This is a genomic window from Micromonospora sp. LOL_024 (assembly GCF_048060415.1).
In the GTDB taxonomy this organism is placed as follows: Bacteria; Actinomycetota; Actinomycetes; order Mycobacteriales; family Micromonosporaceae; genus Micromonospora.
In genome coordinates this window covers 1-56,640 of sequence record NZ_JBHMIS010000019.1, presented here as the reverse complement: position 1 = coordinate 56,640, position 56,640 = coordinate 1, and the positions used below count along the sequence as shown (strand labels likewise).

Below are 56,640 nucleotides of genomic sequence, written 5' to 3'. Positions count from 1 at the left end.
CGCCTTGCCGCGGCAACCGTCGTCACTCGTCCAGGCCCGGCCGCTGGCCGGGTGGGTCGACCTCGATGAACCCGAAGAGCCGTTCGATCACCTGCAGCGCCTGGGTGGAGTAGCGGTCGGCGAATCCCCGGCAGATGGCGGGCTCGGCGCTCGGATTGCCAGCGTAGGGCAGCGTCGAGTGGCAGATGATGTAGCCGGCGCCGCCGCGCGCCTCGATCACCATCTGCTTGAGTCGGCCGGGGTCGAGGTGCATTGGGTTGCCGGGCTTGAAGATGCAGGTGTCGCACTCGCGGGCGAGCCGGCGGGTCTTGCGTAGTTCCGGGTCGCCGACGTTGAGTCTGGGTGACCGGTCGGTATCCGGTTCGTCGGCGGGTTCGAACATGCTGTCCATAGTCGACTCCTTGTCATTGCGGCGCGGGGCCCGCGTCGATGACTGCGGGCGGCCCCGCGATCTGGGTGAAAGGAATGGCTGGGCACCCGTTTGGCCTGGTTAGAGCTGACCCAGCCAGGTCAGCACGGTGTCGATGTCGGCGCGGCGGAGCCCGTGGTACGGGTCGACCGGGTGGAGCAGGGTGGGTGCGCCGTCGGCGGTGCGGTGGTCGGCGGTGTAGGGGTCCTTGCCGCCGAACTCGTCGTCGAGGACGGCGAGTGGCCGCCCGACGGCCCAGGCATACAGGGGGCTGAGTTTGTTCTGGTGGCCGAAGCGGACCCCGCCGGCGTGGACGGGGACGTGCGGCCAGGTGGCCGGTAGGCCGAGCCGTGGCGCGATCCATGCGGCGGCGAGGTCGTTCCAGCTGGTGCACCACACCGGTTGGGCGTGCTCGGCCAGTTCCCGCAGCCATGGCCCGTGGTCGGGGTTCAGTCAGACGGTGCCGGTGACGCGCCGACCGTCCGGGCCAAGCCCGTCGTAGCGGTGTGGCCGGTACCCGAGTGTCTCGGCGTGGGTGGCGTTGGCGGGGTTGAGGACACCGTCGACGTCGATGGCCACGATGGGTGAGGAGGCGGGATGTGCCAGCGGTCGGGTGCTGGTCACGGTTGGACCTGCTCGATGGTGACCGGATGCAGGGGCACGGTGAGCCGGTCGACGGTGCGGCCGGGTCCGTCGGCGGGTTGCCACGTGTCGGCGGCGGTGTGGTTGGGGAACGGGCCGATGGCGGCGAGCCAGCCTTCGGTGCGGTCGAGCAGCACGAGAACGGCGGTGCGGGCGTCGTCGAGGGCCGGCCGCAGGACCGGGGCGAGGTCGGGCGGTAGGTCGACCCAGCTGGTGGCGGGTAGATCCGTGACGGCGGGGTCGTGCAGCGGTACGGGCCTGGTCAGGGCGAGCATGGTGCTGTCGAGCGCGAGCGTGGCGGCGTGGGAGTGGGCTGCTTCGGCGCCGCTGGTGGGGCCGTGGGCGGCGAGTTCGCCGTTGGTGTGGACCGCGAGCAGCGCGTGGGGGTCGCGGATCTCCAGGGAGTCGAGGACGGCGAGGGTGACCGTGTCTCCGGTGCGCATGTCGCGCAGGGTGAGCAGGACCGGCCGTCCGGCCGGGTCCCGGTTCCAAGAGATGGCGTCGAAGTGTTCGCTGGTGACGTCGCGCAGGCGCCGCCAGGCGCGGTTGTCGGTGTCGAAGGGGTGTTCGTCGTCGGTGCCGTAACGCATGAGGAACTCCTTGTTGGGCAGCGTCGTACCGCGTCCGGACTCGGGGTCGGTCAGGGCGCGATGCATGCACGCTTCGATGGCGTGGGATGGTCAAGTCGTAGGGGCGGCAGCGAGGCGGTTCGGCATTGGCCCTCCGCGAGATGCAAACGGAGCCGCCTGTCGTAGGCCTACATTCCAGGCCCCAGTGCGTCGTGGATCCCGGCGTGCGGCGCTGCGCGGGCCGCAGCCGGCGCAGCGCCGCGGCGCGGAGTGGCACTGGTTGGCCGCCGGCTCGGGGCCCGCTCAGCCCGGGTTCAGGCCTGGGCGAGTGCGGTGACGGCGGCGTCGGCGATCGCCGCGATGGCCTCGGTCGGGTCGGTGACGGTCAGGGTGGTGGCGTGGGTAAAGGTGTGCCCCCAGATCTGGTCCGGGTCGGTCGGCTCGCCGCCGGTGGGTGGGTCGGCGGGGTGGAGCCACAGCACGGCGCAGCCGGCGCGGTGCAGGGTGGTGACGAGTTGTTGGCCGGCGGGAATGTCGTCGAGGTAGCCGTCGGAGACGACGGCGAGCATCCGCAGGGTGCGGCCGTGGCGCAGGCCGAGGAGTTGGTCGGCGACCTTGACCGCTTCCGGGAAGGTGGCGGTGGCCAGACCGGTGCGCATGTGCAGCACCTGCCTGGGGTAGGTGCGTGGGGGCACCAGAACGGTGGTGCGGTCGCCGAACCCGATGGTGGTGGTCGTCGCCTCGGCGCGGCGTGCCGCGTTGGCGAAGATCCACGCTGCGGAGGACATCGCCTCGGTGTAGCGGCTCATCGACCCGGACAGGTCGACCAGGATAGCCAGGTGCAGGCGCGGTTTCTCCGGAGGCAGTTGCGCCCGTTGCTGCCACGGGGCAGCGGTCGGCATTTGCCCGGCGGCGGTCTGTGCTTCGGCGGTGATGGCGTGGCGGGTCCGCAGCCGACCGGGTGGGATCGCCGAGGGGCGCCGGCCGGGTTCGGGGTGACGGGTGCGGGCCTGCCGCAGCCGGTTGGCCAGGTCGCGGGCGGCGCGGTGCTCCTGCTCGGTCGGGTCGGTGCGGTCCCACTCTGCTGGTGGGCTGTGCCGGTTGGCCAGCAGCGCCGCGGCGTACTCGGCCGGGGTGACACCGGCGGCGACGGCGAGGTAGTCGACCAGGGCCGCGGCGAGGCGGCCGGGGAACAGGCCGAGGTCCGGCTCCGGGGTGTCGTACTGCTGGTCGGGGTCGATGTCGAGGACCTGACACCACCGCCGGGCCAGGCAGATCATGGCATCGGCATCGGCGTCGTCGCAGCCGTGGGCCTCCCGCCAGATGTCCCGCAGTTGCCGCAGGCGCTTGCGTCCGAGAACGCCGGTGACGGCGGCGCGGACGGGGCGGACGTCCTTGCTGGTGACGATGCGGGCGTCGACGCGGGCCAGGAGCAGCGCGGCGAGTTGCCCGGCGTGCCACGCGTCGTCGACGGCCGCGTCGTCGGGGTCGAGGAGGGTCTTCACGACGTGGCGCAGCCAACGGCGGTCGCCCCGGCGGCGGGCGCGTTGGCGTCCTTCGGCCCGGGATTCCTCCAGCATGTCGGCGACGGCGGCGAGGATCGGCGGGGTGCCGGGCGGGGTGGCCCAGCGGCTGTGCGCGGCGTGCGCGGCGCCGTGCACGAGCAGCCCGTAGCCGGTGGGCACGAGGCGCTTGTGCCGTGCCTTGGCCGGGTCGGTGACGTCGGGGCGCTCGGCGATGTAGGTGGCGTCGACCTCGATCCGGTTGAGGTCGACGTAGAAGCACTCGGGCGCGTTCCCGGCGGCGCCGGGGGCGACGAGGACAGTGAGGTCGGTACGGCCGGTCAGCAGCGGGACGTGCTTGGTCCACGCCGCGGACCAGTCATGCCAGTCGCTGGCGCCGGCCGGCGTCGGCGGTGCGCCCTGCTGTAGGTGGGTGCTGGGGTGTGACACGGCTTGGCTCCTTCCAGAAATCTGAGGTGAATGGCGGTCAGCGCTTGCCGAGGGCGAGCGCGGTGATGGGCGTGCCGGTGTGTCGGGACAGGGCGGCGGTGACGTCGTCGCGGGCGTCCTCGGGGGCGATGCCGGCCAGGTTGGCCAGGGCGGCGGTCATGCCCAGGTGGTCGCGGACCTTGACGAAGCCGAGCAGTTCGCGTAGCTGCGGCGCCCACATGGTCTTGCCGGCGGCGAGGTCGGCGTTGAGGTCGATCGCTGCGGCCACGACCTGCTTGGGGACGCCGAGTTGGCGGGCGAGGTCCCAGTCGGTGGTGACGTGCAGGTGGACGGTGAACCGGGAAGCCAAGGCCTCGGTGAGGACCGCGCCGTGCACGCCCGGGTTGTGGCCGGCGACGATGTAGAACCTGTCGACGGCTTCCACGGTCTCGTTGCCGTGGGCGGGGATGGTGATGACCCCGCGGCCGTCCATGGCCGGGTACAGGACTGCCAGGACGCGGGGCGGGATGAGGGTGGCGTCGTCGACCAGCAGCACCCGCCCCTCCCGCATCGTGGTCACGAGGGGTCCGTGGACGAACTCGTAGCCGCCGCCGGGGATCGGGTTGTAGGAGCCGAGGAGGTCGTCGACGACGGTGTCGCCGGTGCCGGCGACGGTCAGCAGGTCGGGAAACGCCGCCTCGACCATGGCCGTCTTGCCGGTCCCGGGCGGCCCGTACAGCAGCACGGGCACCTGCTGGGTACGCAGTCGCCGGAGTTCCTCGACGTCCCAGCCCCGCCCGAGCCGACGCGGGTGGTACAGCGTCCCGTTCGGGCGCGGCACCGGCGCGGGCCGGGACTGCCGGCCACCACCAGCACTGCCGCTGGAGCGGGTGCGGGGTGCGGCGGATGGGAGGGTGCCGGCGGCGTCGATGCCGGCCTGGGTGATTTGGAAGCGGTGGTGCGGGTCGCGGTGGTGGGTGGCGTGCCCGGCGGCGGCCATCTTCTTCAGCGCCTCGAACACCGCCCCGGACGACGGTGCGCCGATGGCCCGGGTGATCTCGCCGACCTTGAGGATGGTGTCGGGGTGGTCGGCCAGGTACAGGGCGACCTTGCGGTAGAGGTAGCCGGACCGGCCGGAGCCCGCCTCGGTGGCGGGAGTGCCGGCGTCGCTGGCCGAGGCCTGGTCGTTCTGCGGTGAACCGGCCGGCGGGGCCGGCGGGGCCGGCGGGTGTGGTGTGGTCATGGGGTTGCCTCGATTCAGGGTCGGGCCCGCGCACCCGTCTCCGGGTGCGCGGGCGGTGGGTACCGCACAGCGGAGACGGGTGGGGCTGCCACTGCCGGTCCCCGTCGGGCCGGGCAGGTGGGCGACCACACCCCGGTGGTGCTGAAGGGTTACGGCGACACGTCGGGTCGCCGCCGGTGCGTGCTGGTCGGTGTCGACGCCGCGCGGGCGTTGTCTGCGCCGACGATGGAACGCCCCACAGCCCAATCGATCAAGTCGAATTGGTGCGGGGCGCGGGATCGCTGACGTGCCGGCTGTCTACGCGGGCACGTCGAGGGTCGGGCGCTGGGCCGGTGGCCAGGTCGTGGTCAGTCGGCGCAGCCCCGTTCGCAGCCCTGCGGGTCGCACTGCTGACCGTCAGCCATCCGGGCCAGGCCCAGCCCGTCGTCGCCGTCGAGGAACGGCAAGCCGAACCCGTCGGCAAACGCCTCGACCTTGGGCGCCCCGTACATCGGGTAGCCGGCGTGGTCCATCGCCACCACGATGTCGTCGCGGCCGAGGAGCCAGGCGAGTTCGCTGAGCTTGTCCACCGACCGGCTCGCCGAGTTGCCCCGGTGGTCGAGGATCTTCCCGATGGCGAACTCGAGGTAGTCCCGGGCGTAGGTCTCGTGGTCGACCCGCTGGGTCCACTCAACCGGGTGGCGGGGGGTGATGACCTGGCGGGCGTGGTCGAGGTCGAGTGCCTCCACGAGCACGTCCTCCCGGAAGCCGAGGATGTCCTGTCGGTTGGCACGGAGAGCCCAGACCCGGGTGACGATCTCCTCTTGGGTACGGATGGTCACTGGTTTTCCTTCCTGTTGGTCCTACCTGTCGTGGTGGTGTGTCGGGTGCCGCTGCCGGAGACGGCTCGGTTCCGGGTGACGCGGCGCGGCCTGGCCGGGGGTCGCTGGGCCTATGCCTGGTCGGGTTCGGGCAGGTCGCCGACGATCCGGTCGCAGGCGTACGGGTCGACGGCCTCCCAGCACCAGCTGCGGCCCATCACCACGTACCGGCCGTCACCGTCCGGGGCGACGCGTTCGATGGCTTCCGGATCGTCTGATAGGGCGCGCTGGTCGACCACGAGGACGTCTCCGTCGAAGGACAGGTCGGCCAGATCCGCGTCGACCCGGCGATCCAGGTCGTCCTCCGGTACGCCCTGCTCGCGCAGGCTGCGGCGGTGCTGGTCGCGGAGCCGGTGCTGGTCGGCGACGATCGCCTCCGCCACCGGGCGAGTGCAGGAGAACACCGCCCACCCGTTCCAGTGGTTGATCAATGTGCCGACGAAGCCGATCTCGAAGCGGTCATCGCCGTCCGGGCCGGCGGTCATCGCCCACTCGCCGGAGAACACGCCGACGTCGCCGAGGTGTACCCGGTCGGGGTGCAGGTGGGACACGTCGCGGCCGGTGGGGCTGGCCGCGAGGTGACACAGTGCGGCGACACGCTCTGCGGTTGCGGTGTCGAAGGCGTCGCGGTAGACGGCCATCGCCTCGTCGCGCTGCTGGATGCGCAGCCCGAACCAGCCGGAGACATCGCCGGTGGCGTCGGCGAACAGCTCCCACCCGGCGGTATCGACCGAGTCTCCAGCCGAAGAGAAGTGGGGCAACGTGTCGAGGACGGCGGGATCGGCGTCGTTGATGCCGGCCAGGATCCGGCGGGCGGCCAGGCGGGTGTCGCCGCTGACCCGGGCGCCGATGGTGTCCTGCGCCCACCACTCTGCGGCGGTTTGGCCGGCCTCGGTGCCGGCGGCCCGTATGCGCCGCAGCGTGGCGGCCCATACGGTGGCCTCGCCGACCGGATCGCCGGTGGGCGGCGGGGTGGTGGCTGGTGCGATGCGGTCGCCGTCGTCGAGGCACATCGACAGCGTCGAGCCGCTATCCCAGGCGACCTCGACGATGTTCTGCCGCTGGTCGTGGCGGCGGACGGTGCCGGTGTCGCCGGCACGCAGCCGGGTATGTGGGTCGCTGGTGTGGACCAGCGCGACGCGCTGGCCAGGCTGGTAGCTCATGGTGGTCTCCGATCGATGAGTGGACGGTCCATCGCTGCCGCTGGTGGGCGGCGACGGCGTGTGTTCATCGGGCGCTGCCTGTCGCGTCACCCGTCGTGGGGTTGTGCGGCGGCCAGGGCTTGCGGGTGACGTGGTCGCCGAACATCGGGTCGGTGGCGACCGAGGAGCCGCAGCGGGTGCAGCTGGTGGCGGTGTCGTAGCCGTAGCCGGCCATGGACGGCACCTCGATGTGGTCGATCTCGTCGACCGCGCCGCAGACGGTGCACACAGTCATCTCCGGGCCGCCGCCGTCGTCGTCGGCGGGTTCGGTGATGAACAGTTCTTCGACGGGGTCGAGGTGATGAGCGCTGTGCCGCAGCCAGCGGCCGTGGACCGTCGCCTCGTAGGCCACCAGTCGCCGCTGGTCGAGGTGCAGCAGGTACAGCCATTCGAGGGCCCCGTCGACGTCCTCGCGCAGCGCGCCCCGCCGGATGGTGTCGTTGTCGGCGGGGTAGCCCAGGCCCGGTACGGGCGGCTGCTGGTCCCAGCGGCGGGGCTTGGGGTTGATGGCAAGGGACCACCAGTTGCGGGCCAGCAGCGCGGCGGCCATGGCGTCGGTGTCGCGGCTGAACGTGTCGGTCCAGATCCGGCGCAGCAGCGGCACCAGAACCTGCGGGTCCTCGCCGAACTGGATCCAGCGGGCGGTGTACCTGCCGCGGTACGCGGCAACGCCGATCAGCGTGGGTGTGCTCACGTGCCTTTCCTCCTCAGGGATGTGTGGATGGGGTTGCGGCGGTCGTCCCGGGCGGGACGGCAGCCGAGCTTGGGTGCCATGGATTCGCCGGCATCGCCTCTAGGGCCTTGTGCCGAGCGGGGCGTTCTGAGCGGCCATGAAGGGCACCGGGTCGATCGCGCCGTTCGGGCTGGCGTCGCCGTTGTGGTGCACCTCGTAGTGCAGGTGCGGGCCGGAGCTGTGGCCGGTGGAGCCGACGACGCCGATGGGCTGGCCAGCGGCGACCGGCTGCCCAACTGTCACCATCGGGGGTTGGTCCATGTGGCAGTAGCGGGTGAGCAGGCCGTCGGCGTGGTCGATGTCGACGTACCAGCCGCAGCCGCGCGTGAGAACGGGGTCGCCGTCGCGGTCGCAGCCCCATTCAGCGCCGGTGTCGGCGTGGAGGGCGTTGCAGCGGACGGTGCGGACGGTCCCGGCGGACGCCGCGCGGATGATGGTGCCGCGCGGGGCGCTGAGGTCGACGCCGTCGTGGCCCGGCCGGTCACTGGTACGGAACCCCGACCCGACAGGGGCGAGGACCGGCTGCGTCCACGGGCCGGTGGCCCCGCACCCGGCCAGGCCGTCGGTGGGTAGGCCGGCGGTGTCGGCGATCGCGGTGACCAGTTGGGTGGCCGGTCCTTCCCATTTCGCGTAGGCGTCGGGGAAGGCGCTGACCTGCACGGCCTGGGCGGCCTCGGTGAGCGGCATTGCCTGCCAGCCGTCGACGGCCTGCAGCCTCTGGTAGAACTTCGTCGCCGCGTACTGGGGATCGTGTAACTGTTCGGGGGTGCCCCAGCCTTGGGAGGGTCGCTGTTGGAAAAGGCCGACCGAGTCGCGGTCTCCACCCGGGGTGTTGATCAGGGAGGATTCCTGCATCGCGGTGGCCACGGCGATGACCCAGCCGCGGGGCGGGACGCTGAGGCGCATGCCGATGGCGGTGATGGTGGCGGCGTTGCCCACCTGCTCGGCGTTCCAGTCACCGATCGGAGCGATTCCGTCCGGAGTGGGGCTGAGCGCCGCCGCCGACGCGGTGGCCGTGACGTTGGCGGGCATACCGCAGGCACCGGCGCCGCCGCTGAAGATCAGGGTGGTGGCCAGCCCGGAGCACAGCAGCAGGACGCCGGCGACCGCGATGGCGATCCAGGACAGCACGCGGATGGTCATGACGGGTCACTCCTTCAAGGCAGGGCGGGCAGCGGGCGGGTGAGGCGCGGGGACGGCGAAGGCCGCGCGGGCCTGGAGAGGCGTCGCGCGGCCTTCGGGCGGGTGCGGGAATCAGCGGGCGAGGACGGCGACTTTCTCGCCGTGCAGCAGGGGCGCCCCGTCAGGGCCCTTGATGTGGGCGTTGATCCAGATGCGGAACGGGTGGCCATCGCGGTCGATCAGGCGTCGCCAGTGGCCGCGGACGACGAACCGCACCCGGTAGTGCCACTTGGGCTCGCCGTCGGTCGGTTCGGCGAGGGGGCTGGTGCGGCGCAGCATGACCACGCGGGTGTCGTGGCGGATGCTGGCGCGCACGGCGCGGCGGCGCGCCGCGCGGTCCAACGGGGCGGCGGCGACAGTGGCGAGGGGTTGGGCCTGGATGCGCCAGAAGGCGTAGGCGATAGCGGCGCAGGCCCGCATCGGGGTGGTGGTCTCGTCGATGCAGAACCTGCCGTCGGGCGCCGGTTCCCAGTCGCGGTCGTCCCCGTCGAGGACCGGCAGGTCGGGGCGGGGGTCAACGGGTTGGCCGATGGGGATCTCGGTGAAGTCGGTCAGCACGTAGGGGCCGAACTGGCGGGCGAGGTCGAGCCGGTCGGTGAGCTGCTGTCGGCGGCGGACGGCCGCCGGGTCGTGCGGGTCGTGGTGGTCGGCCCAGCCGGCGATGGCCCAGAAGGACCGGCCGCTGTGGGTGTTGGTGGTGCGGGCCCAGGTGATCGCACCGATCGAGGACACCTCGTTGCTGAGGCTGCGGTGGTAGATCGGTTCGGGGAGGAACAGCACCCCGCCGTCGTCGGGGGCGATGTCGGCGGGGAGCACCTCGCCGGTCAGGTCGAGGGCCGCCGCGGCGGCGGCGATGATCGCGGTCATCGCGGGGGCGATGACGTACGGCTCGCCGAATCGCCACGGATTGGCGGTGATGGCGCGCACCGCGGTGAGGACCTTCGCCATTCCCGCTGGGCTGGGACTGGGGTGGTTGGCGAGGCGGCTGCCGAAGAACGCCTGCAGGTACTGCGCCGCCAGCGGGCTGCGGTGGTAGTCGACCATGCGGGCGCGCAGATCAACGGCGGTGCGGGCGTAGCCGGAGAGTGTGTCGTTCGGTAGGAAGTTCACTGTGCACCTCCAGGTGCGTGCTCAGGCGGCCAGCGCCGCCACGGGTGGACGTCGGTAGACGGGGGATTCCGGCGGCACCGCGTCCGGTACGGGCGCGGGCCGCGTCAGGGGTGCCGGCGGGCGGGCGGGGGTGAACCAGCCGGTGAAGCGGCGCGGCGGGGCGGGCACGGGGGCGCGTCCCCGTACGACCCCGACCGGGCGCGGCGACGGCGGTGGGGGCGCCGGGGCGAGGGTGGCGGGGGCGCGGCGGGCGTGTTGTTCGGCGCGGTGCGCGGTGCGCAGCGCCCAGCAGGGGGCCTGCTGCCCGCGGCACTGCAGGTTCGTGCAGGTGCCGTCGGGTCCGGCTTGGTGGGCGGCGGCGACGTCGACCGCGAGGGCCCACAGGAGCCTGTCGGTGACGTCGTCCGGTACGGCGGTGCGGTCGCTGGGACGCCGGCTGCGGCCCTCGGGGTGTGCGGGGTGTGCGGGGTGTGCCATGGCGGGTGGCCCTTCGGTCGGCGGATCGCGGGCATGCGCGGTCGCCGCCCGACTCGCGTCGGGGCCCTTGGGAATGCTGATGTCCGGACGACGGACGACGACCAGCGCTGATCGACGCTCATCTCTTGGTTAAGGTCAAGTCGTGTCGGGCGGGCAGGACGTTGCCCGCCCGACATGGCAGCGTGGGGTCGCTGCTCAGGTGGCCTGCTCGGGGTCGAGGCGTACGCGGGTGGGGTCGACGGTGGTGAGCAGGTGGCGGGAGACGCCGCGCCAGTAGCGGCCGTTGTTGCCGCCGAGCGGGACGAGGGAGACGCGGCCGGTCCCGGTGTCGCGCAGCACCACGTACAGCTCGCCAGGAGGCTGCTTCCAGCCCGCGCCGGCGACGGTGACGAGGGTGCCCGGATGCAGCGGCGCCTCGTGCACCATGGTCCACTCGCCGCCGGCACTGCTGCCGGTGGTGGTGTTGTCCGCCGAGAGGGCGGGCCGTAGGTAGGTGGGGTTGACCTTCACCGGTCGGCCGCCGTCGACGGGTTCGACGACGACGTTGACCGGCAGCAGCCGGGTGATGCGGTAGGTGACGCCCCGGGTGCTGGCGCGGGCCACCGCCGGGTCGATGGTCACCCGGTCGCCGATGGAGTACGTGTGTGGGCTGCTCATGGCGGGATGTGCTCCTTAACGGGTTCTCGGCGACCGTCGCCGCGAACGGGGAAAGCAGGGCTGGGCGGAGGGAAGAGGGGCATGCTGAGGACCTCGCGCACGTCGACGGGCGCGAGGTCCTCTTGGGGTGTCCGTGAGCGGTCAGCGGCGGCGCAGGTCCCGCAGGCGGGTGCCCGGCGGCGGTCCGGTGTGGCCGGTGGTGGCGGTGGCTCCGTGGACCCCGGAGCCGGTCTGTTTGGCCTGGTACATGGCGATGTCGGCCTGGCGCAGCAGGGTGCGCGGGCCGACGCCGAGGGCGGCGGTGGTGTGCCCGACGCTGGCGTGCACGGCCAGCGCGTGGTCGCCGAGGTCGACGGGGTGGCGGCCGACCGCCCGCCAGGCGGCGCGGGCGGCGGCGGCGACGTCGTCGGGGCCGCCGTCGACCAGCAGGGCGAACTCGTCGCCCGACATCCGTGCGGCGAGCCGCACCGGCCTCCGCAGGGCGGCCAGCCGCCGGCCAACCTCGGTGAGGACGTCGTTGCCGGCCTCGTGGCCGAAGGTGTCGTTGACGGCCTTGAAGCCGTCGAGGTCGAGCAGGACGAGCCCGAACGGGGCATCCGTGCGGGTGGCGCTGGTGAGGGCGGCGAGCAGGGCCCGCCGGTTAGGCAGACCGGTGGTGTCGTCGTGGTCGGCGGCGTAGCGGGCTCGGGCCAGCGCCTGCTGCTGGCGCCACAGCAGCGCTGCGGCGAGGGCGAGACCGGCGAGGACTCCACCGGCGGCGGTGACGATCGAGGTCAGGATGGGAGACACTTCGAGAGCTCCTTCTGCAGTAAGGAGCACCGGGGGCGGGCGTGGTTCCGGGAAGTTCGACGCCCGCCTCCGGGCTATTGGCTGGCGGGGTCGTTCAGGCGGTGGTGTCGGCGAGGGCGAACGTGGCGGGTTTCTCGGCGGCCAGCACTGCCCGCCCGGTCCCGACGAGCTTCACGGCGGCGTTGTGGACCGCGCCCGCGCTGGCCTTCTTCGCGCCGGTTCCCTCGTTGGCCCGGTCGACCAGCTTGCACAGCTCGCTGACCCTGTACTGCTGATCGGGGTTGGCCTCGAGGATGTCGAGGATCGCGCCGCGCAGGGTGCCCGACGCCCGCCGGGTACGGGCCTGCGCCGCCTCGCCCGCCGCCTCCGTGGCCGGCGGTGCGGCGGGTACTTCCGTGGCGGGTTCACCCGTGGTGCTGTCGATGGCCCCGCCAGCAGGGGGAATATCCGGTGTGGCCGGTCCGGCGTCCGCTTCGTGCGCCGCGATCGACGTTCCGGTGGCCGGGTCGGTGTCGTCGGTCGTGACCGGTGCCTCGGGTTCGGCAGTCGAGCGGGCGCTGTCGTCGCCGTCGTCGGTTTCGGCGTCCTCGGCTTCAGCGGCCTCGTCGGGTGCCGCCTCGACATCATCAGGAGCCGGCGATCCTGCCTCCTGGGCGGCCTTCGGCTGCCCGTCGGCGGGAACCTCGGCGGCTGGCCGCTGGTCGTGGTCCTGCCCGGCGGCCTCTTCGCTGTCCTGCGTGTCGTCGCCGTGCGGCCCGTGTTCTGCGGCGGTGTCGGGTGTGTCGGTGTCGCGGGTGGCGGGCTCCGGTGCGGGCTGGCCGTTACCGCCGCACTGTTCGGCGTGAGAGCGGCCGGTGTCGGTCAGCCGCCACAGGCTGCGTCCGGTGTCGCTTCGGGTGGGCTCGGCCAGTCCCCCGGTCTCCAGGGTGCGCAATTTCGGGGTGGTGGTGGAGTAGCCGAGGCCGGCTTCGGTGGCGATGGCGGCAGCGGTGGCCTCGCCGAGCCGGTGCAGCGCGGCGAGAACCTTCGCGACGCTGGGCGCCAGTGGCGCTGGCGCGGCCGTATCGGTGGTCGTGTTGGTGGGGGTGCTGGTCATGGGACCGTGGCCCCCTTTCTCCTGCCGTCGGCAGGGGTCGGTGAGTGAGGCGCGTGCACTGATGCACGCTTCGGATCGGGCATTGATCAAGTCGTCTGCCCGGAGTGCGGGACTCCGGCGACGCGCGCAGGTGTGCCGCCCGGCGATCGCTCGCTGGGCGGCATCGGGGATCGGGGTCAGTGCGCGGCGTGGTAGGCGTCGCGCACCGCGGCGGGGATGACGCCCCCGGTTCGTGGTCGGGGCAGGTTCAGCTCCTGCCAGTTCGCGGTCCACCACCAGGTGCGGATCTCCTGGCTCTGGGTGCGGCCGGTCGCGGCGCCCCGCCGCCGTGGTGCCCGGGGCTGTTTCGGCAGGCGCCGCCCGGCCGTGATGAACGGGCCGAACGCCGCGGCCATCCGGTCGAAGTTGCCGGCGGACAGGTCGATCTCGTAGGTGACGCCGTTGAAGGCGAACTGGTAGGTGGCGACGTCGTCGGTGGAGCCGTCGAGGTCGTCGACGAGGATCGCGGTGGTCTTGGTGGCCACGAGGGGGCCACCTCCTTTCTCTCGGGAGTGGGTTACTGGGCGGGTTGGTGGGTGCCGAGGCCGAGCTGGCGGCCGATGACGGGCCCGCGGTGCACGGCGGCGACGGCGGCGGGCAGGTGCCGGCGTTGCCAGCCGTGCAGGGCGGCGGTGAGGTCAGCTCGGTACTTGCGGTGCTGGGTGAGAGCGGCGGCGAGGCCGGCAGCCTGTTCGATGCCGTTGTCGGCGCCGCGGGCGGTGTGCGGGCGGACGGGGGCGAGGGCGTCGCCGAGCAGGACGGCGTGACCGCCGCCGACGGGCCAGACCATGCGCTCCGGTGCGGTGATGTCGAGGACTGGCACCGCCAAGCGGGTGGTGGTGGCGTGGACGACAGCGGCGTGGTCTGCCGGGAGGAGCAGGTCGGCGTGGGTGTCGACGTGGGCGCGGGCGGCGGGGCTGACGTGCCCGGGTAGGGCGAAGACCCGGCGGGTGGGGTCAGCGCCGAACCGCTGCGCGTACTCACTGCTGGTGCAGTTGAGGTAGAAGGTCCAGTCGCAGCCGCCGGGTACCGGGGCGAGGTTGAACTGCGCACCGGGGCAGGGCTGCAGCCGCAGGAAGTCCCGCAGCCCGGGCTGGGGGGTGATGCCGGCGATGCCGCGGTGGGCGACGTAGCCGGCGTACCGCAGGGTCCGATCAGGGTCGAGGAGGCGGCGACCGGTGGAGGACCGGCCATCGGCGAACACGACCAGGTCGGCGGATGCGGTCTGGCCGTCGCGGAACCGCAGCACCGGCTGACCGGCCTGCTCGGCCAGGGCGGTGACCTTCATGCCGGAGTGCAGTACACCGGTGGGCAGCCGGCGGGTCAGCGCCTGGTGCAGCAGCGTCCAGGTGGTGTTGCGGCCCGGGTAGGTACGCCTGATCGTCTCGGCGGGGTGGCGGTCGCGGATGGTCATCTGGACGATGGCCTCGGAGTCGTGGGCGACGAACTCGTGCTGGCCGATGTCAAGGCGGTCGAGCACGTCGAGGGCGGGGTGTTCCAGACCGATGAGGCCGCCGCCCAGGGGCGCGGACGCCGGCGCGGCCTCAAAGACGGTGACGTCGTCGAATCCGGCCTGAAGCAACAGCAGCGCGGTGACAGGGCCGGTGAGGCTGCCGCCGACGACGGCGATGCGGGGCCTGCTGGTGGATGTCATCAGGGTTCCCTTCTACGGAGGGTGGGAACCCGGGCACGGCCGTGCCCGGGTGTGCGCGAGTGCGCGGGTGGCCGGGCATCGGCCAGGTCGTGCCAGTGCGAAAGCGCGTCAGCGGCGGTGGGCCGTGGACGCGCTGATCAGTCCGCCGTGGTGCGGCGGGCGGATGAGGTTCGGAAGATCCGGCGCTGGGCTGGGTCCGCTGGTGCGTGAGGTGCGACCGGGCGGGCAGTGCGGCGCGGGAGGGCGTGGCCTTGGCGGGTTACGGGCCGGGCGTGGTGAGCGGCGGCGGCACGGGAAGGATCCGCCGTGCCCGCTGTAGCACCTCGTCGGCGACCGGGATCAGTGGCGTCGCGTCGGGTGAGGTGGTCGGGGTGGTGCGGTGCCAGCCGTGACCGGGGTTGCTGGCGATGATCGTCCAGGTGAGCAGCGGGGTGAGGACCTCGGCGACCGCCGTGCTCTACGTGGCGTAGCTGTCGCGGTAGACCCGTACCCGGATGACGTACCCGTCGGTGTGGTGCACCCGGGTCAGCTCGTAGCTGCCGGGGCCGCCCTGGTGGAACACCTCGTCGACGATCACCGCGACCGGTCCGTCGGGTCGGCGGCGCGGGAGGTCGCTTCGGAGGCGACGAGGGTCCAGGGCCATTGGTAGGCGCCGATGGCGTAGCAGCGGTTGGCGTCCGGGGTGACCCGGTCGTCCTCGACCCAGCGACTGTCCAGGCCGTCGTCGTGCTCCCACTCGATGGCGACCTCGTCGCCGTCGAACCGCAGCCGGGGGTGCTCCCCGGGCATGTCACCGGGGTAGAGGGCGTCGAGGTGGGCGGCCATGCGCTGCACCGCGAACAGGGGGAAGCGGCACAGCACCCCGCTGCGGGAGAGGGTGGTGTAGCCGGTGGCGACCATGGCGCGGTAGGCGCCACCGCCGACCACGTCGCAGGTGACGGCCGCCGGTGTCCAGGTGGACAGCGGCGGGGTGATGTCGCCGCGGTGGCGGGAGATGCGGTAGCGGTCGTTGGTGTCGTCGCGGGCCGGGTCCGGGTGCAGCCCGAACCAGTGCACCCCGTGGCGGCGGGCGTGGCGGAGCAGGTCGAGCAGGTCCCGCCGGCCGTCGACGTGGTCGGTGCGCAGGGGCAGGAATCCGTACCCGTCGCCGGCGGGGACCGGGTTGCCGGTCGCGCCGGTGGCGGTGTGGGTCCAGGTTTCTGCGAGGGCCCGCCGGTCGGTGCCGTCGGCGTCGTACCAGCGGGGGACGCCGTTAGAGGACAACCAATCACCGTCGGTGTCGTGGGACCAGATGAGCGCGGCCTGGTCCGGGACACCGGCCCGGTACTGCTGTCGGGTCTTCAGGTGCGCGCGGGTGGCGGCGGCGTGTTCGGCGAGGGGCAGGACGTCGTCGACGCGGAACCACAGTCGGCCGGACATGGCGAAGGAACCTCCTGATAGGGGAAGAGGGAAAGGTCGGCCGTTCGCTGGCCGGGCTTGCGGCGCGCCCCAGCCCGGGGCGCCGGGCCGTGCGCGGGCGGCAGCGTGCTCACCCGCCGCGGCGACGTACGGCGTCGGACTCGGAAATCCGGATCGAGCGCGAGTGCCAGGTGGAGCTGAGGTTCGGGTGGCGGTGTCGGCGAGTACCCCGACAGGCGGTGAGCTGCCATGGCGGTCTCGCCGCGCTGGCCGGGTTAGGGGTGTGCCTCGCAGGCCGGCGGGGCTCATGGGTGCGGCTGGTAGAGCTCTCGCGTCTGCTGCCAGGACTGGCGCGGCGCGGTTGGGAATGGGGTGGAGCCGGTCGGGCCGCCGCCGATTCCCAGGGAAGAGGGGGATGGGTGGCGGTGCCCGACCGGATCCGGATCCGGTGGTGCTTTACAGGGCGACGGCGAGCAGCCGCTGGTCGGTCTCGACGGTGTCGAGGTACCGCATCGCCTGCTCGAGGTAGGTCACCCGGTGGGTGAGGGCGTCGCTCGCGGGTGCGAGCTTGTGCCCGTCCGGCGTGAGCAGGGCGTCGCCGCACACGGCGCTGGTGGCGCTGTAGTGCTGGTAGGCCATCGGGCCGGCCTGGAACATCTCCAACTCCCCCACGGCGAGGTGGGCGGCGCCGTAGCTGGCCGCGTTGTGCATCCGCATCGCGTTGACGCGGGCCTGCTGGTGGAAGTCCGCCTCCGCCCGCTCGCGCGGGTAGCGGGCGGGGTCCGCCAAGTGGCGGGCCAGCAGGGTCGGCCACGGGGTGGCCGGCCGGGTGCCGTGCACGACCTGCTGCCACAGTTGGTGGCGGATGCCGGCGCCGACGCCGGCGGCGTGGCGCATGGCGGCGAGGTCGAGCAGCTTGACCGGTCCGCCGGCGCAGTACACCGGACGTCCCTTGCGAGGCGCGACCAGGTCGCGCCGCTGCCACAGCCACATGTCCGGGATGGCCCAGAAACGGGGCTGTAGGGTGCCGGACACGCCGAAGTGCCGGTCGAGCTGGGTGGCGGTCAGGGCCTGCGACGGCAGTCCGTCGGGCAGGCAGACGATCATGGTGTTGATCGTCGCGGTCGGCGTGACCACCGGGCTGGTGGGCGCCGTGGTGCTGGCGGTGGTGGCCGCGGGGGCGGGCTTGTGGCCCGGGCGGGGCGTCACCGTCGGCACGCGGGTGCCGTAGCGGCTCAGCGGGGTCGCGGCACCGTTGGTTGCGGTCATCTGGGGTTCCTCCTTCGGTAGGGGCGCGCTGTTGGGCGCGCGGAAGCGGCCGGCCCACCGGGTACATGGGTCGACTCACGGGACGAACAGGGGATGGGTGCAGCAGGGTGCTGCTGGTGGAGCGGGATGGTGCGGGGTGGTGCGGGTGGTTCGGTGCGACCTGGGGTCGCCGCGCGGCGCGGGCGCCGACCGGCCGAAGAGGCGGGTGGGCGGAGCGCACCGTGGGGTGCGGCGGTGGTTCCCGAGGTGGGACCGGACCGGGTGGAGCGATATGTGGGTGAAGGTGGTGCCGATGAAGGTAGCGGTCGGATCTGTCAGCGCCGGCCGCCGTCATAATCGTCAGTAGTGCGGTTGACCTGCACTGTCAGACGACCGCTCGATGCCGCGGGTGAGGGATGGCGGGACTGTGAGATCCGGTCGGTCTCACAGCCGCCCACGACGGTGGACGGCCCCCTCCGGTGCGGTGCGGGTGGATGTCAGGGCTCCGGGTCGGGGCCGCTGGGGTCGGTGTCGGGGAAGCGGTGCGGGTTGGTGGCCGGGTTGTCCGGGCCGTGGTCGGAGGGCAGTTCGTGCAGCGAGCGGCGCGGCCCGGGGTCGGTGGTCAGCGTCCAGGCAGGCCCGGCGGGGTGCTCGCCGTGGAGGCCGGTGGCGACGGGCATGGCGGTGGGCACCCCGGCGAGGGCGTCGAGGAGGTGCTGTTCGCGGCGGCGGCCGGGGACGCGCAGCAGCACCGGGTACCGCGGCCCGTAGGCGGCGAGCTGCTCGTAGCCGCGCAGCTTGCGCAGCACGGTGCCGAGGGGTTCGGTCCCGTTGTCGTGTTCGAGGAAGAACCCGACGGTGCGCCCTCCGGCGTGCCAGACGCCGTGCCCGTCGGGCTGGACACCGGTGCCGCTGCCGGCGGCGTAGGAAGCGGCGGCGAAAGCGGCGGTGGTGTGCTGCTCGGACCACCAGCGCGCCAGCCGAGCGTGCTCATCGGTGCGGGCGTAACCGATGAGGTCGATGAACAGCTGGTTGGTGCCGAGCAGGTGGGCCAGGCGGCGGCTGCCGATGATGCGTTCGGTGCGGTCGATGCTGGTCCGTGGGGCGCGGGCGCCGGCCTGGTTCGGGTCGTTGAACTGGGTGGGGTGGACCACGGCGCCGAGCGGGCCGAGGGTGTAGAGGTACTGGCCGCTGCCGGTGGTGACGTCGACGAACCGGCTGACCGCCTCCACCTGGTGCAACTGGGCGAGGCGCAGCCGGGCTGCGCGAAGCGAGGGGAACAGGGCCGCCGCGACCTGGTCGGTGGACAGCACGTAATGCTCAGCGAGCCACCGCAGCAGCTGATGGTCGCGGACGGTCAGACGACGAAGCCGGTCAAGACGAGCCAGACGAGACGAGGAACGCGAGGGCGAAGAAGAAGCGGATGACGAGCGAGAAGCGGAGCTGTTCGCGGGCACGGTGAATGCTCCAAGCGGAAGAGGAGTTCCCTCCGAGGGAGGGTGTCTGAGTTCGGTGAGGTGGTCACCGAGAGCTGGTGACGGCCGGTGAGCGGCACTGACAGACCCGTACGGCCGGATCTGTCGGTGCCGCGTGGTGATCGGTGGTGAAGGGCTGGTGAAGCCCTCACGGAAGGGGTGACCGGGACGCGGGCGACTCCGGTCGACCGGTCTGTCGATCTCGCTTTTGCCGCCCTGCGGCGTTCAGGTGTTCGCCTTGGGGCCGCTCTTGGCCCGGGGGCGGCGGTTGTCGTCGGGGCGGGCCGAGAACCGGTCGACGAGGTCGTCGATCGCGCTGGTGTCCTGCGCCGGCACCGCCTGCGCCGCGGCCTGCCGGATCACCGTCGCCTCGCCCACGACTGGCTTCGGCGGCCGGGTCTTGAGGGTGAACGCCGGTGTCTGCCGCCCACCGACGACGAGGCGCCCGACGGCGGTGTAGGCGTCGAGGTGGGTCAGGTCATGCTCGTCGAGTTCGGGCAGCGTGTGCCGGGCGAGGACACGGGCGTCCTCCGGGGCGACGGAGAAGTACAGCTTGTTACGGGCGTTCGCCGACGCCGCTGCCAGGAGGTCCTTCGGGAACTGGGCCAGGTCCTGGTGCGCGAGGACCATCGACAGCCGGTACTTCCGCGCCTCCGCCAACATCGAATCGAGGGAGTTGGCGAGGGTCAGAAAGTTCTGACACTCGTCGATGATCAACGTGGCGTCGCGGCGCTTGTCCGCGGGCACGGCCGCGCGGGCCGTCGCGGCCTGCCACACCTGCGCCAGGACAAGGGAGCCGAGCAGCTTGCTGGTGTCCTCACCCAACTGCCCCTTCGGGATGCGCACCAGCAGCGCCCCACCGTCGAGGACCTTGCCCATGTCGAAGCTGGACCGGGGGTAGCGCATGGTGCGCTTAACGAAGTCCCGCAGCAGGAACGCCCGCAGCCGGGCCAGGACGGGGCCGATGACCTGGGAGCGCAGGGCCGGGTTGAGCTGGTCGTACCACTGCCAGAACCCGGACAGGCCGGCCGGGTCGTCCAGGCCGACGGTCATCGCGCTTCTGAACTGCGCGGAGTTGAGCAGGGGCGGGATGTGCTGGAGGGTGACGTTGGCGTGCCGCAGCAGAGTCAGGCAGGCCACCCGCATGACGTCGTCCATCCGCGGCCCCCACGCCTTCGCGAAGATGTTCCCGAAGATCGACACGAGGTTGTCGACGACCAGGTCCGGGTCGTTCCCGGACAGCGGGTTGAGGGTGGGCGGGTTGGGCTGGTCGGGGTCGAACAGCACCACCCGACCCGCGACGCTCGCGGGAAGCCGGTCGAGGATGTCGAGGACCATGTCGCCGTGCGGGTCGATGACCACGGTGCCCCGGCCGGCTTTGATGTCCTCGACGGCCATGTTGACCAGCAGGGTCGTCTTCCCGGAGCCCGTCGATCCGACCACATGCATGTGATACCTCGCATCGGCGACGGACAGGGCCACCGCGTGGCCACCCACTTCGGCGTCGCCGAGGACCTTCATCCCGCGGCCGCCGGTCGGCACCGCCACCGGGGCGGGCATGGACTTCGCCCGCGCCCGATCCAAGCCCGGTACGGCCAGATCCCGCGGCAGGGCGGCGAGGACGGCCAGCTCGGGGGTGGAGGCCAGGAACCCGGATCCGAGCCGCCGTGTGGCCAGCACGGCCACCGGCTGCGCCATCCGAGCCCGGTGCGCGAGGCGATTGCGGCCGGCGTACACGGCGAACGACGAGGCGACCGCGTCCGCGATGCCCCGGAGCCTCGGGTAGGGGTCGCTGCCAGCGCGGTGCGTGTTCTTGGCGACCGAGTAGCGGATGCCGATCGTCCACAGCGGGTGGGCGGTCTTGTCGAGGATCGCGCGCACGTCCCGCTCCACGCCGGGGTCCCGGCGGCTGGCCGGCTGGCCGCTGCCGCGGGTGGTTACGGTGCGGCCGGGAAGGAACGCCTCGATCAGCCACAGCAGCGGCGCGGCGGGATTGATGGCCGGTACGGCGGTCTTGCCGTCGCGCAACCTGCCCGCCGCGCGGCGGGCTCGTGCGGCGCGGCGTGGGGTAGTGGGGCGGGCGAGGACCTGCACGCAGGCGTACTCATCCGGCTTGAGCTGCGAACCGGCGGACATCAGCGCCCGCAGCGGGTCGTTGTCGTGGTCGGTGTTGATCGGTAGCCACTCGGCCGCCGTCGGCAGCAGGTGCCCGCCGACGGCGGCCGGTACGTCGAGTGGGATCGGCGGTGACGCCTGGTCGTCGGTGGTGCAGGCGGCGCCGGGCCAGGCGGCCCGCACGGCGGCCTCGACCGCCCCGGCCGGCACACTGCCGGGCACCCAGATGCTGATGAGCAGTTGGCGGCCGGTCCAGGTGTACTGCCACACCACGTGCGGGCTGCCGTAGAGCAGCCGGCGTCGGCGGGACGGGGTGAGGGTGCCGTGCAGGTTCGCCCACAGCGCGGCGGCGCTGTGCGGGTCGACCTCCGGCGGTGGGGCGACGGTGACGAGGCGGGCGCCGTCGGTGTGGCGGCGGTGCCGCCACCCGTCGAGCAGGTTGCGCCCGGCGACGTAGGCGACGAGCAGGGCGGCGGCGACGCCGAGTAGCCACGGCCGGTCCACCGCCCACTGCGCGGCGTGCAGAACCCAGCGCGTGGGCGCGCCCGGCGGGGGAATGACCCCGGCGCCCGGCCCGGAAGGGCCGGGCGCCGGCGTCGGCGATAGGGCAGGCAGTGGTGTCACAGATCCTCCTCTGCGTCGTCGGGGTCGAGGTCGGCGAGGTCGGACGGCTTCGTGGTCGCGAGAAGGTGTTCGGCCTGCGAGGAGATCGACTCGAACGCGGTCCGGTTCGTGCCGGAGATGAGCAGGCCGTGCCCGACACGGGCCGACAGCAGCATCCGCCGTTCGCCGGCGGTCAGGCCGAACGCGTCGGCTACCTGGTCGATGGCCTGCGGGGCCTGCTTGAGCAGCACCTGCGTGGCCGCGTTCGACACGACGGCTTGGCCGAGGTCGGTGCCGAGCACGTCGGCGACGTCCTGGGTGATGACAGACAGGCCAGCGTTGCGCTTCCGGCCGGCCTTGGACATCTTGAACAGGAACCGGGCGCCTTCACCGTCGCGCATCAGCAGCCACGCCTCGTCCACCACGACGAGGCGGCGGGTGGTCAGATGGGCCAGACCGGGTGCGTCTACTGACCGCCAGATCGAGTCGAGTGCGAGCAGCGTGCCGACGGTGCGCAGTTCGTCCGGCAGGTGCCGCAGGCTCCAGACGACCAAGTGCCCGTCCGGGCGGGTTGTGGTTGGTGAGTCGAACAGGTCGGAGAACGAGCCAGCCACCCACGGTGCCAGCCGGGCGGCCAACTCGTGGGCGGCGGCATTGTCGTCGGCCCGCAGTGTCGCGACCAGATCCTTCAGCAGTGGCGCGGGCCGGTGGTGGGTGGCCGGGTCGGCGGTGATGCCCGCCTGCCGGTAGACGGCGAGGATCGCCCGGTCGAGGGCGGCGCGCTCGGCGGGCGGCGGCAGCTGCCCCAGCAGCACCGAGATGAGGGTGTGCAGAAACAGCCCGCGGCGGGTGAGCACGTCCGGGCGGGTGTCCCCGGCCGGCAGATCCAGGGGGTTGATCTTCACGCCGGGTGCGCCGAGTCGCACGATGGTGCCGCCGACCGCGTCGGCGAGGCGCAGGTACTCGTCCTCGGGGTCGACGACGGCGACCTGCACCCCCTGGTACAGGTTGCGGAGCACGTCGAGCTTGACGAAGTAGGACTTGCCGGCGCCGGAGCGGGCGAGGACGACGCTGTTGTGGTTCTCCTGCGCCCACCGGTCCCACCAGACGATGCCCTGGGAGTCCGGGTTGACCCCGTACAGCACCCCACCGGTGGTGGCCGGGTCGCCGGGCAGCGGTGCGGGCAGGTCCGCCGACGCGAGAGGAAACGCGGCGGCCAAGGCCTGGGTGTCCATGGTGCGGCGCATCTGCAGGCTGTCGGTGGCAAGCGGCAGGGTGGTGGTCCAGCCGGGCAGGTGCCGCCACGTCGCGGGCTGTACCTCGATCAGGGTGGACGCCGCGGCGGCCTTCACCTGCGCACACGCCTCGAGGAGTTCGGCCTCGGTGCGGGCGTGCACGGTCAGGTACAAGCCGACGCGGAACAGCTTTGCCGCTCCGCGGGCGAGGCGTTCGGCGAGGTCGGCGGCGTCGTCGGCGGCGGCCTCCACGTACGGGTCGGCAAGCTTGCCCTTCTGCTCGTCCGCCCGCCGGGACGACTCGAACCGGGCCCGCTGGTTACGCAGCCGCGACGCCGCCACCGGCGCGGGGATCGGGTCGATGTGCAGTGCGAGGTCGAGGCGGCCCGGCCAGGACAGTAGCGGCTCCAGCCACGCCGGCCCGACCTCGGCGGGGTAGCCGGTGACCACCAGGGTTGCGGCGTAGCCGTCGCCGACCCGCAGGAATCGCGGTGTCACCTCCACCGAGGCTGGAGCTACCGTCGCCGCGAGTCCTGCGGATGGCGGGCTGGTGCTGTCGTTCGGGGCGCGTCGGCGCTTGACGGAGATCACAATGTCCTCCTGGTGCGTGGCCTCCTCGCCGGAGGCGCGGTGATGACGGTGTCGGGGGCGGCGAGGCCCCCGGGACGGGGCGGCCGGTAGGGGTCCGCCGCAGCCGCGAGGGCGGCGGTGGTCGCATGGCCATCTAGGGCGCGGGTGGTGACACCCAGCCCGGACAGCGACCGGACGGTCTGATCGGCGCGGCGCCGGGCGGCGTGCTCGCCACGCTCACCGCTGGTGGTGCGGGTGACGATGAGGACCTGCCGGCGTAGCGGGTCCCGCCGTTCGGCGAGGTCGTCGAGGAACCGGGCGTGGTCGGCTGCCGCGTCGGCGAGAGCTGGGTGCGGCATGGCATCCGCCGCGAGGGCGAGGGTGCGGGCGGCGGAGTGCAGGTCGACCGGCTGCGCCGACACCACGATCTGCGTCGGCGTGGACAGGCTGTTGAGCCACCGGCCGAAGGTGTCGACCAGGGCGGCCTGCTCGTCGGCGGTGCGCAAAGCGAGGTTGACGCTGGTCGCCGCGACCATCGCCGCCTTCACACCGCCGAGGCTGATCTCCCCGTGGTCGTCGATGGCGTCGGCGGGCAGCTTCAGCGGCGCCGGCAGCATCACCTTCGACGCCGGGGCCTGCACCCAGTCGGGTGTCTTCGCGGTCGTGTCGGTAGTGGACAGAGCACGTGGTGCCCGGGAGTGGCGGACCGCGGAGGCCAGCCACACGTCCATGGGCAGTCCGTCGCGGCGGCCGACAGCGAGGCCGAACACCAGGCCGCCGAGGACGACCGCGGCGCCGAGTAGCACCGGTGCGGGCACGATCGCGTGGAGTGCGCGCCAAGCGCCGTAAAAGATGACGGCGGCGACGGCGAGGATCGCCAGTTGCCGGAACGTCAGCCCGTAGAGCACCTTGTCCGGCGCGTCCACGTCGGCGGGCATGCGGGCGGTGGCGGCCTGTTCGTCACGCCGGTCGCGGCTCATCGTCGCACCGCCCCCAGGCCGGGGATACGAAGCCCGCGGGTGAGCTGCTGCACCACGACGACCCGCACGACCGCGCCGAGCACGTTGCCGCCACGCCCGCCTGCGCCGCTGGTGGCGTAGCGGCGCATCAGCCCCGGCACCTTGAGCGTGGTCCACAGCAGGACCATCACGACGAACAGGTTGAGCACCCCGCCCGGTTCGACCGGCAGGCCCAGCAGCGGCAGCATGGTGCTGGTGTCCAGCAGCATCCACTGGCCGGCGAACAGTACGAATGCCTGCACCACCGGGGTCGCCAGCATGGCGACGTACGACCGCCACCACATGCGGGCCACGCCGTCGGTTTGCGGCAGGGCGTGGCAGGCGAGGGCGATCGGTGCGACCGCGGTGAGCACCAGCGCGACCGCGAAGCGGACGATCACGCTGCAGGCGGTGGCGGCGAGCAGGAAGACGATGATCGCCAGGCAGACGACGAACAGCAGACCGGCGGTCTGGTCACGCGCGGCCATCAGGTGGGTCTTGACGGCGTCGAGGGCCCCGTCGCCGTTGAAGTCCTGCGCGGTCAGTGCGGCGGTGAACGCGTTGGCGTACTCGATGAGCGTGCCGGCGATCAGTTGGGAGAAGTGGGCGGTGACGAACCCGACGACGCACCGCGGCAGGAGATCCTTGGCGGTGTAGCGGGCGCGTTCGTCGCCGCCGGCGACCATGGTCAGGACACCGGCGGCGACGAACACCAGGACGAATACTGTGTCGACGACCCAGATCGACCGCCCGGTCAGCGCCTGCACCTGCGGCAGGCTGGTCACGTCCGGGGTGATCAGCAGCGCGTGGGTGATCGCGGTGATGAGCCCGTTCAGACATTCCAGCAGCAGGCCGGCGAACCAGTCGAGGATCTGGTTGAGCGCCCAGGCCATCGTCAGCCTCCGACGATTCCCTGGACGACCTCCAGCAGGATGGGCGCGAGTACGGCCAGGCCGTAGCCGATCAGGGCGTTCTTTAGTGCGCCCTTGGCCTTGTCGACCTGGGCCGGGTCGCCGCCGGCGGTGGCCCAGTACACCCCGGCCAGGACCAGGAACAGGGTGGCGACGGCGGCCAGGATGCCCATCACCCAGGTCTGCAGGTTGGCGATGACGGTGGGCAGGTCGTTGGCGGCCAGAACGACCGGGCCGCCGGGGTCGGCGTAGGCGGCGGCGGGCACGGCCAGCGTCACCACAGCCGCCGCCGCGGCGGGCGCGGCGACCCGGGCGACGAGGCGAAGCGCGCGGGTCGTCATCGGTGCGTGGGAGAGGGCGGTGGTCAGGGCACGTGAACGTGCGAACAGCGGGCGGAACATGATGGCTGCACCTCCCGCCCCGGCTCGCGGCCGGGGCGATTCGTCGAAACGGTGGGCGGAGAGCCGCCGCCGGGTTCGGGAGACACACGTCGGCCGGGGACCGGGTGAACCTCGGGAGGAGCTCGTCCTCCCGTTCGGGTTGGCGATGATCGATGAGGTGTCAGCGCATCAACGTGGCGCGGCACCCGAGGTCGCCCGGTCCCGTGCCGACCCGGCCTTCCGGCCCGGCGGCGGGCGGAACCCGCCGGATGACGCCAAGGTGGCGTCGGAGGAGTTCCGCACCCTCAAACCGGCGTTTGTGAGCTGTGGCGAACACCTGCCGATCCCACAGCGCTCCGACACGACCTCGCAGACCTCTGACAGCCCTGGTCAGCGGCCTGTCCGACGATCGTGCCGCTGGTGGCGGACCTCGCCGTCGGCGTCGGCGCCGGAATCTCACAGCCGCCGCCTCAACTCCTCGTGGGCGCCGCTGTCAGAGCCGTGAGAGATCCGACGGGCCGCCCGAAAGTGAGTACGACGGCCCTTCCCGCACCAGGGTGGGAGCCGGTCGAAGTGGTGCGGCGCGAGGGGTTCGCCGTACGCGCTCGCGGGCCCGACCAGATGGTCGGGCCCGCGTCCGGAGAGCCTGCGGGATGGTCGGCGGTCAGGCGGCTGCCAGCGTCACCTGCGCCACAGGATGCCGTGCGCTGCCGCCGCGGGCGGCCCGGATGTGCTGCCGTCGCTCGGCCGCGGCGGTGAGGTCTTTTCGCGCCCGGGGTGAGGTCGCCTCGGTGAGCATCCCGGCGGCGAGCGCGTCGGCGATGCGGACGTCGATGCGCTCGACGCGCCGCCGCAGCGTGTCGACCTCCAGGCCGAGGCGGGCGGCGATGGGTTCGATGGCCCGGTGGCCCAGCCGCACGTCAATGTAGGGCTGTTCGTCGCACTCGTCGACGATGCCCAACTCGACGGCCCGGCGTACGAGGAGGTCCGGATGGCCGTAGGGCCGCTTCGGGGTGCGCGAGCCGGTGACGTGTTCGAGGTTGTCCACCGGCACGGCCTCGGCGCCGTCACGCTGCCGCAGTTCGTGGCCGGCCCGCCACGCGGCCATGCACAGCGCCGCGTACGGCGCAGGCTTGGCCAGGTCGACCCGGTCACGTAGGGCGCCCAGGAAGCCGGTGAGGATCTCGGCGTCCAGGTCGTGAGCTTCACCGGCCCAGCCGGTGTGCAGCCGTCCGGCGTAGCGGCGCAGCGCCGGCATCGCCAGGGCGACCGCGGCGATGACCCAGGCGGGACCGTCGAGACGGGCGCGGCGGACCAGCTCCCGCCACACGACGTCACGGGCCGTGTAGGCGCGGGGGTGCTCCAGCAACCACTGCCGCAACGCCGGCAGGGCGATGACACCGCCGGGCAGACCACTGTCATCGCCGAGCTGATCGGCCAGCGGATCGAGGTCCAGTGACAACGGGTCGGGATCGCAGGTCAGGTCGGCGAACGCGGTGTCCACGGCGTCCAGCGGCGAGTCGGGCCAGTCCTTGGCGTACGCGGTCATGTCACGAACTCCCATGTCAGAGACGAATGTCGATGACGGGCCGGAGGTGGACGGCCGGCGCGCCTGACCGCCATTGCGCCACCTCGGTCTCACCGGCCCCTGACAACGCAGGCCAGCAGGCATGAATCCTCGGCTCGACAGCACCAGCCGCCACCGGCCACCCGCTGACTGACGACCGACGCTGGCGCGCGTCACCGTTCTGACAAAGCCGCGTTGACCTGCGCGTTGACACGACAGGAGACGAAGGGCACGGGACAAGGCCGCGAGGGACACGACACCGGCCGAGGGGTCTGACAACAGGGACCCAGCCGGTCTCACAGCGTCGAACAGCGCCCCGCGGGCGGCACGGTGTCAGATCGCGACAGGCTGACACTGCAGCCGAATGTCATCGTCAACCCTGCGCGCCGCGGTGGCGCGCCGTCTGATGGCGTTCGTCCGGCGTGGGGACGGTCTGACACGGCCGCCGCCTCCGATGACAATCCAGCACCGGCGTCCTCGGTGACGCCGCCGCCGTCCGGGACATCGGACGGCGATCTGACAAGCCCGGCCAGCACCCCTGTGTCATCGATGCAAGTCGCTGTCATGGTCGAGGTGGTCGTGACCGTGCGTGTCTGACAGCGGGGGTGGCCGATCGCTCTGACGATCTCACGACGCCGACCCCGGCCCGGTCGAGCCGGCGACCGCCGGATCATCCCGCGTTCCCGAGGCCAGCCCAGCGGACAGGAAGCGGCTGTCAGACACTCGTGAGATTCCCGTGAGATAGGCAGGTGTTCGCTACAGCTGACAAACACCGGTTTGAGGGTGTCAGCGCACCACGGCGCGGCGCGGAGCCGACACCACATGAGCGAGCACACGCCGCAGCACCACAACCCGCAGCACGATCCCACCGTCGACACCGGCCCCCTGGCTGAGGTTGGCCCGAACCCGACCGACCTGGTCGCCGGCGACCCGCCGGTCCCGCTCACCGTCTGGCGCACCGCCCGCACCCCGGGCGACGCCGGACGCAGCATCGGCACCCGGCTGGCCGATCGCCTCATCGCCGCCTACAGCCGCCCCGGTGAGGCTGTCGTCGACTTCACCACCGACCACGCCCTCACCTCCGCCTGTGCGGCCGGGGCCCGCCGGCACCACCCGGCGTGGTTCACCGACGCGTCCAGCCTGATCATCGGCCCGGCCACTCCCGTCCCGCCCGCCGGCACCACCGGCGACGCCGACGAGGAGGACCTGCCGGAGATGGGGGCCTGGTTCGGGGACGACCTCACCGACCCGGACCTGCACCCACCGGCCGACACGGGCGCCGGCCTGCCGTCCGGCGGCTCCCTGCAGCAGGCAACCAGCCTCGTGGTCGCCTGCTGGCCCCTCGACCCGAACGCCGCGACCAACCGGGTCCGGTTGGCGTGGCTGCTGGCCGCCTGCGCCCAGCTGCTGCAGCCGGGCGGCTGCCTGATCCTCGTCGTCACCGTCCCGGCCGGCACCACCGCCGGCCCGGAGGACTTCTCCGGCGTGGTCCAGGCCGCCGCTGGCGTCGGGCTGGGCTACCTGCAGCACCTTGTCGCGGTCACCGCCGACACCGACGGGGACGCGTTCATCTACCACGTCACCGACGAGGAACTGCTCACCCTCACCACCGCCGTGAGCGACCGGTGGCGGGTGGCGCACCTGCGGGTCCACGCGGACCTGATGGTGTTCAGCCAGACCCAGCGCCCGGCCCCGCGCCAGAACGGACGCGAGGGCGGTGGTCGCCGTGGCTAGGCACCGCGCACACACCCCCGAACCGTCCCACGAGCAGACCACGACCACTGCCGCCACGAGCCCCGACCCGATCGGACGCCACCGGGCTACTCCCGGCCCGGAGGGCCTGTCGGTGTGGGCGACCGCCCAGTCCACCGGCCCCGTCCAGCGGCGCGGCCGGTACGTCCGTGAGTCGGTGCAGCACCCCGCGCGGATGCTCCCCGCGATCGCCGCGCACGCCGTCACCGCCTACACCAAGCCCGGGGACCTGGTGCTGGACCCGATGTGTGGGATCGGCACCACCCTGGTGGAGGCGATCCACGCCGGCCGGGACGCGATCGGGGTGGAGTACGAGTCACGCTGGTCCGACATCGCCGACGCCAACATCAAGCACGCCCACACCCAGGGCGCGACCGGCCGCGCCGGCGTCATCCGCGGCGACGCCACCCGCATCCTGTCGCTGGTGCCGGCGGCCTTGGCCGGGCAGGTGGCGCTGGTGGTGACGTCGCCGCCGTACGGGCCGACCGTGCACGGCCTCGTCCGGCCCGGCGCCGACGGGGTGGCGAAGTTCGACAACGCCTACAACGACGGCACCGACCGCGGGAACCTCGCCTACCGCGACCTGACCGGGCTCGCCGACGGGTTCGCCCAGATCCTCGCCGGCTGCCACACCCTCCTGCGCCCCGGTGGCGTCGTCGTCGTGACCGCCCGACCGTGGCGCAAGCACGGCGAACTGGTCGACCTGCCGTCGGCCGTCATCGGCGCCGGCATCCGGGCCGGTCTCACCCCCGTCGACCGGTGCGTGGCGCTGCTCGCCGCCGTCCGCGACGGCAGTCTCGTCGCCCGGCCGTCGTTCTTCCAACTCCAGGCGGTCCGTAAGGCGCGGGCCGCCGGCACCCCCATGCACCTGATCGCACACGAGGACGTCCTCGTGTTCATCAAGAGCCAGAAGCTGACCGACTCGGGTTCAGGAAGCCTGGGGGACACCCTCGGGGGAGGGGTGGTCGCGTGAGTGCGCATGCCCACCGTCACCTGAGTCGCGCGGCGGGAGTGTACAGCTGCTGCCTTCTGCGGTTGGCCGCGCGCGGTGAGACTCCGACGCTCGACGCCGGGGAGGTGCGTGATTGACCATCGATCCGCACCGCGCATCGGATCGCTGTGCACCGGCTACGGCGGTCTCGACATGGCCGTCGAGCTGGTGCTCGGCGGCCACCTCACCTGGTACGCCGAAACCGACCGGCACGCCGCCACCGTCTGCGCCCACCACTGGCCCGGCGTGCCCAACCTCGGTGACATCCGCACCGTCGACTGGACCCGCGTTGGACCGGTCGACGTTCTCACGGCCGGGTTCCCCTGTCAGGACATCTCCAACGCCGGCAAACGCGCCGGCATCACCGGAGAGCACTCCAGCCTGTGGAGTGCCGTTGCCGACGCCGTTCGCGTGCTTCGACCGCCGCTCGTGTTCGTGGAGAACGTCGCCGCGCTCCTGCGGCGAGGTTTCGACGTTGTCGAAGCCGACCTGGCCGCGATCGGGTACGACACGAGGTGGACGTGCCTACGCGCGTCCGACATCGGCGCCGCCCACCGCCGGGACAGGCTGTTCCTGTTGGCCGCGCCTGCCGGACGACTCGGAGGGGGTGCGGACGCTGCCGACACCGTGCGCCCGTGACGGCAAAGGCCCCGGCCACCAGCACGGGCTGCCCGACCTCATCGAACCGTCAGGCTCCACCCACGGCCTCCTATCCACCTCCACCGCGGGGCGCACCGCTCGTACCGGTGAGCAGGGGCATAAGCGGCAGGATGTCGCGCGTCTGCTGCCCACCCCTAGGGCGAGCGACACCGGGACGCCCGGGCGACGCGCGGGGGCCGGGTTCCGGCCCCCGCTGTCGCAGGTGCTGCTGCCCACCCCGCGGGCCACCGACGGCGAGAAAGGCTGCCCAGGGCAGCGCGGTTCGCACGGCGACCTGACCTTGCCGTCCGCGGCGGTGCGGGTCCCGGCCCGTGCCCTGCCCACCCCGCGCGCGTCCGACGGGCGCGGTCCCGGGCGGCACGGCGACGGCGGTGCGGATCTGCGCACCACCATCGCCGGGCTCGGGCAGCCCGACGGGCAGCGGTGGGGCGGCTACGCCGACGCGGTCGCCCGTTGGGAGCGGCTGCTCGGCCGGCCCGCACCACACCCCACGCAGATCGGCCGGCACGGCAAACCCGTCCTCGCGCCGCCGTTCGTGGAGTGGCTCATGGGCCTCGAACCAGGCCATGTCACCGACGCCGACCTGGGGCTGCCGCGCACGCTCGCGCTGCGGGTCCTCGGCAACGGAGTCGTGCCCCAACAGGCCGCCGCCGCCCTGCGGCTGCTGCTGTGCCCACACACGTGGTAGCGGGAGAAGGTCCCTTGGCCTACCGACGTGGCCAGTGATGGCGCGCCGGCTGAGGCCAGGGTGCCAGTGAGTTCCGCTAACCGGCATCGGCGTGCTCCGTGCCTCCACGGCCTCGCTCCGCAGGCGGCACCGCCAGTCCGACGCGATGGCGGTGCCGCCTGCGGAGAGGCAGGCCTCGTCTGAAACCAGGAACCCACCTACCGCTGCGGCTGGTGGTCCGAGAAATAGGAGTCAAGCCCATGCGATCAGCACGACGAACCCGCAACCTCGCCCCCGCCGCCAACCCCGACAGCGACGACGCAACTTGTACCTGGACCACCGAGCGGATCCTGGCGCTCGGGGCGACCACGGACCTCGCCACCGCCGCCGCCATCCTCGGCATCTCCCGCTCCGCGGCCTACAAGCTGGCCGCCCGCGACGCCTTCCCGGTGCCACTGTTCCGAGCCGGCGCGTACTACCGCGTGCCGACCGCCCCGATCCTGCGGAAACTGCACCTCGATTTCCCGCCGGTACCGACATCTGGTGACACCGGCGGGGCGGGTGCCGACGAGGACGGCGGGTATTCGGGCGGGGCCACGGACACCACGGGCTGCAGCCCTCCGCCGTGACCCCGCCGCGGGTAGGCCGCCCAATGCGCGGCTCCGTATGTCGTGCCGGCGCAGCCGCCGACTACTGCTCGACGACGCCGGAGAGGAGCCGGACCAGGGCGCGACGCAACACCCGCTCGATGTCATCCACGACCGCTGACAGGTCATCTGTCGGCTGGCCGGTGAGGGTGCGCAGTTCCCGCCTGCTCGGGTCGTCGCCGTGCATCTCGTCGTTGCGGAGCCGGTATCCCAGACGCAGGAGGGCCTCGAGCCGCTCCGGCGGCGCCTGCAGGACAGGGTCGTCCGCCAAGAGCGCGGTCGCTCCGGCAACGACCTTGTCCTGCTTCCAACGATCCGCTGGCAGGCCTGGCAGTTTGATGAACAGCACTTCGCCGCAGACGATCAGGTCGATGAGCCGGTCGGTCGGCACCCGGTCGGCCCCGGCCAGGACCAGCCGGCGCAGCGCGGTCTGCAGACCCCGGTTCTCCCGGACCGCGGGATGCGCGAGGAGGTCGTACACCTCGCGCACCGCCTCAACCTGCTCTCGCCCAAGAACCGTCGGTCGCTCCTCGTCGAAGGCGGGCAGCGCCGACAGTGACGCCGTCGGCCCCAGACCGTGGGGAAAGTCGTCGTCCGGTGGGCAGCGGATCGCCCGAGTCGCGGTGACGGACCCGCCGCACACCAGCCGAAGCGCAGCCACGAGACGGCTGGCCGGCTCGACCAGCGCGCCAGAATCCGGCGCCGTCGGTTGGGCGGGTACGTCCATGGCCGAGCACACCGGGTACGAGGTGCAGCGGGTCAGGGCCCACTGGTGGAACCGCGACACGGTCACCGAGGTCGGGCCACCCGCGAAGGCGATCGGCACCGCGAGGTAGCCGATCGCGGCGCTCACCTGCCGGTCGCTCATCGCCTGCAGCACCAGGCCGTCCGGCAAGGTGACCGCCTCGATGCCCGCGGTGGGGGTGAAGGCGTTGAGCGGGACCACCTCGACCAGCCGCGCCCGCGTGGCCAGCAGACCGTCCTCCAACCTGCTGTACGCGGCGTCGAAGGCATCCTGGTCGAACCGGTAACCCCCGACGGCGGCAACCACGGGTTCCAGGACGTGCTTAACCAGCGTCCACCCCAGTTGCCGGAGCGTGAGGGCGAACTCCACCCCCACGAGGCAGTCCACCCGCGCGCGCAGCACCTCATCGGCGGCCACGACGGCCCGCACCGCCACCATCTCGGCGAAGGTGTCCAAGAACCGGTAGTCGGTGACCCGGCCCGGCATCTGCCAGACCTCGCGGCGGATCGCGACGAACGATTCTTGGTCGTGGCGGTGCCACTCGCGAAAGTCGGGGACGGTTGCGAACACCGGGACGCCGTCGCGAGCGGCCAAGTCGCCGAGCACCGCCGCCATCAACTGGCTCACTGCCGCGTGCAGCTGTGGGCGCTGCACTCGGCCCCTCGCCACGTCATCTGTCGCCACCATTGGCCGTCCTCCATGCCCGATCTCACGCGAACCGGACAGGATCCCAGACTCCCTCGGCAGGGCGCATCTGACTTTCGCCGGTCACCGGCCCCCAGCGCATGGACCACCACCGGACCTGGAACCGCGACTTGATCCTGGCCGCCGGTCACGCGTGGATGTCGATCGACCAAACCGATGCCCCACCACCCAGACGAACGGGAGCACCACCACCGATGCCAGACGGAAGCATCTTCAAGCGCTGCGGCTGCCGCCACCCCGACACCGGCAAGCCACTGGGAAACGACTGCCCGAAACTACGCCGCGCGAACCGCGCCTGGAGCTCCGACCACGGCCACTGGGCCTACCAACTCGAACTACCACCCACCACCGACGGCGGGCGCCGGCAGCTGCGCCGCTCCAGCTTTCCCACCCGCCGCGCCGCCGCCGACGAACTCGACCACGCCCGCGACCTGCTCGCCCTCGCCGACGGTGACCGGCGCCGCCGTACCGAGATTGCCGACCTGCTGCAAACCGCCGTACGCGCGAAACGTCCCCTGCCCGAGGTCGACCGCATCCGCCAGCGGCTGCGCGGCGACGGCACGCTAGCCGACATGCCCACCGTCGCCGAGTACCTCACCGGATGGCTGACCCACCTCACGATCGACGCGAACACACAGCGCGGCTACGAATCGATCGCGCGGGTCCACCTGATCCCACACCTGGGCGACATCCCGCTGGACAAGCTGCGCACCACCCACATCCGCGCCATGTTCGCCGCCATCGAGCGCCGCAACGACGAGATCGCCGCCGCGAAGGCGAGCAGCGACCCAGCCATCCGCGCGTCCGTCACCGGCGTGCGACCCACTGGTGCCAGCACACGCCAGCGCATCCGCGCCTGTCTGCGCAAAGCGATCAACGACGCCCTCGCCGACGAACTCATCGTCGGCGCCAACCCCGCCGCCCTGGTCAAGGTCCCCGCCGACCGGCCCCTGCCGATCGTGTGGGAGGACGAACGCGTACGGCGGTGGAAGGCCACCGGCGAGGTCCCCGGACCGGTGATGGTCTGGACCGACTCCCAGGTCGTGCAGTTCCTCGACTACGCCGCCGTACACGCCCCCGACCTGTACCCGATGTGGCACTACATGGCCTACCGCGGGCCCCGCCGGGGTGAGGCGTGCGGCCTACGCGACAGCGAGGTGCGGTTGCACCGCCGCGAGACCACGATCAACAACCAGATCGCCACCCACGGCTACACCGCCGTGCAGAAACCGCCGAAGAGCAGAGCCGGGAACCGCGACGTCGCCCTCGACACCGACACGACCAAAGTCCTCACCGCCTACAAGGCCCGCCGCGCCGCCTGGCAACTCGCCGCCGGCGACGCATGGCCCGACACCGGCCTGTTCTTCGTCCGCCCCGACGGGCAACCGTGGCACCCCAACGCCGTCACCCAACGGTTCCGCAAGCTCGTCCGCAAAGCAGGGATGCCCCCGATCCGGCTACACGACCTGCGCCACAGCGCCGCCACCATCGCCCTCGACGCCGGCATCGACATCAAGGTCGTCTCCGAGCAACTCGGCCACTCCACCACAACCCTGACCCGCGACACCTACCAGAGCGTCACCAAACGGATGCACCAGGACGCCGCAGACGCGGTCGCGAAGAAGATCGACCGGAGGCGTCGCGGTCCCCGCCTCGCGGGATGAGACCAGCGCCGGCAGGTATCCGAAGTGGGCCACCTTCGTCCCACGGGTGCCTCTTTCGCAGCATTCGCCGGCCCGGTGCCCAAGGCCCGACCGCTGGCGCGAGGCCCCGGCTGACGGCGCTCACAACATGTTCTCGGGCTGGATGAAGAACCAACGTGCGGCTTCGCCAGATAGTCGGCAGCGAGGGTCACGCACACGGCCCGACAGCCTCCCGGCCGGGGGCGACCGGCTTCGGCCGCCCCGCGTGCCAGTTTCAGCGGAGCTTGCGGGCAGTGGTGGAGGCGAACTGGTAGCCACGCACCAGCACCGCCGGGTCGGCCATTAGTTCGGCGAACCGGTCCAGCTCGTCGTGGGACAGGTCTTCGGCGAGGAGCCGGTCGCGTAGCTGGGTGGCGTTGTCGGCGTACAGGCGGCAGCCGGCACTGCCCCCGGCCCAGGTCTCGGCAACCCAGCGGGTGTGGACCTGCTCGAAGCCGTTGGCGAGCAGGAAGGAGGGAACCTTGTCGCCCCAGTGCAGGTCGACCCCCCGGCCGGCGAGTACGTCGAGGATGGTGTGCACGACGCGGGTGATGAGGTCGTTGTCGCTGTCGGCGGGGGCGTGCGCGGACACGGGCGCGTAGACGATCTCTCCGAGGACGAGGTGCCCGCCGGGGCGCAGCGCGTTGATCATCTGGTGGAGCAGCAGGTGCCGGTTCGGTAGGTGTTCCAGGACGCAGCGGGCGGTGGCGAGGTCGATGGTGCCGGGTTCGACTGGCAGCGGCTGGGTGCGCAGGTCGCGTTGGTAGACGTCGAGCACGCCGGTGGGGTTGAGCATGCTGGTGTCGATGTCGACGGCGATGACCTTTCCGGTGCGGCCGACGAGTTCGCACAGGTGCTGGGCGATGGAGCCGGCTCCGGCGCCGACGTCGAGGGCGGTGTGTCCGGGGTTGACTCCCAGGCGGGTCAGGTCGTCGAGAGTGACCGGGTCGAGCATCTCCTGCAGGGGGTGGAGCTGGTGGGGGCTGTTGCGGAACTGGTAGCGCTGCGTGGGTGCGGTGGCCGTCATGGAGTGACTCCTTGGGTCGTCGTAGTGAGGCAGGGCAGGGGCGTTGTCAGCAGCCAGTGCTGTTGCAGCCGCGGGTACAGCGGTAAGGACGGCGTGGCTGGCCGGGGACGGGCGGCGGGTTCCCACCAGCGGCGGGTGGCGTGGCTGTGGGCGAGGTAGACGAGGTAGGTCTGCGCTCGCCAGCCGAAGGGACCCAGGTGGGCGGATTCGTAGGCGAGGACTTCCCCGGTGTCTGGGTGCAGGACGAGCAGGGCGCGTCGGTCGCCGCTGGTGGCGGCGACCGCGATGCCTGGGCGGCCGGAACGGTCGACCACGCGCGGGTAGTAGGTGAGCGGGCTCAGGCCGGCCAGCAGATCGAGGGTGGCGGCGCGGCCGTCCCGGCGAGGGCTGTACCAGGTCGACAGGTACGCCAGGTTCGCCAGCACCTCGGTGGGGTCGGCTGGTGAGGGCTCATTGATACGCAGGTCTTCCCGCAGCACGTCGGTGCGGGTGAAGGGGTCGATCAGCCCGACGCTGTAGAGGTCGCCTGGTTGCCACCAGTCGTGGGTGACCGGAACGACGCCGGTGGGGTGCTGGGTGGCGAGTTGGCCGCCCGAGCGGTCATCGCCGCGCCAGCGGACCACCTCCCGCACCGCCGCCCCGGAGCGGGCGGGGTTGTTCCACTGCCGGTAATGCACGAGGTCATACCGGCCCGCAGCGGTGTCGCACGCGCTGGCCCGCAGTCGTGCCGCCAGCGCCAGCAACGGAGCACGCGCCGGCTGCGGGTACGCCACCTGAGTTCCCTGGTGACCGGTGCTTCGATGCGCCGCTGCAAGCATGGGCCGCGGCGCCGCTGAGGTGGGACAGTGCACGGAACTGGGCTGGGCGGGGATCGGTGCTGGCGTCGTCACGGCGGGTATGGCGGTGGCGGCGAGCACCACCAGGGCCGCCATGGTCGCCGTGGTGGGGGTCACCGGTGTGCCTGCCCACGGTTGGGCAGGGCGGGTGAGACCAGGGCGAGGTGGTCGCGCAGCGCCTGCTCGGCCTGTCCGTCGCTGGTGGCGATGGGTCCGGTGAGGCGTCCGTCGGCGAGGACGTGGACGGTGTCGCTGAGGGTGGCGGCGGCGCGGGCGTGCGGCACGGCGGCGAGGATGGTGACGCCGTGGCGGGGCAGGTCCCTTAGCGCGTGGGTGACGTGTGCGGCCACGGTGGGGGCGAGTCCTTCGGTGGGTTCGTCGCACAGCAGCAGGCGGGGCGCGGTGCGCAGGGCGCGGGCGATCGTGAGCATCTGCTGCTCCCCGCCGGAGAGCTCGTGGCCGCGGTGACGCAGCCGGGCCGCCAGGGCCGGGAACATCTCCAGCAGTTCGTCCATCGCCCAGGCCCGGCTGTCCGGGCGGCGAGCGGTCGGGCGGGCGACGGTGAGGTGCTCGGCAACGGTCAGCGACGGCCACAGCCGTCGTCCCTGCGGGGCGAGGGCGACCCCGGCGCGGGCGGCGCGGACGGGCGTCCAGCCGGTCACGTCGCGGCCGTCGAGCAGAACCCGCCCGGTGGTGGGTCGCAGGTGCCCGGCGAGGGTATGTAGCAGGGTGGTCTTACCGGCGCCGTTGGGCCCGGCCACGGTGTGTACGGCGACGGCCGCCAGATCGACGGTGATGTGGTGCAGGACGGGGGTGTCGGGGCGGTAGCCGGCGGCGAGGTCACCGATGCGCAGCATCGTCACCCCCGGTGCCGAGGTAGAGGGCGGTGACGGCGGGGTCGGCGCGCACGGTGTCGGTGGGGCCGTCGGTGTGGCGGCGGCCGTGGTGCAGGACGGTGGTCCAGTCGGCGAGGGCGGCAACGACGTCCATGTGGTGCTCGACGAGCACGACCGCCATCCAGCCGGGTAGGCGCCCGAGGATGTCGAGCAGGCGGGTGGTGTCGGTGAGGCCGGCGGCGGGCTCGTCGAGTAGCAGCACGCGGGGTTGCCCGGCCAGGGCGACGGCGAGGTCGAGCATGCGGCGGTGCCCGTGCGACAGCGCGGCGGCCGGGTAGTCGGCGTACCCGAGTAGGCCGACGAGGTCGAGGGCTTCCAGAGGTGTGCGTTCGGGTTGGTGGCGGTGGTGCCAGCCGCCCATGCGCACGCAGTCCAGCGCGGTCAGGTTCGGGTAGACGCGGGGGTGTTGGAAGGTGCGGCCGATGCCGGCGCGGGCCCGCCAGGCCGGGCCGCGGCGGGTGACGACTTGTCCGTTGTAGGTGATGGTGCCGGCCTGAGTGCGGGTGGTGCCGGCCAGGATGTTTAGCAGGGTGGACTTGCCGGCGCCGTTGGGGCCGATGACGGCGTGGCGGTCGCCGGGGGCGACGGTGAACGTGTCCAGGTCGAGGACGGTCAGCTGTCCGTAGGCGTGGCGCAGGCCGGTCGCGACGAGGCCGTTGCCGTGGGCGCGGTCGATGTCACCCGGTTCGCGCTGCGACGGCACGCCGTCGGGGTCGATGCGGTGGACGGTCCTCACGGGGTGCTCCTGGTGACGGGCTGGGCCGGGCCGTCGGGCATGTGGAGAGCGGGACGGCGCCGACCGTGACGAGGAAGGGGCAGGCTGGCCAGTCGCGCGGGAAGAGCGGTCAGGCCGCCGGGCAGCAGGTACACCGCGGTGACGAACAGGGCGCCGAGGAGCAGGGGCGCGTGACCGGGCAGCCACGCACCCACGACGTCGCGCACGGCAAGGACCGCGATCGTGGCGGCGGCGGCGGCGGGCAACGAGGTGGCGCCGCCGATGACCACGGCGAGCAGCGCGAGGGCGGCGGTGGTGAAGCCAACATCGGCCGGAGTGATCCACCGGTGGGTGTGGATGAGCAGGGCCCCGCCGATCCCGGCGAGGGCGCCCGCGCCGGTGTGCGCCGTCCACAGGTAGGCGGTGACGTGGTGGCCGCTGGCGCTCGCGCGGGCCCCGTTGCCGCGCACGGCCGCCAGCAGCGTGCGCCGGTCGCCGCCGAGCAGTGCCACGGCGGCGGCGATCGCGGCGATCGCCACGAGCGTGGCGTAGAGCAGCACCGTGCGGTCGGTAGTCAGCGGCGGCAGGCCGGGCAGCAGACGGGGGGCGGGGATCCCGGCGAGCCCGTCGGTGCCGCCGCTGACCGTGCGCCACTGGGCGGCGGTGATCGCGGTCAGTTCCGCGACGGCGAGGCTGAGCATGAGGAACACCGTGGCGCGGTAGTGGACCAGCACCGCGCCGACCGCCCCGGCGGTCACGGCTCCCGCCCCGGCCGCCGCCAGCAGGTGCAGCGGGGCGAGGTCGGTGCCGGCGAGGGCGAGCCGGGCGGTGGTGTAGGCGCCGGCCGCGTACGGGGCGACCTGGCCGAGCGTGGGCAGTCCCGCGTGGCCGGTGACCACCGCGACGCTGACCGCCAGCACCGCCAGCGGCAGCATCCGCGCGGCGGTGGCGTGCAGGTACGGATCCGGTGACACCGCCACCGCGCCCACCACCGCCGCTGCCAGGCCGAGCGCCGACCACGGGTGCGCGCGTCGTGCCAGCGCGCGCACGACCGTCGCCGCCATGTCGTGCCGTGAACCGCTCACGCCGACGCCCCGAGGCCGGTCCGGCGGGCCAGCAGCACCACGGCCATGGCGCCGATCAGCAGGTACGGGGCGACTGCCGGGAACGACGTCACGCCGACGGTCTGCACGACGCCCACGGCGAGGGCGGCGGCGAGCGCGCCGGGCACGGAGCCGAGGCCACCGCAGACCACGATGATCAGCGACAGGAGCAGCGCGGTATCGGCGGTGTGCGGGCCGACGCCGAGGAGCGGCGTGGTCAACGCCCCGGCCAGGCCGGCGAGAGCCCCGGCGGCGACCAGGACTGCCGCGTCCACCAGGCGGGGGTTCACCCCGATGCCGGCGACCATCGCCCGGTCGTCGGCCGTGGCGCGGATCAGCCGTCCGGCGCGGGTGCGGTGCAGCACCACGTAGCCTCCCGCGACGACAGCGACAGCGACGCCTAGCACGGCGAGCCGGTCGGCCGGATACCGGTGCCCGGCAACTCGGACGCTCGCCTCCAATACCTCAGGCAGGCGAGGTCGCAGGGTGTCGGGGCCGTAGGCGGTGGTGAGCAGGTCGGCGCCGATGAGCGCGACACCGAAGGTGAGCAGCGCCTGGTCGAGGTGCCCCCGACCCCGCAGTGCGGCGGTCGCGGCGGCGAGCACCCCGCCGCCGGCGGCTCCCACACCGGCCGCAATTGCGACGGCGGCGGCGAGGCTTGGCCAGGTCCCCGAGCTGGTGGCGGCGGCGACGTAGCCTCCGGTGGCGATCAGGGTGCCGTGCGCGAGGTTGAGCACACCCCCGGCGCCGAACGCGACGGTCAACCCTGCGGCGGCGATGGCCAGGAGCAGCCCGTAGGCGACGCCGTCGACGGCGGGTATCAGGTAGGCGTCCACGCGCACCGCACCCCCTTCTCGTGTGCTTGGTCTGGTCAGCTGGCGGGCAGGGTGGTGAGGTCCTGCACCAGGACGTTGGACAGCACTGGGCCGTCGTTGCGGACCTCGCGCAGATACCAGCGCTGCACCGGGCGGTGCTCGGTGGGGTGGAACTGCCAGTCCCCGCGCGGGGAGACGACCCGCCCGACCTGCCCGATCGCGGCGTTGAGCTTCTCCCCGCTCACCTCGCCGTCGATGGCGGCGAGGGCCCGGTCGAGGACGGCGGCGGCGTCGTAGGAGGCCATCGCGAAGGTCGTCGGCTGGCCCGGGTGGCTGGCGGCGGACCAGGCGGCGACGAAGTCCTGGTTGGCTTGGTTGGCGAGGGTGGGGCTGTAGTTGAGGACGTTGCGGATGCCGGTGGCCGCGGGTCCTTGCGCGGTGAGTACGGATCCTTCGGTCAGGAAGCCGGCGGCGTAGAGCGGGACGTCGGCAAGGTCGGACTGGGCGTACTGCTTGACGAACGCCACCGCCGCGGCCCCGGCGTAGAAGGTGTAGACGGCCTTCGGTTTGGTCTCGGCGGCCTTGTTCAGGTACGGCAGGAAGTTCTCCGTCGCCGGGAACGGCGTGAACAGCGTCTTCCCGTTGGGGTTGGCGAGTTTCCCGCCGAGGCGGGTGAAGGTGTCGGTGAAGCCCCGCAGTTCGTCGTAGCCGCCCTGGTAGTCCGGGCCGATCGCGTACACCTGGCCGTCACCGACCTGTGCCTTGACGTACTCGGCGATGGCGATGCCCGGCTCGTCGGAGTTGTAGGAGGTGTGCCAGGTGTAGGCCAGGTCGCGCGGCTTGCCGCCGACCGGCGCGAACGCCGGTCGGGCGTTCGCGCCGAGCAAGGGGATCTTCCGCTGCGTGGTGAGGGTCTGCACCTTGTCGACCGTCGCGCCGCCGACCAGCCCGGTCAGGGCGACCACCTGGTCGCGTTCGAGGAGCTTCTGCGCGGCGGGGACGGCCGTGGCGGGGCCGTCGCCCTCGTCGGCCACGACCAGGTCGACCTTCCGGCCGCCGAGTTTGCCGTCATGAGTGTCGAGGTAGAGGCGGAAGCCGCGCTGCATGTCCTCGCCGACGGTGGCGTAGGTGCCCGACAGTGAGACCAGCAGCCCCACACGGACCGAGCCGGAGTCGGTGGGGGTGCTGCTGCACGCGGCGCCGGTCAGCAGGAGACCCACAGCGGTCAGGGCGGCGAGCCCACGTCGCGGGTGTGGTCGGGGATCAGACATCGAAGATGCTCCTTCGTCAGGGGCGAGGGGTGGGTTCCGCAGGTGCTCAGGGCTGCGCGACCGGCGAGCGGGACGTGGCCTGGGTGATGACGTGCTCGATGAGGGCGATGAGCAGCCGGCGGACGCTGTCGCGGTCGCGGGCGTCGATGTCGACGATCGGCACGTCCGCGGCTAGGGCGAGGGCTTCACGGATGGCCGATGCGGGGAAGGAGCGGGCACCGGGGAACTGGTTGACCGCGACGACGTAGGGCAGCCGGACATGGTCGACGTAGTCGAGGTGCCGAAACGAGTCCTGCAGGCGGCGGGTGTCGACCAGGACCACGGACCCGGCGGCACCCCGGACGATGGCGTCCCACATGAACCAGAAGCGGTGCTGGCCCGGGGTGCCGTAGACGTAGACGGTGACGCCGTCGACGTCGAGGCGGCCGAAGTCCATCGCCACCGTGGTGGTGGTCTTGGCCGGCATGAGGGTCGTGTCGTCGTCGGCGTTGCCGGCGGACATGCGGGCCTCGGTGGTGACCGGTGCGATGTCGGAGACCGCGCCGACGAGGGTGGTCTTCCCGACGCCGAACGGCCCGGTGAGCACGATCTTCAGGCTCGGCGGCCCGCCGGCGGGTCGCCGGACGGTGAGGGCGGGTGCGGTCATCGCCGGCCGGCCGCCGCGGTGGTGAGTGTGCCGGCGAAGGCGGGGGTGAGCTGGTCGCCGACCTGCTCGGCGAAACGGCCGAGTTCCTCGGTGACGAACGCGAGGTCGGCGTCGCGGCTGGCCAGGGTCAGCAGCGACGCGCCGGTGCTCACCGCCACCAGAATCAGGAACCCGTGCGCCAGTTCGGTCAGGTTGCCCCGCACCCCGCCCGCGGACAGGTCGCGGGCGGCACCGTTGAGCAGGCTGTTCATTCCGGCCGCCACCGCGGCGAGGCGCTCGGCGGCGTCCCGGTTGAGCCCGTCGGTCCAGGCCAGCAGCAGCCCGTCGGCCGACACGGCCACGGCCTGGCTGATCCCGGGCACGCGGGCGACGAGGTTGGTGTTCAGCAGGTAACTCAGATCGCTCATGACTGGCCCTTCGACTGGGGAAAGCGGCGCTCGAGGCCGCGCTGGTAGGCCCCCGCCGTACGGGCCAGGCCATCGATCGAGCGGACCGGCGCGTCGGCAGCGGGCAGGGGCGGGGGTGTGAACGCGGACATGGGCTGCCGCTTCGGCAGGCCGTTGGCCGTGGTGGTGTCCTGCCCGGGCAGCCCGCGCGCAGGGGTGGAGGGCATGTGCACCGTGGCGCCCTCGACGAACCACGCCGGCGCCGGCAGGTGTCGGGCTGTCTCGTCGTAGGCCGGCGTCGACTCCGACTCAGTCGCCCGACGGGGCACCGGAATCACCGGCAGCGCCTGGGTAGGGCCGTCCGCCGCGCTCGGGGTGGACGACCGGCGTCGGGTGGGCAGCGCGGCCGAGCCGCCGCGCCGGGCCGGTACCGCCGTGGGCAGGGTGAGGGTGGACGCGGGCGTGCCGCCGGGAGCACGCCGGCCGGCGATCGGGCCGGTGGGCAGCGCGGCCGGCTCAGGAATGCTGATCAGGAGCTTGTCGGCGGGGATCTCGACTTCCGCGACCGTGCCGTGCGGCTGTCCCGGCAGCAGCCGCACGCGCAACCCGTGCGCCGCGGCCAGCAGCGCGACGGTGGCCAGGCCCTGGCGCCGGATGTGCTCCACCTCGATCATCGGCGCGGGTTCGGCCAGCTCGGCGTTGAGCCGAGCCAGCAGGTCCGGCTTGATGCCGGGCCCGATGTCGGTGACCTGGATGATCGCCCGGTTGCCCAGAAGATGCCCGGTGACCACCGCGTCGCCGGGGCTGTACCGGGTCGCGTTGTCCAGCAGCGACGCCAACAGGTGCACCAGGTCGTCGATTATGGGTGGCGGCACCAGCACCCGCTCGTCGATCACACCGAGCCGCACCCGCCGGTACTCCTGGATCCGGCCCTGCGCCGCCTGCGCCACCGTCACCAGCTCCGCCGGCTGCGGATGCACCGCCCCCAACGACCGTCCCGACAGCACCAACAGGCTCTGCGTGGCGTGCAGCAACTGCGCGGCGAGACTGTCCACCGCGAAGAACGTCGCCAGGGTCGCGGCGTCCTTCTCGTCCCGCTCGGCCATGTCCAACTCGCGCAGCAGCCGATGCGTCATCCCCTGACACCGCCGACCCACCGCCTCCACCGCACCGGCGGCCACCCGCCGCTGCCGCGCCAGATCCGTCGAGATCCGGTACGTGTTCAACGCCAGCGTGTCGAACGCGGCGGCCACCTCGTCCACCTCGTCCCGCGCCGGTCCGGGTGCCAGCGCGGAAGGCGGCGGCGGAACCGACGCCGGGTCGGCAGGATCCGCCGCCTCAACGCGGCGGACCAGGTCCGGCAGGTCCCGCTCCGCGACCCGGGTCACCGCGTCACGGACCCGCCGCAGCCGCCGCGCCAACGCCCGACCCTGCCGCCACGCCAGCACGGCGGCGGCCACGGTCAGCGCCACGGCGACCGCCGACAGCACACCCGTGGTCATCCACTGCTGTCGGCGTTGCCGCCCCACCTCGGCGGCGATGTCCGCGTCGACGCGGGTCTGCACCTCGTGCAGACGGTCGCGCCGCTCACTACTGGCCGCAGCCCACCGGGACGCGTTCACCCGCAACCGCTGACCCACCTCAGTGCGGGCGACCTCGTCGTCGAGACGCTGCGCCGCGAGGACCTGCGGCCCGGACAGCGCCTTGTCCAGCCACGACCGCCACCGCGCCGGCGACCGCTGCGACACCGCCAGCAACGCCTCGTCATACCCGGCACGGGTCGCGGCCAGCTCCCGCTGCACGGCTTGCGACACCACGGCGCCGTTGTTCGCGACAACAGCTGCCTGTTGGATACCCGCGTACTGTCCGGCCTGCGACAACGCCGCCGCCACCCGCAACTGGTCGGCCACCGCACCGTCCGCACCGCCGACCTGACCCACGGTCTCCCGCACCGCCAGCCCCTGCGCGAGCACCGCCCGATACCGCACCAGCACCGCCGTCAGCGACGCCGACCGCGCCTTGACCTGCTCCCGAAACACCGGAAGCAACCGCAGCTGCTCGTCGAACGGCCCCACCAGCCGACTGACCGAAGCCGAAGCATCGAGCTCGCCGCGGCGCTGCCGGTAGGCGTCCACCGCCCTGTCGGATGCCGCGACCTGCTCGAGATAACCGTTGAGGCTACCCGCCGGATCACCGACCAGCCCGCCGGCGACCTGCCGCTCCCGGTCGAGTTCGTGCAGCACCTCACCCACCGCGGCCGACACCGCCACCAGCGACTGCAGGCGGTCGGCGCTGCGCGCCTGACGGCTCGTCGATGCCACACCCCAGGAGGCGAAGACCAGAGTCGCCGCCAACGGGATCAGCAGCAGGAGCGCAAGCCTCCGAGCGACAGGCACAGCAGTCCTTCCCACGGTCCGGCGAATTGGCGCGGTCCTCCGCGCTACGGTCTTGCTCTGCAACGGGCCGGGGCATAACCCAGGCATCGTCGGCGACGAGAGTGACTAAAGGCGAAGACCGTCGATGTCGGTAAGGCTCGCCGTGCACGTCTGACAATCCGCCGACAATCCGCCCTTACTCGATGGCGGCCAGCGCGCCTGGGATGGCCGACGAACATCGCCTACCGACGCGCTGCACCGCGGCTTGACCCGTCGAGGCCGCCCAATGTCCGGGCCGGTCAATGTCGGAGCTTTGTCAGAGGTCAGGGCATCGGGTTATCGACATCCGCGCACGCGGCCGTTAATGGGGCATCACCGTGAGCGCCAGCGGCGCGGACATCGGTGACGGGCGAGCCGGCCGCCGGCTGGTTCGCCTGCCTGTGCCCAACGCTCCCGTAGGAGGGATGTGCCATGGCCCCACGAACCATGCCCGAACCGGCTGAGGTCGGTCGCCGAGCCGCCGAGATCCTCGACCTGATCACACGCCACTCGTCGTCCGAGCGGCTGCGCAGCTCGTCGATGAAGTACTCCAGCTGCTGGGCGACCTTCACCGGGTACCCGGCGATCAGCCAGTGGTCCCTCGACCGGGACGCGGGCCCGTTGCTGACCGAGGCGATGCGGGTCCTGGCGCTCAAGGCCGCGGTGTTCGAGCTCTCCGGCGGCGACGAGGAGGCCGCGGAGCTGCTGGTGCCGGCGCCGGTCGACGAGATGATCCACGCCGTGCTGGCCCAGTTCACCCTGATGTCCCGGATGCAGCGCGACCTCGGGGTCACGTTCCCGCACGCCACGGAGTTGGAGGAGTTCACCTACACCCGCGGCTGCCTGACCGACGCGTACTACGCCGCCGCCGGCTGGGGACCGCAGCCGCTGCGGTACTGGCTGGACTCCGCCGAGGTGACCCGCCGCCTGAACCAGCTCAACGCCCACTACCAGGCCGCGGGCCTGGGACGTGACGGACGCAGCCACGACTTCGACTTCGACCAGCCGGACCCGGCGACCGCGCCCGTCGGGGTCAGCGGTTAGCCAGCTCCACCGACAACACCCGCCGCATGGCCGCCACCACCTGCTTCGGGTCGAATCTCTCGCCGGCGAGGCGCTCGGCGCGGGCGACGGCACCGAAGATCTGCTCCGACGGGGCGTCGCGCAGCACGGCGACGAGCCAGCCTTCCAGATCCACCAGGTCGGCAGGAAGCACCAGGGATGCAGGCGTCGGCGCCGGTCGTGAGGTCTGGTCGGGGACAGGCTCACCGCGTGAGGCGTATCGGCCCGGTGGCAGTCCGACCCGGTACGGGTGCACACACACCGCGATGCCCTCGGTGGTGACTCGCCATCCGATGTCCGGGTTGTAGGCGAACTCGGGTCCGGGCCGGTCGACCACGTCGAACTGGCCCGGCCCGAGTTGCTGGGCGGGACACACCACGCACGTCTGCTCACACCACTGCGGTAGCGGCCCGGACATGGCGCAGATGCTACGGCAACCAGGAGGTATCAGGCCATGACCGTCTTATCCCCTCCCCGGCCCGCCACCGTCGACCGCGCCCTACGCGACGCCCAGCGATGGTGCACCGGACACGCCATCGACGACCGCCCCGCCTTGGCCCACGCGGTCCGGGTCGCCGTGACCATCGGCGAACATGTGCTACACCCGGACCCGGATCTGATAGCTGCAGCGCTGCTGCACGACATCCCCGACTTCGCGCCCCGCACGCCGGACATCTACCAGGTTCTCGCCGTCGCCTACGGCCCGCAGGTACCGAGGATCATCGCCGCCCTGCAGGCCGAGCACCGGGCCCTCGACATGCCGGACCCGCCCATCCGCGTTGACGACCTGCCGGTGCTGCTCGCCTCGACCGCCGACAAGATCGTCGCGCTGACATCGCTGCTGCGACGGGCGCATACCAGCGGCGACGTCACCGACTTCCTCCGCAGGCGCCCGGCGCTGCTCACGTTGCTGCCGCACTTCCGGGCCTTTCACCAGGCAGCCCATCCCCGAGTGCCGGCCGCGATGTCGGCACGCCTCGACACCGCGCTGGCGCTGCTCGAGAGAGCCGCCACCGGCATTCAGGCGGCGAGCAAACCATGATCGCCATTAGTGCCGCATTCGCGGACCAGCTGCGCCGTGACCTGCTCACCGCCGCCGGCCACGAACAGGCCGGCTGGCAGATCACCCAGGAGTGGGAGCTGTCGACAGTGCAGCGGCTGCACCTAGGCGACGGCAGCAGTGTGATCTGCATGCTCGCCACATCGCCGTTCACCGGCGAAGCCGCTGTGCTGCGGCACCTCAACCAACATGGCGCCGCCGTGCCCCACCTGCACGGCTACACGCTACGGCCGCATGCACTGGGCATGCTGACGGACGACCTCGGCGACCCCCTCCGTCCAGCAACTATCGCCGAGGCCGCAGCCGTCGCCAGCGCAATTCACGCCATCCCGCCGGTGCCCACGCTGCCCGTGTTCGAACAGCGGACCCTGGCGCGCCTGCCCGAGCAGGCGCTCGCCGCGCTCGACGAGCTGCACCGCCAGGGTCGCTTCGTCGACTCCGGCGCGGCCGAGGAACTGCTGCGGCGGCTGGCGGCCGTGGCGGGCAGACGCGCCGACGGCGCCGAGCGAGAACCCTTCGGGCTGTGCCACGGCGAGTTCCACCGCAGCTCGCTGCACGTCAGCCGCGCGGGATGCCGTCTCGTCGACTGGGCGAAAGCAATCACCGGACCAGGGCTGCTCGACCTCGCCACCTGGTTCGGCACCCGCAACGCCGCAGACCCCGCCCAACTCACCCGCCTGATCAGCGCCTATGTCGAGGCTGGCGGCAGCACCGACGCTCACTCGGACCGCGGTGGCCTGCCGGCGGCTCAGTGGGCGCTGGGATGGCACCGCGTGTGGGCAGCCTGGTGGTTTCTGACCACGGCCGCCGCAGGCCACCATCAGCCCCACACCGATGGCTCTCACGCCCAGGTCGTGCACCGCCAACTGCACGCTGCCGCGCAACTGCTCGACGCCGCCCCGTTTGGCGCGTCCGGAGTTCATCTCACTACCGCGGGAAGATCCTTATGCAGCGCCTCATCGTGGACACCCACGCCTCGTCCTGCTACTTCCGCACCTCCGTCGGCGGGGATGGACGCAAGGCGTTGGTGCAGATCACCGAACGGTGCAACCTGCACTGCGCCCACTGCTTCGTCTCCTCGACCGCAGTTGGGTCTGACCTGTCCCTGGGCGACTTCACCACCCGAGTGTTGCCCCGGCTGCTCGACGCCCGAGTCGAACGCCTCACGCTCACCGGGGGCGAGCCCTTCGTCCACCCCGAGCTGATCGCCATGTGCCAGGCGGTGGCCGATCAGGGACTGCCGGTGGGCATCTGCACCAACGCGACGCTGACCCGCGACGCCGATATAGCCGCCTTGGCCGCCTTGGGCAACGTTCACGTCAACGTGTCCTTTGACGGGTTCCGGCCCGACAGCCACGGCAAGTTCCGCGGCGACCGGTCGTCGTTCGCCACCACCGTCACCACCACCCGCAAGTTCGCCGAGGCCGGCCTCCTCAAGGGCCTGCTGTCCACGCCCAACGCGCTGACCGTGCCGCAGGAGTTCGCCGACCTGTGCGCCTTCGCCGTCGACGTCGGCGCCGAGTACGTGCTGATGAATCCGCTGTCCTCCTTCGGGCGAGGGGTGAAGAGCCGCAGTAAGCTCGCCGCCACCATGGCGGCCATGGACGCCATTGCGGTGGTGACCGACCGCTTCGCTGACCAGCTCGACCTCGTGCGCATCCGGTTCCCCAACGACGACCTGCCGCTGGGCGGTTGCGACGCAGGGAAATTGATCTATGTTTTCGTCGACGGGCAGGTCGCCGTGTGCCCCTACCTGGTCTTCGCCGCCCGCACGCCGGCCTCCACGCACCACGACACCGAGTTTCTGACCGGCAACATCCTCGATAGTGAGGTTGTCACCGGCCTCGACGCCTACGACTTCCACGGCCGCCATCGGCTCGGAGCCAACCCGACCTGCGGCTCCTGCACGCTGGCCGGACAGTGCGGCAAGGGCTGCCCCGCCGCGGTCGTCGCCGCGGGTGGGCGCATCGGCGACGTCGACACCGAGCAGTGCCCCGTCACAGCACCACACGGCCGTCGACTGCTCCCGCTATACCCAGCCAAGGGGTGAGCAGCCTGTTCATCGCCGTGGAGGGTCCCAACGGAGTCGGCAAGAGCACCGTCGCCCGCCTTCTGGCCGACCGCCTCGCCGAACTCGGACCGGCCGGGGTCCACCTGACCGGCGAGCCCACCCGCACGCCTCTGGGCCAACTTCTGCGCCGGCAGGAATCCTTCCTGCACGGGAAGGCACTGGCCCTCGCTCTGGCCGCCGACCGCGCCGCGCACATCGAGACGGAGATCATCCCCCGGCTCGACGACGGACTCCACGTCGTGACCGACCGGTACGTCGCCTCCTCACTGGTGCTGCAACGCATCGACGGCCTCGACCTCGGCGAAATCTGGTCCTACAACCGCTACGTCCTGCCCGCCACCGTCATCTACCTCGAAGACCACCCAGAGGTCATCCGCACCCGCCTGGCAGCCAGGCCGCACCTGACCAGGCTGGAACTGGCCGGCTCACCCGAGAAAGAACTCGCCCTCTACCGCGACGCCGCCACCCACCTGCACCGACAGCAGTGGCGCCAACACGTCGTCGCCTGCCACGGCCTCAACCCCGAACAGGTCGTGGACACTATTCTCGCCCTGCTACCCGCCGACGGCCCCTGACCAGCGAGGCTCACCGTGCTGTCCATCCTGACGATCAACGTGCAGGCCGCCGCCCTCGCCCGTGCGCAGAACCTTCTGACCTGGCTGCTGCAGCGCGATGACCACGTGGTCATCCTGACCGAAACCAGCAACGGACCCGGCACCCGGCACCTGCTCACCGGCCTGCGCGCAGCCGGGTTGTTCATCACTCACCAGCCCTCACCCGAGGGCGACCGCGGCTGTGCCATCGCCAGCCGCATCCCCACCCGCCCAGCCCCACATCTCACCGCAGGTATCAGCCTGCCTGGCCGGGCCCCCGCCCTCACCCTCGACACCGACCCTGCCGTGACAATCCTCGGCCTCTACGTCCCCTCCAGCGACCGGGCACCAACCAAGCTCGCCAAGAAGCGGACCTTCCTCACCACCGTCACCGACACCCTGGCCCGACTACCCACCACCGACCGCGCACATCTGATGGTCGGCGGCGACTACAACGTCATCAGCCGCGACCACCAACCCCGCTACCCCGGCTTCCGACCCTTCGAGTACGACTTCCTCGACGCCCTCACCGCACTCGGGCTCTGCGACGTCCACCGGACTCTGCACCCCGAAGTGCAGGCACACAGCTGGATCGGCCGAGCCGGCAACGGATACCGCTTCGACTACCTCCACGCCGGCCCCGGGTTACTGCCCCATCTGGCAGCCGCGGCCTACCTGAACCAACCTCGGCTTGAAGGCCTCACCGACCACTGGGCGCATAGCGCCGACATCGACATACGGCGTGCCGGCGGGCGCGGTGCCGGTACTGGCAACACCGAAGCTCCCTTGACGTCCCGTACGTCTTCCCAGACGAGCGGCAGAATAGGCCAGTGACCCTCTGGACGATCGCGACGGCGGCGGACGAAGCCCGCCGCCAAGCGACGGTCGCTGTCCTCCCCATCGGCAGCTTCGAACAACACGGCCCACACCTACCGCTCGCCACCGACACCATCGTGGCCAGCGCCATCGCCACCGCGCTGGCGGAACGTTACGACCTGTTTCTACTTCCGCCAATCACCCTCTCCTGCTCTCACGAGCACGCTGCGTGGCGAGGAACTGTCAGTCTCAGCTCGACCACCCTCACCGCCATCATCAACGACGTCGTGGCGTCCCTCCATAGGCAAGGCATCGACCATCTCGTTCTCGTCAACGGGCACGGCGGCAACTATGTGTTGTCCAACATCGTCCAAGAGGCCAACACTGACCGGCCACGCCTCGCACTGTTCCCGGGTCGCCAGGATTGGGACCAAGCACGCCACGACGCCGGACTGCGCAGCACCACCCACGACGACATGCACGCCGGAGAGATCGAAACGTCGATCCTTCTCCACGCCGCACCGCACACCGTCGGCCCGGACTTCGGAACCGCCGATCACCTCACGGAACGGCCGCACCTCCTGACACTCGGCATGATCGCCTACACGAGCACCGGAGTGATCGGGCAACCATCACTGGCCACCGAAGCCAAGGGACAGGCCGTGCTCGCCAGCCTTGCCCGCAGCTTCGAGGACACCCTCGCCATGCTTACCCGTCAATAGGCCAGCACTCCGCCACGCGACACAATTCTCCCGGCGGCACCCACCACTCACTGCGCGCCAGCCGAAACTCGAAGGAGCCCACATTGCGGAGCCGCGAAGTCGTCCCCGGCCGCACCATCGCCGCCGTCTTCGACCACGGGGAAGACTTCTACGACGCCCTCGACCGCACCTGCCGCGCCCACGACATCCGTCAGGGCTACATACCCACCTTCATCGCCGGCCTCGCCACCGCGGACATCGCCGGCACCTGCGAACGCCTCGACAACCCCGACGCCCTCGTCTGGTCCAAAGTCCATCTGACCAACATCGAGGCCCTTGGCGGCGGCACCCTCGCCTACGACCCCGACACCGACACCATCCAGCCGCACATTCACCTCACCGTCGGCTTGAAAGCGCACAGCGCCACCGCCCACACCAGCCACCTGCTCGCTGCGACCGTTCAATTCCTCACCGAAATGATCATCGTGGAGATCGCCGGGCCATCGATGAGGCGCGTCCGCCAAACCGACCTCTACGACGTGCCACTCCTGCAGTTCCCTTGAAGACAGTCGAGCGCGACGGCCCAGGCTACAGCCGGCACAGGCGGGGCGGCAACAGCCCTGGAACTCGACCACCTCAGACCGGCGCCGACGTCCTGACAGCCGCGCTCGTCAGATTCCAAATCAATGTGTCGTAGGTGTCCACGACCCGCAGTACCGGCACGCCGAGTGAGCGAATCATCGCGTCGAGTTCATGCTGCACCTGTTCACCCGAGCGCTGGGAGCTGACCACCCGCTCCACCTCGACGAACGCGCCGAGCCCGTCGACGACGTCCACGCATACCGTCGCGCCGTCCCAATCGCCGGTTCGGCGCTGCTTGACGATTCGTACGGTTGGCACCCAACCCATCGTCCCTAGAGCAGCGTGCATCGCGTCACGGTCGAAGATCACGCATTCGTGCTCCAGGCAAGCCATCTCGTTGTCGATCGGCTTCTTCACGGTGAACAGATGGCGCCCATCCTGCGTGCGCAGACGCGCGAACGGAACACCGACCTTCGACATTCCGTACGACCAGCCGGCTGGTGCGTACGCCTGGTCGTCCTGCACCGACGGCTCCGTCAACACCACCTGCCGCCGGGCGAGCGCGGTGATCAACTCTTGCAGGTCGTCGACGCGGTACTTGGCTTCAACCTCATGATCATTGCTCGCTGGCTCGTGGGTCACGAGCAGGGAGCATACGAGAATTGCAGGTCACGTGAGTTCCGAACTCCCGCGGGCGATGTCGGAGCTTTGTCGGAAGAATGTTGGAAGAAGCCGCTGAGTAGCCGACGCATCACAGACCTGCACTACAGTGCTCCCACGCCACTGTGTCTCGCCTCGCGCGAGCGTTCGCACCCATCGGGAGCTGCTGATGTCGAGCGTGCCACCACAAGACGTGGCCAGGGCATGGATCGCTCTTGGTCAGATGCTGGCCCGCAGCCGTAAAGCCGCTGGTTACACGCAAGAGACGTACGCGCCTCGGGTGAGCTATGGACGGAGCACGATCGCGAACGTCGAGACCGGCCGGCAGCGAGTGGGACGCGACTTCTGGACCCGAAGCGACGAACTGTTGGGGACCGGCGGCAGACTGTCCCAGGAATACGACCGCATCCGGCTCGCCAGCACCCGGCACATGCCCAGCGGCATGGCAACCACTCAGACGTTTCAGGCCGCGGCGGATCCATCGTCCTCCACCGCTGTGGAGACGGTCGCTCGCACGCCCGGAACCGACTACCTGATGGGCGAGTGGAACAGTTTCTCCACGCTCACCAGCATGCTGGCTCAGCAGCGCCAGGCCGTGTCACCCGACGCACTACTGGGTCTAATCGAGGCCCACCGTGATTGCCTGTCGACGCTGTACCGCAAAGCCGGCCGTGCGCCCATCCGCGCTGACATCGGAGCGATGCTCGCCGAAGCCTCGATCGTCGCTAGCCGGCTGTGGAGCGCACAGGGCAACCGTGGCCTCGCGCTCGCTCACTGTGCCTACGCTCGCCAGCTCGGCGACAGGCTCGGCAGCCGCAGGATCAGCGCGACAGCACGCATCTTCGAGAGCAACCTCCACTCGGAGGCCGCCACGCTGATCGACGCAGACGGCGACGTCATGATCGGTCTGCGGCTCCTCGATGAGGCTGCCCGCGCGTCCACCGATCTCAGTCCCGCCGCACGAGCCCGGGTAGCTGCCGAGCAGGCCCAGGCCTACGCTGCCCTGCGACTTTCCCGGGAGGCCACGGCGGCCCTGAAGCGGGCAGAAGAAGCGGTCAACGACTTGTCACCCGCTGACTGTGTCGGCCTCTACAGCGACTGGAGCAGCGCCCGCCTCCTCGTCTATGCGGGCACATGCCATCTTCTTCTCGGCCAGCCCCACCAGGCTGTGACCGTGCTCGAAAGTGCGGTACAGATGCTGGAACACGACCATGCCAACGTCAACGTCGCCTTGGCGGCAGCCGTAGACCTCGCCAGCGCCTACGCCGAGGCCGGCGAACTCGAGCAATCCTGCACCCTGCTCGGCAACACGTACGATCAGCTGAAAGCAGGTGGAAACCATCGAGGCATCGCTCGAGCTCAACGAGCCCGGCAGCGGTTGGCCCGATGGCGCGACGAGCGGGTTGTCCTCGAACTCGAGGAGCAGATGGCCGCCTAGCGGGCAGCCGGCGACCCGCCCGCACTCAACAGCGAGCTGACGGCGGCTACCACGGTCGTCGGGTCGAGACTGTCAAGTACCAGGTCAGGTTCGTAGGATGCAAGCTCTTGGCGCCCAATCCGGTGAGCGACGACAGCAACGCGAAAATCGGCGTGACGTGCGCAAGCGATATCGTTGGGCGCATCCCCGATGACGATCGCCCGAGCGGAATCCAGCGGTTCACCGTAGACCGCGGAGTAGCGCTGAGCTACGACCGCCGGAAGCTGAAAGCGATCCCGAGCGTCCGACCCGAACCCGCCGATGCGAAGATCAAGAAGCTCATCCAAGCCCGCCACGTCCAGCTTCACCTCGGCGGCCGAACGCAGGTTGCCGGTCAGCACGGTCTGAACGAAGCCACGTTCGTGCAGCTCCGCGATGCTCGCCGCAGCACCTGAATATGGCGGCTGGACCTCAGCCAACTCCTGCCGACCCTCCTGCATGACCGCGGCGATGGCCTGACGGAAGGCGGGTACGCCCGCCTCCGCGGCTGACGGGTCCACGCCCGAAGCGATCGCCGTGTCCACGGCGATCGACTCGTCCGTATACCCATGCACCTTCTTGTCAGGGAAGACAACCTCGGACTGCGCGATGCCGTACGCACGAGCGATCGCGCGCGTCAGCCAACGCAAGTCCGCGGGGATGAGCGTCCCGTCAACGTCCCAGATGACCAAGCCGGCGCTGCTGTGGTTCATAGATTCATCGTCGCACGGGCACGAGCAGCTAACCCTGCCGAGCACTCCGGGTTCGCGGTCGGACCGAAAGGGCAAGCGGGGATGCGGTCGCGGCAGCGGGTGTCGGTGGATTGTCATAGTCCGATGACATGCCTGTCCGACAACACCCGACGTCGGCGACTGTAAGTGAGCCTTCCCCGAAAGGCCCCCGGACGGATCGTCCGCGCATAGCTGTCCGGACGGCACCTTCGCTGCCCTACGTGGTGATCATCGCGCTGGCCGCGGCTGCTGCCGATTTGCTGATCCAGCCACGGACATGCAGCGCGTCCGGCGGCGGGGATGGCTGTTCGCTCCCGATCGCCTGCGAGTGTTGGAAGGAATGTCCGCAATGTTCTTCGATGTCGTCGTCGTCGGCGCTGGCCCAGGTGGTCTGGCTTGTGCCCACGAGGTCGTGCGCCAGGCCCAGGGCCTGCGGGTGCTGCTGTTGGAGGCCGGGCGGGGGATGCGGAATCGGCCGTGCCCGGTCGACCGAGGGCTGCGTTGCACGGGGTGCGCCGGGATCTGCAACGTGATCAGTGGCTTTGGTGGCTGTGTGCACTACGGAGACGGGGTGAAGTTGAGCTTGCTGCCGTCCGGCCGCCGCCTGGTCGATCACTTCGGTGAGGACCGCGCGGACGAACTGTGCGAGCGCGCGTTCCAGTTCCTGACCGCTCCACTGCCAGAGCCACCCACTCTGAGTGGCACGAGGCTTGGCGCGCCAGTCATCAAAGCGTTTGCCGGGAACGGCCTGGCCATCCGGGAGTACCCGGTCGCGGTCTTGGGGGAGACGCAGGTCCGGGACATGCTCACGGCGCTGCACGGCTTCCGCAACGACGCTCTGGCCGTCTGGGAGAAGTCGGAACTTGTCACCGCCGCCCTGGAGGGGGACCGCCTGACGCTGGCGGTAGCGACCCACGGTGGCCTCGTCACCGTGGAGACGGCACGTCTGGTGCTGGCCACGGGCCGGCACGGGGTGACCACCACTCACAACCTCCTGACGGCGTTCGGGGTGCAGACGATCGCCCCGGACATGTCGCTCGGCGTACGTCTCGAGACGAGGGCCGAGGTGCTGGCCGCGATCGGCGTCGAGCACCCCGATCTGAAGATCACCCAGTTAGAGCGAGTGGACCGTAAGACGAAGACGTTCTGTTTCTGCGGCGGCCCGAACGGTGGTCGGATCAAGTTCACCAACTACCAGCGCTCCTTCGGGCGGGAAGTGATCACTCTCGACGGGCACGAAACCAGTGAACGCCTTCCCGGGGGACGTTCACTGGCAGCCAACTTCGGGCTGCTGTGCCAGCTCGCCAGACCCGGCACCAGCACCGAAGTCCGGGCCGAGATCCTGTCCGATTACTGGCGGCTCAGCGGAGGCCGGCCGGTGGCGCAGAGTCTGCGCGCGTTCATGAACAAGACGGCCGAGCCGCGTAGTTGGCCGGAGTTGGCTGCGGCAGTGACGTTCGAGCCGTCCGTCAAGGACTTGACTACTGCCCGGCTTGACAGCTTGTTCACCGGCGCCGAGCACGTCAGCCTTATCGAGAGCCTCCGCCGGGTCATGGGCTCGATTCTGGACCACGCCGACGCCGGCTTGTCCGTGGATGACCTTGTCGACGATGTTCTCGTGATCGGGCCTGAGGTCGAGTTCTTGTGGGACCGGGTCCCGGTCGACGAGGACTGCAAGGTGCGGGGCCTACCGATCTACGTGGTCGGAGACGCCGCAGGGATCGCCCAGGGCATCGTGCAGGCTGCCATGATGGGCGTTGCTGCCGGCGACGCCATCGCGTCCGGTATGCCGGCATCAGGGTCTTTGCGTTGTCGATGTGCGGGGCTGTGAGCTGGGCTGACGTGTCGATTGGGGTC

56 protein-coding genes are annotated in these 56,640 nt (G+C 71.6%); 15 read left to right on the top strand and 41 right to left on the bottom strand.

The window, feature by feature from the left end; translation table 11 throughout:
• Positions 1-22: 22 nt before the first annotated feature.
• The 26 genes from ACFHWY_RS19210 to ACFHWY_RS19085 form a co-directional block, all read right to left on the bottom strand.
• On the bottom strand, positions 23-391 hold the full coding sequence (locus ACFHWY_RS19210) for a hypothetical protein (RefSeq protein WP_416581594.1): 369 nt from the start codon (positions 389-391) through the stop codon (positions 23-25).
• A 99-nt stretch (positions 392-490) separates the two neighbouring features.
• Positions 491-808, bottom strand: coding sequence for a hypothetical protein (locus ACFHWY_RS19205; protein ID WP_416581593.1), 318 nt, complete (start codon positions 806-808; stop codon positions 491-493).
• Positions 809-862: 54 nt separating this feature from the next.
• The gene (locus ACFHWY_RS19200) at positions 863-1,033 is read right to left on the bottom strand and encodes a hypothetical protein (protein WP_416581592.1); all 171 of its coding nucleotides are present in this window, start codon (positions 1,031-1,033) and stop codon (positions 863-865) included.
• Positions 1,030-1,707, bottom strand: coding sequence for a hypothetical protein (locus ACFHWY_RS19195; RefSeq protein ID WP_416581591.1), 678 nt, complete (start codon positions 1,705-1,707; stop codon positions 1,030-1,032). The genes ACFHWY_RS19200 and ACFHWY_RS19195 overlap by 4 nt, the downstream gene beginning before the upstream one ends.
• 227 nt (positions 1,708-1,934) lie before the next feature.
• On the bottom strand, positions 1,935-3,572 hold the full coding sequence (locus ACFHWY_RS19190; RefSeq protein ID WP_416581590.1) for a VWA domain-containing protein: 1,638 nt from the start codon (positions 3,570-3,572) through the stop codon (positions 1,935-1,937).
• Positions 3,573-3,609: 37 nt separating this feature from the next.
• Positions 3,610-4,794 (bottom strand): AAA family ATPase, encoded by a 1,185-nt coding sequence (locus ACFHWY_RS19185; RefSeq protein ID WP_416581589.1) that lies wholly within the window; start codon positions 4,792-4,794, stop codon positions 3,610-3,612.
• Between the two features lie 347 nt (positions 4,795-5,141).
• Positions 5,142-5,615, bottom strand: a complete 474-nt coding sequence (locus ACFHWY_RS19180) for a hypothetical protein (protein WP_416581588.1) — start codon at positions 5,613-5,615, stop codon at positions 5,142-5,144.
• A 110-nt stretch (positions 5,616-5,725) separates the two neighbouring features.
• Positions 5,726-6,817: a DUF4314 domain-containing protein gene (locus tag ACFHWY_RS19175; RefSeq protein ID WP_416581587.1), complete on the bottom strand. Its 1,092-nt coding sequence runs from the start codon at positions 6,815-6,817 to the stop codon at positions 5,726-5,728.
• 64 nt (positions 6,818-6,881) lie between these two features.
• Positions 6,882-7,550 carry a hypothetical protein gene (locus ACFHWY_RS19170; RefSeq protein ID WP_416581586.1) on the bottom strand — a complete coding sequence of 223 codons (669 nt, stop codon included), beginning with the start codon at positions 7,548-7,550 and terminating at the stop codon, positions 6,882-6,884.
• A gap of 99 nt (positions 7,551-7,649) precedes the next feature.
• A complete protein-coding gene (locus ACFHWY_RS19165; RefSeq protein ID WP_416581585.1) occupies positions 7,650-8,732 on the bottom strand; it encodes a peptidoglycan DD-metalloendopeptidase family protein in 1,083 nt (360 codons plus the stop codon).
• 111 nt (positions 8,733-8,843) lie between these two features.
• Entirely contained in the window at positions 8,844-9,881 is a 1,038-nt protein-coding gene (locus ACFHWY_RS19160; protein ID WP_416581584.1) for a hypothetical protein, read from the bottom strand.
• A gap of 21 nt (positions 9,882-9,902) precedes the next feature.
• Complete coding sequence (locus ACFHWY_RS19155) at positions 9,903-10,358, bottom strand: hypothetical protein (protein WP_416581583.1); 456 nt, start codon at positions 10,356-10,358, stop codon at positions 9,903-9,905.
• Between the two features lie 195 nt (positions 10,359-10,553).
• Entirely contained in the window at positions 10,554-11,015 is a 462-nt protein-coding gene (locus ACFHWY_RS19150) for a hypothetical protein (protein ID WP_416581582.1), read from the bottom strand.
• Between the two features lie 141 nt (positions 11,016-11,156).
• Positions 11,157-11,804, bottom strand: coding sequence for a diguanylate cyclase domain-containing protein (locus ACFHWY_RS19145; protein ID WP_416581581.1), 648 nt, complete (start codon positions 11,802-11,804; stop codon positions 11,157-11,159).
• A 94-nt stretch (positions 11,805-11,898) separates the two neighbouring features.
• A complete protein-coding gene (locus ACFHWY_RS19140) occupies positions 11,899-12,900 on the bottom strand; it encodes a MarR family transcriptional regulator (RefSeq protein WP_416581580.1) in 1,002 nt (333 codons plus the stop codon).
• 176 nt (positions 12,901-13,076) lie between these two features.
• Positions 13,077-13,424, bottom strand: coding sequence for a histone-like nucleoid-structuring protein Lsr2 (locus tag ACFHWY_RS19135; RefSeq protein WP_416581579.1), 348 nt, complete (start codon positions 13,422-13,424; stop codon positions 13,077-13,079).
• Positions 13,425-13,456: 32 nt separating this feature from the next.
• Entirely contained in the window at positions 13,457-14,593 is a 1,137-nt protein-coding gene (locus ACFHWY_RS19130; protein WP_416581578.1) for an FAD-dependent monooxygenase, read from the bottom strand.
• 573 nt (positions 14,594-15,166) lie between these two features.
• On the bottom strand, positions 15,167-16,012 hold the full coding sequence (locus tag ACFHWY_RS19125; protein ID WP_416581577.1) for a hypothetical protein: 846 nt from the start codon (positions 16,010-16,012) through the stop codon (positions 15,167-15,169).
• Positions 16,013-16,447: 435 nt separating this feature from the next.
• Positions 16,448-17,260, bottom strand: a complete 813-nt coding sequence (locus ACFHWY_RS19120) for a hypothetical protein (RefSeq protein WP_416581576.1) — start codon at positions 17,258-17,260, stop codon at positions 16,448-16,450.
• A 476-nt stretch (positions 17,261-17,736) separates the two neighbouring features.
• Positions 17,737-18,627, bottom strand: coding sequence for a replication-relaxation family protein (locus ACFHWY_RS19115; RefSeq protein ID WP_416581624.1), 891 nt, complete (start codon positions 18,625-18,627; stop codon positions 17,737-17,739).
• Positions 18,628-18,939: 312 nt separating this feature from the next.
• Entirely contained in the window at positions 18,940-21,453 is a 2,514-nt protein-coding gene (locus ACFHWY_RS19110; protein ID WP_416581575.1) for a type IV secretory system conjugative DNA transfer family protein, read from the bottom strand.
• On the bottom strand, positions 21,450-23,258 hold the full coding sequence (locus tag ACFHWY_RS19105; protein ID WP_416581574.1) for a VirB4 family type IV secretion system protein: 1,809 nt from the start codon (positions 23,256-23,258) through the stop codon (positions 21,450-21,452). The genes ACFHWY_RS19110 and ACFHWY_RS19105 overlap by 4 nt, the downstream gene beginning before the upstream one ends.
• Entirely contained in the window at positions 23,255-24,217 is a 963-nt protein-coding gene (locus ACFHWY_RS19100; RefSeq protein ID WP_416581573.1) for a PrgI family protein, read from the bottom strand. The genes ACFHWY_RS19105 and ACFHWY_RS19100 overlap by 4 nt, the downstream gene beginning before the upstream one ends.
• On the bottom strand, positions 24,214-25,128 hold the full coding sequence (locus ACFHWY_RS19095) for a conjugal transfer protein TrbL family protein (protein WP_416581572.1): 915 nt from the start codon (positions 25,126-25,128) through the stop codon (positions 24,214-24,216). The genes ACFHWY_RS19100 and ACFHWY_RS19095 overlap by 4 nt, the downstream gene beginning before the upstream one ends.
• A gap of 2 nt (positions 25,129-25,130) precedes the next feature.
• Entirely contained in the window at positions 25,131-25,547 is a 417-nt protein-coding gene (locus tag ACFHWY_RS19090) for a pilin (RefSeq protein WP_416581571.1), read from the bottom strand.
• A gap of 643 nt (positions 25,548-26,190) precedes the next feature.
• Positions 26,191-27,075: a hypothetical protein gene (locus ACFHWY_RS19085; protein ID WP_416581570.1), complete on the bottom strand. Its 885-nt coding sequence runs from the start codon at positions 27,073-27,075 to the stop codon at positions 26,191-26,193.
• 840 nt (positions 27,076-27,915) lie between these two features.
• On the opposite strand from ACFHWY_RS19085, the gene ACFHWY_RS19080 reads away from it, so the two are divergent.
• From ACFHWY_RS19080 to ACFHWY_RS19060, 5 genes are all read left to right on the top strand, one after another.
• Positions 27,916-28,827 (top strand): hypothetical protein, encoded by a 912-nt coding sequence (locus ACFHWY_RS19080; RefSeq protein ID WP_416581569.1) that lies wholly within the window; start codon positions 27,916-27,918, stop codon positions 28,825-28,827.
• Entirely contained in the window at positions 28,811-29,818 is a 1,008-nt protein-coding gene (locus ACFHWY_RS19075; protein ID WP_416581568.1) for a TRM11 family SAM-dependent methyltransferase, read from the top strand. Before ACFHWY_RS19080 ends, ACFHWY_RS19075 begins: the two co-directional genes overlap by 17 nt.
• 108 nt (positions 29,819-29,926) lie before the next feature.
• Entirely contained in the window at positions 29,927-30,475 is a 549-nt protein-coding gene (locus ACFHWY_RS19070) for a DNA cytosine methyltransferase (RefSeq protein WP_416581567.1), read from the top strand.
• 223 nt (positions 30,476-30,698) lie between these two features.
• Complete coding sequence (locus ACFHWY_RS19065) at positions 30,699-31,184, top strand: hypothetical protein (protein ID WP_416581566.1); 486 nt, start codon at positions 30,699-30,701, stop codon at positions 31,182-31,184.
• 239 nt (positions 31,185-31,423) lie between these two features.
• Positions 31,424-31,792 carry a DNA-binding protein gene (locus ACFHWY_RS19060; RefSeq protein WP_260028527.1) on the top strand — a complete coding sequence of 123 codons (369 nt, stop codon included), beginning with the start codon at positions 31,424-31,426 and terminating at the stop codon, positions 31,790-31,792.
• 61 nt (positions 31,793-31,853) lie between these two features.
• On the opposite strand, the gene ACFHWY_RS19055 is transcribed toward ACFHWY_RS19060, so the two are convergent.
• Entirely contained in the window at positions 31,854-33,209 is a 1,356-nt protein-coding gene (locus ACFHWY_RS19055) for a hypothetical protein (protein WP_416581565.1), read from the bottom strand.
• A 245-nt stretch (positions 33,210-33,454) separates the two neighbouring features.
• Here ACFHWY_RS19055 and ACFHWY_RS19050 point away from each other — a divergent pair, with 245 nt between their 5' ends.
• Positions 33,455-34,924: a site-specific integrase gene (locus ACFHWY_RS19050; RefSeq protein WP_416581564.1), complete on the top strand. Its 1,470-nt coding sequence runs from the start codon at positions 33,455-33,457 to the stop codon at positions 34,922-34,924.
• Between the two features lie 253 nt (positions 34,925-35,177).
• Here the strand turns inward: ACFHWY_RS19050 and ACFHWY_RS19045 are convergent, their stop codons facing one another.
• The 10 genes from ACFHWY_RS19045 to ACFHWY_RS19000 form a co-directional block, all read right to left on the bottom strand.
• Positions 35,178-35,969 carry a class I SAM-dependent methyltransferase gene (locus ACFHWY_RS19045; RefSeq protein WP_416581563.1) on the bottom strand — a complete coding sequence of 264 codons (792 nt, stop codon included), beginning with the start codon at positions 35,967-35,969 and terminating at the stop codon, positions 35,178-35,180.
• Entirely contained in the window at positions 35,966-36,742 is a 777-nt protein-coding gene (locus ACFHWY_RS19040; RefSeq protein WP_416581562.1) for a hypothetical protein, read from the bottom strand. The genes ACFHWY_RS19045 and ACFHWY_RS19040 overlap by 4 nt, the downstream gene beginning before the upstream one ends.
• Before the next feature lie 176 nt (positions 36,743-36,918).
• Entirely contained in the window at positions 36,919-37,662 is a 744-nt protein-coding gene (locus ACFHWY_RS19035) for an ABC transporter ATP-binding protein (protein WP_416581561.1), read from the bottom strand.
• The gene (locus ACFHWY_RS19030; protein WP_416581560.1) at positions 37,646-38,437 is read right to left on the bottom strand and encodes an ABC transporter ATP-binding protein; all 792 of its coding nucleotides are present in this window, start codon (positions 38,435-38,437) and stop codon (positions 37,646-37,648) included. The genes ACFHWY_RS19035 and ACFHWY_RS19030 overlap by 17 nt, the downstream gene beginning before the upstream one ends.
• A complete protein-coding gene (locus ACFHWY_RS19025; RefSeq protein ID WP_416581559.1) occupies positions 38,434-39,501 on the bottom strand; it encodes an ABC transporter permease subunit in 1,068 nt (355 codons plus the stop codon). Before ACFHWY_RS19025 ends, ACFHWY_RS19030 begins: the two co-directional genes overlap by 4 nt.
• On the bottom strand, positions 39,498-40,361 hold the full coding sequence (locus tag ACFHWY_RS19020; protein WP_416581558.1) for an ABC transporter permease subunit: 864 nt from the start codon (positions 40,359-40,361) through the stop codon (positions 39,498-39,500). The genes ACFHWY_RS19025 and ACFHWY_RS19020 overlap by 4 nt, the downstream gene beginning before the upstream one ends.
• Before the next feature lie 29 nt (positions 40,362-40,390).
• Positions 40,391-41,605 carry an ABC transporter substrate-binding protein gene (locus tag ACFHWY_RS19015; RefSeq protein WP_416581557.1) on the bottom strand — a complete coding sequence of 405 codons (1,215 nt, stop codon included), beginning with the start codon at positions 41,603-41,605 and terminating at the stop codon, positions 40,391-40,393.
• A 46-nt stretch (positions 41,606-41,651) separates the two neighbouring features.
• Positions 41,652-42,251, bottom strand: coding sequence for a GTP-binding protein (locus ACFHWY_RS19010; RefSeq protein WP_416581556.1), 600 nt, complete (start codon positions 42,249-42,251; stop codon positions 41,652-41,654).
• A complete protein-coding gene (locus tag ACFHWY_RS19005; RefSeq protein ID WP_365062698.1) occupies positions 42,248-42,658 on the bottom strand; it encodes a roadblock/LC7 domain-containing protein in 411 nt (136 codons plus the stop codon). The genes ACFHWY_RS19010 and ACFHWY_RS19005 overlap by 4 nt, the downstream gene beginning before the upstream one ends.
• Complete coding sequence (locus ACFHWY_RS19000; protein WP_416581555.1) at positions 42,655-45,033, bottom strand: nitrate- and nitrite sensing domain-containing protein; 2,379 nt, start codon at positions 45,031-45,033, stop codon at positions 42,655-42,657. Before ACFHWY_RS19000 ends, ACFHWY_RS19005 begins: the two co-directional genes overlap by 4 nt.
• A 450-nt stretch (positions 45,034-45,483) precedes the next feature.
• Between ACFHWY_RS19000 and ACFHWY_RS18995 the strand changes: the two genes are divergently transcribed.
• Positions 45,484-46,095 (top strand): hypothetical protein, encoded by a 612-nt coding sequence (locus tag ACFHWY_RS18995; RefSeq protein ID WP_416581554.1) that lies wholly within the window; start codon positions 45,484-45,486, stop codon positions 46,093-46,095.
• Here the strand turns inward: ACFHWY_RS18995 and ACFHWY_RS18990 are convergent.
• A complete protein-coding gene (locus ACFHWY_RS18990; RefSeq protein WP_416581553.1) occupies positions 46,085-46,531 on the bottom strand; it encodes a hypothetical protein in 447 nt (148 codons plus the stop codon). The two genes, ACFHWY_RS18995 and ACFHWY_RS18990, sit on opposite strands and share 11 nt — an antisense overlap.
• A gap of 36 nt (positions 46,532-46,567) precedes the next feature.
• Here ACFHWY_RS18990 and ACFHWY_RS18985 point away from each other — a divergent pair, with 36 nt between their 5' ends.
• Positions 46,568-47,155 carry a metal-dependent phosphohydrolase gene (locus ACFHWY_RS18985; protein WP_416581552.1) on the top strand — a complete coding sequence of 196 codons (588 nt, stop codon included), beginning with the start codon at positions 46,568-46,570 and terminating at the stop codon, positions 47,153-47,155.
• A 242-nt stretch (positions 47,156-47,397) separates the two neighbouring features.
• Here the strand turns inward: ACFHWY_RS18985 and ACFHWY_RS18980 are convergent, their stop codons facing one another.
• Positions 47,398-48,096, bottom strand: coding sequence for a hypothetical protein (locus tag ACFHWY_RS18980; RefSeq protein ID WP_416581551.1), 699 nt, complete (start codon positions 48,094-48,096; stop codon positions 47,398-47,400).
• Between the two features lie 23 nt (positions 48,097-48,119).
• Here ACFHWY_RS18980 and ACFHWY_RS18975 point away from each other — a divergent pair, with 23 nt between their 5' ends.
• The 5 genes from ACFHWY_RS18975 (at position 48,120) to ACFHWY_RS18955 (ending at position 51,917) form a co-directional block, all read left to right on the top strand.
• Positions 48,120-49,223, top strand: a complete 1,104-nt coding sequence (locus ACFHWY_RS18975; protein WP_416581550.1) for a radical SAM protein — start codon at positions 48,120-48,122, stop codon at positions 49,221-49,223.
• Positions 49,220-49,819 (top strand): dTMP kinase, encoded by a 600-nt coding sequence (gene tmk / locus ACFHWY_RS18970; protein WP_416581549.1) that lies wholly within the window; start codon positions 49,220-49,222, stop codon positions 49,817-49,819. Before ACFHWY_RS18975 ends, tmk begins: the two co-directional genes overlap by 4 nt.
• 15 nt (positions 49,820-49,834) lie before the next feature.
• Positions 49,835-50,671, top strand: coding sequence for an endonuclease/exonuclease/phosphatase family protein (locus tag ACFHWY_RS18965; protein ID WP_416581548.1), 837 nt, complete (start codon positions 49,835-49,837; stop codon positions 50,669-50,671).
• Positions 50,668-51,375: a creatininase family protein gene (locus tag ACFHWY_RS18960; protein ID WP_416581547.1), complete on the top strand. Its 708-nt coding sequence runs from the start codon at positions 50,668-50,670 to the stop codon at positions 51,373-51,375. Before ACFHWY_RS18965 ends, ACFHWY_RS18960 begins: the two co-directional genes overlap by 4 nt.
• A gap of 83 nt (positions 51,376-51,458) precedes the next feature.
• Positions 51,459-51,917: a PPC domain-containing DNA-binding protein gene (locus ACFHWY_RS18955; RefSeq protein ID WP_416581546.1), complete on the top strand. Its 459-nt coding sequence runs from the start codon at positions 51,459-51,461 to the stop codon at positions 51,915-51,917.
• A 73-nt stretch (positions 51,918-51,990) separates the two neighbouring features.
• Here ACFHWY_RS18955 and ACFHWY_RS18950 read toward each other — a convergent pair whose 3' ends face one another.
• On the bottom strand, positions 51,991-52,578 hold the full coding sequence (locus tag ACFHWY_RS18950) for a class IV adenylate cyclase (protein WP_357500103.1): 588 nt from the start codon (positions 52,576-52,578) through the stop codon (positions 51,991-51,993).
• A gap of 187 nt (positions 52,579-52,765) precedes the next feature.
• Here ACFHWY_RS18950 and ACFHWY_RS18945 point away from each other — a divergent pair, with 187 nt between their 5' ends.
• On the top strand, positions 52,766-54,034 hold the full coding sequence (locus tag ACFHWY_RS18945; protein ID WP_357500101.1) for a helix-turn-helix domain-containing protein: 1,269 nt from the start codon (positions 52,766-52,768) through the stop codon (positions 54,032-54,034).
• Here ACFHWY_RS18945 and ACFHWY_RS18940 read toward each other — a convergent pair.
• Positions 54,031-54,765, bottom strand: coding sequence for an HAD family hydrolase (locus tag ACFHWY_RS18940; protein ID WP_416581545.1), 735 nt, complete (start codon positions 54,763-54,765; stop codon positions 54,031-54,033). The two genes, ACFHWY_RS18945 and ACFHWY_RS18940, sit on opposite strands and share 4 nt — an antisense overlap.
• Positions 54,766-55,132: 367 nt before the next feature.
• Between ACFHWY_RS18940 and ACFHWY_RS18935 the strand changes: the two genes are divergently transcribed.
• Positions 55,133-56,614, top strand: a complete 1,482-nt coding sequence (locus tag ACFHWY_RS18935) for an FAD-dependent oxidoreductase (protein WP_416581544.1) — start codon at positions 55,133-55,135, stop codon at positions 56,612-56,614.
• Positions 56,615-56,640: the final 26 nt, after the last annotated feature.

Bases quoted from the DNA above. Each gene is read 5' to 3' on its own strand.
- ACFHWY_RS19210 (WP_416581594.1), bottom strand. From the start codon at position 391: ATGGACAGCATGTTCGAACCCGCCGACGAACCGGATACCGACCGGTCA.
- ACFHWY_RS18935 (WP_416581544.1), top strand. From the start codon at position 55,133: ATGTTCTTCGATGTCGTCGTCGTCGGCGCTGGCCCAGGTGGTCTGGCT.
- ACFHWY_RS19100 (WP_416581573.1), bottom strand. From the start codon at position 24,217: ATGAGCCGCGACCGGCGTGACGAACAGGCCGCCACCGCCCGCATGCCC.
- ACFHWY_RS19005 (WP_365062698.1), bottom strand. From the start codon at position 42,658: ATGAGCGATCTGAGTTACCTGCTGAACACCAACCTCGTCGCCCGCGTG.
- ACFHWY_RS19035 (WP_416581561.1), bottom strand. From the start codon at position 37,662: ATGCTGCGCATCGGTGACCTCGCCGCCGGCTACCGCCCCGACACCCCC.
- ACFHWY_RS19045 (WP_416581563.1), bottom strand. From the start codon at position 35,969: ATGACGGCCACCGCACCCACGCAGCGCTACCAGTTCCGCAACAGCCCC.
- ACFHWY_RS18990 (WP_416581553.1), bottom strand. From the start codon at position 46,531: ATGTCCGGGCCGCTACCGCAGTGGTGTGAGCAGACGTGCGTGGTGTGT.
- ACFHWY_RS18945 (WP_357500101.1), top strand. From the start codon at position 52,766: ATGTCGAGCGTGCCACCACAAGACGTGGCCAGGGCATGGATCGCTCTT.
- ACFHWY_RS19155 (WP_416581583.1), bottom strand. From the start codon at position 10,358: ATGGCACACCCCGCACACCCCGCACACCCCGAGGGCCGCAGCCGGCGT.
- ACFHWY_RS19165 (WP_416581585.1), bottom strand. From the start codon at position 8,732: ATGACCATCCGCGTGCTGTCCTGGATCGCCATCGCGGTCGCCGGCGTC.
- ACFHWY_RS19095 (WP_416581572.1), bottom strand. From the start codon at position 25,128: ATGGCCTGGGCGCTCAACCAGATCCTCGACTGGTTCGCCGGCCTGCTG.
- ACFHWY_RS19090 (WP_416581571.1), bottom strand. From the start codon at position 25,547: ATGTTCCGCCCGCTGTTCGCACGTTCACGTGCCCTGACCACCGCCCTC.
- ACFHWY_RS18975 (WP_416581550.1), top strand. From the start codon at position 48,120: ATGCAGCGCCTCATCGTGGACACCCACGCCTCGTCCTGCTACTTCCGC.
- ACFHWY_RS19085 (WP_416581570.1), bottom strand. From the start codon at position 27,075: ATGACCGCGTACGCCAAGGACTGGCCCGACTCGCCGCTGGACGCCGTG.
- ACFHWY_RS18980 (WP_416581551.1), bottom strand. From the start codon at position 48,096: ATGAACTCCGGACGCGCCAAACGGGGCGGCGTCGAGCAGTTGCGCGGC.
- ACFHWY_RS19175 (WP_416581587.1), bottom strand. From the start codon at position 6,817: ATGAGCTACCAGCCTGGCCAGCGCGTCGCGCTGGTCCACACCAGCGAC.
- ACFHWY_RS19120 (WP_416581576.1), bottom strand. From the start codon at position 17,260: ATGACCGCAACCAACGGTGCCGCGACCCCGCTGAGCCGCTACGGCACC.
- ACFHWY_RS18940 (WP_416581545.1), bottom strand. From the start codon at position 54,765: ATGAACCACAGCAGCGCCGGCTTGGTCATCTGGGACGTTGACGGGACG.
- ACFHWY_RS19010 (WP_416581556.1), bottom strand. From the start codon at position 42,251: ATGACCGCACCCGCCCTCACCGTCCGGCGACCCGCCGGCGGGCCGCCG.
- ACFHWY_RS19130 (WP_416581578.1), bottom strand. From the start codon at position 14,593: ATGACATCCACCAGCAGGCCCCGCATCGCCGTCGTCGGCGGCAGCCTC.
- ACFHWY_RS19125 (WP_416581577.1), bottom strand. From the start codon at position 16,012: ATGTCCGGCCGACTGTGGTTCCGCGTCGACGACGTCCTGCCCCTCGCC.
- ACFHWY_RS19150 (WP_416581582.1), bottom strand. From the start codon at position 11,015: ATGAGCAGCCCACACACGTACTCCATCGGCGACCGGGTGACCATCGAC.
- ACFHWY_RS18985 (WP_416581552.1), top strand. From the start codon at position 46,568: ATGACCGTCTTATCCCCTCCCCGGCCCGCCACCGTCGACCGCGCCCTA.
- ACFHWY_RS19195 (WP_416581591.1), bottom strand. From the start codon at position 1,707: ATGCATCGCGCCCTGACCGACCCCGAGTCCGGACGCGGTACGACGCTG.
- ACFHWY_RS19185 (WP_416581589.1), bottom strand. From the start codon at position 4,794: ATGACCACACCACACCCGCCGGCCCCGCCGGCCCCGCCGGCCGGTTCA.
- ACFHWY_RS19140 (WP_416581580.1), bottom strand. From the start codon at position 12,900: ATGACCAGCACCCCCACCAACACGACCACCGATACGGCCGCGCCAGCG.
- ACFHWY_RS18995 (WP_416581554.1), top strand. From the start codon at position 45,484: ATGGCCCCACGAACCATGCCCGAACCGGCTGAGGTCGGTCGCCGAGCC.
- ACFHWY_RS19015 (WP_416581557.1), bottom strand. From the start codon at position 41,605: ATGTCTGATCCCCGACCACACCCGCGACGTGGGCTCGCCGCCCTGACC.
- ACFHWY_RS19050 (WP_416581564.1), top strand. From the start codon at position 33,455: ATGCCAGACGGAAGCATCTTCAAGCGCTGCGGCTGCCGCCACCCCGAC.
- ACFHWY_RS19080 (WP_416581569.1), top strand. From the start codon at position 27,916: ATGAGCGAGCACACGCCGCAGCACCACAACCCGCAGCACGATCCCACC.
- ACFHWY_RS19060 (WP_260028527.1), top strand. From the start codon at position 31,424: ATGCGATCAGCACGACGAACCCGCAACCTCGCCCCCGCCGCCAACCCC.